The sequence below is a fragment of the Myroides sp. NP-2 genome (genome assembly GCF_014145665.1).
Lineage (GTDB): Bacteria > Bacteroidota > Bacteroidia > Flavobacteriales > Flavobacteriaceae > Flavobacterium.
On the sequence record NZ_JACHTD010000007.1, the window covers coordinates 114,922 to 172,592 of the forward strand.

The window sequence follows — 57,671 nt, forward strand, 5'->3', positions numbered from 1 at the left end:
TGCTGCATCACGGGTTTCTTCGTAATACCCAAATTCGCCATTTCTCTTATAGCCAGAGCGAACGTTCATCGGTTCGAATCCACTTGCGCGCATATCTTTGAGGTGAACATAATCCATATCGCGATCAACTGAAATTTCCAATCGCACGGTAACTACATCTCCTACCTTAATTGGTGTTTCATTTGTAATCTCGCGCAATACTTGTCCGCTGTCTGTAGTCGCTTTGATGAACAATTGCTTGTCAAAGGCAATGCCAGTACCTGACTTAGACACCTTGTTCAGGTCGTCAAAATACTGCCAGTACATAGCGCCATAAGCAACTCCCGCAGACTTTTTATCTAGTTCTACAATTCCCATTTTTTGCTGAATATCAGCTCCGTCCCATACTTTTTTATAGTATCCTGCATTGAATTGCTCTGATTGGGCAAAATCTACGGGATAACCGCCAACTTTTACTTCAACTCCTTGGTCGGCCTGCATCCAGTTTTTACCTAAATACAGTAACGCATATACTGCACGTGTTGTTGCTTTGGTTGAGTTCCAGGCTACTGTTTGTTTGTTTTTCAACAACCACACTTTCATGTCTTCAATTGCATTAGCATATTTTGTTGCATCTACTTCATGTGCTGCCTCAATGATCATTACTTGTGTTTCGATTGGCGCATTATACCACAACCATCCTGCTGCATTTTCCTTCCAGTACATGCCCATTTCATCGCTGCGCACTGCTGTTTCTAGGATAGTTTTTACTGTTGAATTTGCCGCTTTAGCATCGCCAAATCGCTGTAGTACAATTGCCTTCATTGCTAAGGTATACAGGTTGTCCGATGTTTTTTGCCCAGCTAATTCTTTGCGGTAATCCGCAATCATTTTTGCGTATTTATCTTGGATTTTAATTTCATCTTTAAACAAACTTCTCACGTACAGATAGTGCAAGTCTAGGGTTGAACGTTTATCCTCATTCTTGTTTTTCTGATAGGTTGCGTAGTGTTGTTCATCTAAATAAGTAAAGGCTTTTTTTACCAGTGCCATAATCTTTTCTGATAGTGGCATACCTCCTGCTTGTTTCATTTGCCCAAATCCTTCAACAATGGTTTGGGTGATGTACACGTTTGATTGATCTCCACTAAACCAAGGAAATCCGCCATCTTTGTTTTGTTGGTTATTCAAGCGCTCAAGCTGCGCATCCAAATCGGTTTTCATTTTATTTAGATCAAAAAGAACAGCTAAACGCTTCATTTGTTCTGTTTCATCTGCGGCTTGACGAACCCATGGTGTTTCTTCGATCAATACTTGTTTCAACTCATCATTAAGCTCTAGTTTTGACTGTATTCCGCCTTGTTTTGACCAATATTCAAATACGGATTGAATACGTGGATTGCTATTTAACAATTGGGTAGCGACAGTATTTGCAAAAACTTTACTAAAAGTTTGTTCTGTTCCTTTAAACGGATGCTCTTTGAGGTATGGTAAGGCTAAAATAGCGGTCCACATTGGATTCGCAGTCACTTCTAACGTCAGCTTATAGTTTTCACGTGTTGCTGAAAGCGGTTGTTCTAAAGCATTAAATGTGAATAATTTATTTTGTCCTTCTTTGATGTACAACGGCATGGTTTCGGTTACCAAGGTACGGCCAGACAACACAGGAATCGCTGCTTCTTCACCATCGCTAAATTCACCTGCTTTGGCCATTATACGGTATCCTAAAGCTACGATGTCTTTCGGTACATTGATGGTCCATGCAACTTCTGTATTGGCTGTTGCAGCAAGGGTAAAGTTTTGTTTTACTGTGCTTCCTTCTTCTACTAATCCCGTTAACGGTGTCGCCGTTAGCGCATCAAAGAATTGAATTTCTACTTCTCCACTTAATGCGGTAGTATTTAAGTTTACAATTTTTGTCGATACCGTAATTTGATCTTCTTCGCGAACAAAACGCGGCATATTCGGTTGTACCATCAATTCTTTTTGGGTGCGCACCAGTTGCTCAACGTAGTTGCTTTGTAGGTTTTTGGTATGCGCAAAGGCCATAAATTTCCACTGCGTCAATGCTTCTGGGGTGGTAAAGGTAAAGCTCACATTTCCTTTATCATCCGTTTGCAACTGAGGATAGAAAAAGGCTGTTTCTTTTAGGTTGGTTCTGATTTGAACATCACCTTTATCTAGTGTTTTTTCTTTGGCTTCTGGTGGAGCTGGTGCTGCTGCATCTGATTTCATTGCCTCTCCTGCAGTTTCTCTAACCACCATATTCTCGCTTAAATTAGCGCTTTCACTCTTGTATGCCATGGCACCGCGAACGGTTATAAGCGGTCTTCCATTTGGACTAAATCCGAATACATTCAACCCAATTGGTTTTCCATAAGACACTAAACTTGGGTAAATAGAATGGTTCAATAGATTTTGTGCATAGCTTTTTCTGCTGAAATTGTAGGTTCCAAAATCAGAATCTTGTCCATAACTAAAGAAGTAATCAAAGTTTGTGTGGAAAGAGGTATTACTTCTGAATTGATCTAGGGAAGCATCATACATTCCCGCCACCATTTCGGCTGCGAATTTGTCTTTTGATTTTCCCGATACTTTTAAGCGCCATGTTTCTTCTTGTCCTGGAGTAAGCTTATCTCTAAAAGTAACAAGCTCCACTTTCAACTCTTCTTGGCTTGCATCCAAGACCAATTGCGCTGATTTTTGCGTGGCGAAGTTGTGTTTAACTGCGGTAAAACTCACTCTTACATCCCCCATTTCCCCTGTCATGGGATACTCAAAATAACTGGCTTTTCGATTTACCTCTAGCGTTTTCTTTTGTTTGAGGTGTCCGTTTACAAACACAGAAGCAATCACAATAGTTTGATTTTCACCACTCTGCAATCTAATTTTAGCTACTTCTCCTGTTTTATACTTTTCTTTATCTGCTTTTACTGAGAGCAATTGATAGATTACTCCTGGTTCTTCTGTGGTATTGTCATAGTAGAAATACTGTTCTACTTCTGTTTTTTCACCTTTTTCCCAAACGAAACCTTTCAACAAGTAAAAGCCTGACGTCAATGCTTTTGCATTAGGGAAAGTCACCTCACTATCTTTTGCGGTATCAAAGTCTTTGGAAAATACTACTTTTCCTTGTTTCCATTTGGTATGATCAATTTCATCGCCATAGCCAACATAAGGGAATTTGCTTACGAATTCTTCATAGGTATACAATTCGTAATCTTCTTTTGCATAGTTTTCGTAAGGCAATAACATACGTCTAGCATAAGGTGCTTCTAAGGCAACGATACTCAATTCTCCCTTGGCAGCGAATGTCGCTCCATTGAGGTTGTTCGTTTTAATTTTAATTGCCTCTAACTCTTTGGTTGATACCATTTCATTAGTCGTGATTGGCAATTGAAGGTTAATATTTTTATCGCCAACATAGATCGTTTGCGTGCTACTATGTGTTTCGCCATTGATATCCATCACATCTGCGTAAACGGTGTAAGAATGCACGCGTAAATCAGTTGCTTTGTACTCTTTTCGCTCTGGAGTAGCAGTAAAAGTGATGGTGAAATTTCCTGTAGCATCTGTTTCTACTGCTCCTTGCGCAACAGTGACTGCTTGTTCACGCCCAGGTCTACCATAATATCCTCGGATATCATAACGATAACCTGAGTTTCGGACAACGCGATAGTTAACAGTACTATGGGCTACAGTAGCTCCTGAATAATCAATTGCTTTTCCTTTAGCTTCTACTTTTTCATCGAAATAGTACACACCTTTCACCTCATCCATCGTAACTTCAAACTTCGGACGTTTGTATTCTTCTACACTTATGGAGGCATATTCCTCTATATTTCCTTCTTTTAGCAGCACCTCAAAGTTAAAACTGCCCAACATACCTGTAGTTGGCAAAATAAACTCTCCTTGAACCGATCCGAATTCATTGGTTTTTAAAGCTAATTTCCCTACTTCTTGTTGGGTTTCTTGATTCATTAACTTAACAGTAACCAACTGATTGGCTCCCACTTGTCTAGTTTTTCCTTTTTGACGAAAGACAATAGACTTGAAGTACACCACTTGTCCTGGGCGATAAATCGCTCGATCGGTTAATACTTTTGCATTCCAATTTACCGTTTCCGTACCATCTTCTGTTTCTTTGTTCTTTGGAAAGGTATAAGTTGAGTAAAAGATCGATTCTCCTTTTACTCCGTAATATAAGTTTGCATATTCTTTGATAAAATCAGCGGTAAACTCTCCATTACCATCTGTATTGATAATCGTTTCCCAATACGCTTTACTCTGGTCTTTTTTAGGTCCATTCGCTAGGAAAACCGCTTGATTGGCTTTGGGTTGTCCTGTTTTACGATCGTATAATCTAAACTTATTGCCATTGGTCAAGAAGGCATTTGAGGTACTATTAATCAATGCCATGCTTACCACATCTTTTTCTTCTGTGAGGTAATCAAAATCGCGATTAGCCAAAAGTACGATATAACGTCCTGGAGGGAGTGGTTTTAACTCCACATGAGTGGTATGGGCTTTGTAATCGGCAAAAGATTTTAAGGCAATGGTGTATTCAGTCACTTTTTCGTAATCTGAGGCAATTTTTTTGTATCCTGCTAAATTGCTTGGCTCGTTGATAGAAAACGATTTATCATCTCCTTCAAATTTTAATATTTTAAAGTGAAGCGTTGACACATTTTTATGGGTTACCGCTAAAATAGAACTCACTTCAGGTAATTCATACGCGTTGTAACTCACATCCAAAGACGGGGTTTCAACTACTTTTTTGATTGTTTCTAGTCGCTGTGCGGTTTCTGTTCCAGGAAATTTCGCTATCGTTTGTTCAATAAAAGCCAATAGCGTTGCTCCAGCAGTTTCTTCTACTTCTTGTTCTTGACTATCTTGGTAGGCATAGTACATAAATTGAACTACTGCTTCGTGGACTAAAGCCGACTTAGGGTTTTGTTTGAGCAGTGTTTGGTACACCTTATTGCGTTCAGCTAATTCCTGATGATGTTCAAAATTGTGCAAAGCATACACTTGTACATAAGCGGCTAATTCGCTTTGTCCTTTTTTGGTTAGCTCTTGAATCACTTGTTGAACTACTTCTCTGGCTTGTGCCTTTTTTTGCTCTCTTTGTTCTGTAGTAGCGCGATAGGCAAATCCTTCAGCTAGATAAGCGGCATAATCGATGCGCAACGCCTCGTAAACAGTAAGTTTAGAAAAGTCGAGGTTGTACTGTTCTGTTGTTAGAAATACATCATTCCAACCGCCTACTGTTGCCGTTGTATTTTTCTTTGCAGTTTCCAAAGCTGCGTTCCAATAAGCCGCACTTTCTCTTTCAAAATCCTCTTTGGTCCAAAAGCGAATGTCATTGCCTTTTTGCTGTTCAACTGTGGTCCTATTGCTCAGTTTATAAGCATTTTCCTCGTAATACAATTGATATAACCGCGCTATATACGCTTGCAGAACAGCTTTGTACTCCCCTGATGCTGCTTTTAGTTCCGCTTCAAACGCTTGTAAAACAGTATTTATGTCATACGCTTTATCCTCTTGGGTTGTAATATTGATTTTAGCTTCGTAGAACATTCCTTTCAAAAGACTAGCGTAGGCTTTTGACTGACGAGATAGTGAGATCACTTCTTGTACTTCTGGAAGCATACTCTGTACTTCTCTCTGTTCTTCCTTGTGCTCGATACTTTTCCAGAGCTCTTGGATCTTTTTATTAGGCTGTTGTGCAAAGCCTAAGATGGGAGCTAGTATCATAACATATATATTTAATTTTTTCATAAGAAATAAAAAATTAGGTGCATAAATATATAACTATTCGCAATGATATCTGTCGTTTGCTTGCTAAAAAACACTAGGTTATAAAAACGCGAATCAATTCGTTAACAAACCATTATAAATTAAGTGTAAAAAAAATGCTTTTACCAAAGGCAAAAGCATTTTTTCTAGTAGTTATTGGAGTTGCGTTGTGGTTCTTTTGAAACGGGCCATTGTTGCTGTTCTCCTTGATCATTGATCGGAAGGTTTACTTTTTCTCTTGGCACCAATTCAGGTTCTTCACTTGCTTTATAGGCCATAATAGCGATGAGAATTGCGTTGTTTTGCACGTCATCAAATACGATTTTATCCGCGGTATCTCGATTGGTATGCCAGGTATAATTTCCATAGCCCCAGCTGAGTGAGCTCATCATAAATCCTGGAATACCTTTACTGACAAAAGAGACGTGGTCGGATCCACCACCAGAGGGAGACCCTGGATAATGAGTCTTCAACTCTTTTTTATATTCTTTAGGCACTGCCGAAAGCCAGCGTTCTAAAAAGTCATAGGCATGTAAAAACCCTTGTCCTGCTATATTAGCGATACGACCTGTTCCGTTATCTTGATTGAAAACCACTTGAATCTTATCTACTAACTCGGGGTGATCTGCCACAAAAGCGCGTGATCCATTTAGTCCTTGTTCTTCACTTCCCCAGTTTCCGATTAGAATGGTTCGCTTAGGATGTGGTAAAACTTGTTTCAGAATGCGAGTTGCTTCCATCATAGTAATGATTCCCGTTCCGTTATCTGTGGCTCCCGTTCCACCATCCCAGCTATCTAAGTGAGCAGATAGAATAACGTATTCATCTGCTTTTTCTGTTCCTTTTAATTCGGCAATTGTATTAAACGTCTGTGCGATTCCCAAGTCTTTAGATTGTACATTGACATTAATTCTAGGGGATTTTCCGCCTTCCGCAAGACGATAAAGCAAACCATAATCTTCAAAGGCAAGATCTACAGTAGGTACTTTTGTGGTTTGTGAGCCAAAAATTCGATTCGCGCCCATAATTCCTGTCCAATAAGACATTACCACACCTGCAACTCCTGCTTTTTCCAATATTTTAGGTAGCTCTTTTGCCGTATATCCTGTATTGGTTATGCGCTGGTTCCACGCTTGTTCAATCGCTTCTCTTTCTTTTTTCATTTTCTCGTACGACTCTGTCGTGGCGTATTCTTTCCATTGATAATCTGGTCGTCCACTTGGGGGAAGCGCAGATATCAATACATATTTTCCCTTTATTGAGGGTAGCCAAGCTTCGAAATCGGCTTTCGATTGGGCATCTACTAAGACAACGACTTCTCCTTCAACGCCATTTTTTTTCGTTTCAGGACTCCAAGCTAATTGCATACCTTCTAGTGATTTAATTCGAGGGGCGGTCATCGTAATTTGAGACGTTCCTCTTTCCCATGCCTTCCAGGTTCCATAGGCTTCATTACGAGCCTCCAATCCCATTTTTTGATATTCTTCTTTTACCCAATTGTGCGCCTGCATCATTTGAGGTGTCCCTACTAAACGCGGGCCTATCACATCTAATAATTCAAAGGCATACGCCTTGAGCTGTGAGTGGTGGGTTCCTTCTTTAACGATGGCCTCTACGATAGGATCTTGCTGCTGTGCAAGACTAACGCTACTGGTCATTAGTGCAATTGCCCATAAACTGCATTTGACTGATTGGCTAAAAGCGCTGGTAAACTTCATTGATTTCTGGTTTTAATTTGATCGTAGCAAAATACTCGAATATCTACTGTTACACAACTATTTTTTTGCCTCCCTCAAACGAAGATAGGCGAGCAAATGCCCGCCTATCTCAACCAAATTAACACTTCACTTCATGAAATTACTCTACTTCATCTTGACTTATTTTTGTATTATTTACTTGTTCTTGACTCCACTCTAAATGTTTTCACAGTAGAAAATACACGTTCAAACATATCTTTTGTACGAATTTCTACTTGATGTGTTCCTACACTTAAATTGGCCGGAATACGTGCACTCCACAAATGAGGGCTATTCACAGGGTTAGAAGGTCTCTTTCCATCCAAAAGTGTATCAGACAAATCATATTTTTGCACTTTTGCATACAAAGCAGGATCTAGGGTTACCTCTCTTTTCATTTTTTTCCACTCTTGTTGATCAAAGCGATATTCGACCACATCAAATTCAGTTCCCATAAATACATTGGCATAAACGAATGAGTTTCCTCCTTTTTTATCTGCAACAACCTGAGGCATAAATACTTCCATACGATAATCATCGGGCTTTCCTGCTACTTTGTAATCTAAAACATACGCATTGTTTTTAACCGATAAGATAGCATAGCCTTTTGGCGTTCCATCACGCATGGTAGATACAGGTAAATTATCTTCATTATATTCCCCTGAATACCAATCTCCTGAAGTGGTTCCTACGTTGTACTCATGTAGTAATTGGTCTTTGTTCCACCCATGTTCTTTTCCATAAAACTGATGGGTTTGCATGTGCATATGAGCAGATAAGAGCAAAACGTGATCAAAATCTGCCAGAGCATCGAGTAGCTCTTGCCTGGCTTGTGCATCAAAGTGTTTTTCATCTCCTACATAAAGTGGGATATGAAAGGCCACGACAATTAAACGATCTTTCTCTACAAACTTTAGATTGTTACGGACAAAATCCAATTGATCTTTTCGAAATCCTCCCCAATATCCTTTTTTAGTCACTGGGTGTGGATAAAGAATATCATCCAATACAATAAAATGGGCATTTCCATAATTAAAGGCATAATTAGCTGGACCAAAATTGCGTTCAAAGGTTTCGTCAGAATAACGATCTTCTTCTACATCGTAGTTCATATCGTGATTACCTAACACATTGTACCACGGCAAGTTAATTTCTTTCATTACCTCTTTATAGGGTTGATGTAAACTCAAATCATCCCCCACAATATCCCCTAGACTAATTCCAAAAGAAATACCAGCTGTATGTTGCTTAGCCTCATCGACAATAGCTCTTTTATAATAATCCATTTCTTCCATAGTATAGGGTTGTGGATCACCAAAGACAAAGGCTTTAAAATCGTTATATTCAGTTTGAGGCAACAAGCCAAAGTTCACTTCTTTTGGCAGCTTTCCTGTTGGTGCAATCCCACTGTACTTTAAGTGTTTGGGAGCCCCTTTAGGTTTGTGCATATAATAGTATTTTGGGAGATTGTACTCATCCAAAGCAAAGCGATAACCAGTGGGTTTAATCACAAATATTGGATTGTCATCTGACAGAGGTAATTCATATTTTCCTTGTTCGTCTGTCAATACAACCGTTGTTCCATTACTCACTGCGACCTCGGCTATTGGTCGATCTTTTTTATCTTTTTTGCCATTGGCGTTGACATCTTCATAGACATAACCAATTACTTTATCTTGTGCTCCAACCGCCAACGAGAATAAGAAGGCAATACTTAGAATAATTTTTTTCATGTTGCTTATAACTTAATTAATCGATCTGATATTTTAGCGGCCGAAACGTAGTTCCACGAAACAATAGGTTCTCCTAATTCAACGGGAGAATCTCCAAACCAAGGGGATTCTTTTCCTGTCAAGATCAATTCGTCTGATTCTATTTCTACATGTGCCCATAACGGTTCTTTGTAATAGCCCATATTGCGCAAATACGGGTATTTTTTATACGCCTCCTGTGGAAATGATTGATTGTTATAGGGTTCACCTAACCAACGATAGACTGCGCTGTTTATTTGCACATACTGAATCCCATTGATAACATTAGCATAATCCATGTGATGATGTCCAGAAAAAACAACTTTTACTTTGGTAAACCCCGCTTGTTTATTGCAGTTATCAAATAAAATACGCACTGCTTCTCTATTGTGTACTCCATTGTGATCCAGACCTTGATGAATAAATACAATCGTTGGCAAAGGGGTGGTTTTCAAATCGTGTTCTAACCATTCCAACTGTTCTTTATGGAAGTAAGAAGGATAACGTACACTATCATTTCCCGGAATTTTTCCATTGGCATCTAAAACTACAAAGTGATACCCCTTGCGGTCAAAACTGTAGTAGTTTTTTGTTAATTCAAAAAAATCCATAATCTGTTCCAACGATTTATTTTCATCAAATTCGTGGTTGCCAATCACGTGATAAGCATCCCCTTGAAAAGAGTTCCAGATATCTACTATGATTTTGTTTTCTTTCTTGGGTACACAAAAATCACCTAATTGAACAATAAAATCTACTTGTTTTCGATTCATCTCATCGACAAACGCTTGTAAACGGTCTGGAGCATCAAAGGTTAGATCTTGATGTAGATCCGTAATAATTCCAAAGCTCAACGTATCTGCTGCCTTAGGTTTTTCTGTACCTTTCGCTTGCATATCGAAAGGGATCGCCGTGGCTAGAGTCCCCAAAGCCATCGTGCGTAAAAAATCACTTCTCTTCATCACTAGTTTGTCCACCAAAGTTTTGCATTCATATTATCTCCACCAATGCGTTGACTGGCTTCTGAATAGTTCGTTGGGTTGTATACCTTTTGATCTGAATGATACAATAAGCGATTAGGCATTTTAGCGTCATTCAACATAGAAGAAGTGGTAGGCAACACTGGTAAGCCAGTACGTCTATATTCAGACCATTGTTGAAAATCTGTAAAGTATAGTGAGATATATTTTTGTAGCATAATTTGCTCCAAACTACCATCGTATTTCACTTTTTCTTGCTCTAAGTAAGACGCAGGCACTTCTTTTCCCGTTACATATGAAACAGCACTTCGAATTCCATTTACATAATACTGAGCTGCATTATTGCTGTTGAAATAGCCACGCTGAGCTAATTCGGCTTTGATAAATTCTACCTCCGCGTGCATCAAGATTGGAATACTCATGGGTGCGACCACTTGCTTATTATTCATATAGGAGGGAGAAAACTTGAACTGTGAATTATCACCAACATAAGCACTCGGAATTCCGACATACCCAATTGACTTTCCTTCTAAATCTTTCGCTTCAGTAGCATATATCTCTAAGCGAGGATCATTTAATTCATTCAAATGATCTACAAAAAAGGCAGAAGCGGATTGACCGTTTGAAAAGTCTAAGGCTCTAGACCAAGGTGATAAATTTGGGGTGATTCCTGTCACCTTTAGTGCTGCACTTTGGCTATTATCTAGTATGATGGGATATTTGTCTTCTTGACTCAATAAAGTCACCATTTTTGTATAAGCCTCGGGATATACATTGGAGATTCTCAACAACAAACGCAAATGAAGGGAATTGGTAAATCGTTGCCAGTTTCTTGTGTTATTGTCAAATAAGATTTCCTTCCCGTATAACATCGGTTTATCGTGAGCATAGAGTGCATTTGCCTCTTCTAAGTCTTGCAACAAGGTCATGTAGATTTCTTGCTGCGTATCATATTTTGGTTTTACACCACCTTCATCTCCTTTGGATGCTTCAGAAAAAGGGATATCTCCAAAAGAATCAGTCAAATTGGAATAAATCCACGCGCGTAAGGTCAATCCAATGGCTTTGTAGTTTGCATCATTTGGGTTGGCTTCTGCGATGCTTAACATTTCTCTAATATTTTTAGCCCATTTATAACTGGCATTCCATTGAGAATTACCTGTATTATCGAGAATTTCATAGCGATGTCTACCTCCATAAAAGCTAGGGTAAGGCAGTTTTACTTGCATGAGTTCTGCCGTGATGTCGTAGTAATTTCTAACATTATTATTAGACATATTGTAAAGGATCTCGTTGAGGAGTGTTCCCGAACTAATTTGATCAATAAGATTGGGATTAGTATTTACTTCTTCAAAATTTTCTGTACAAGAGTAGAAGAAGAAAACCGAAGCGGCTATATAAAGTATTTTTTTCATTTGAGAGATTGTGTATTAAAATTCTACTTTTAGATTAAAACCATACGAAGCTGTGGAAGGCATTTGTCCTGTTTCCATACCAGGAACAATTACGCTACCATTCATTGTTGCGGCTTCCGGATCGTAAATCGGAAAATCAGTAAACGTTTTTAAATCACGTCCGTATACCGTTAGGCTTAAGCCTTCTAGTCCCAAGCGCTTCAATTGTTTTTTAGTAAATGCATACGTTAGAGAGAGTTCTCTAATTTTCAAGAAAGAAGCGTCAAACGTATTAGACTCCACATTCTGATATTCATAGTATTTTCTGTAGTAATTGTCTACACGTATAGGGGTTGTATTCGGTGCATAGCTACCATCTGACTGGAGCACAACACCTTCCCCGATTATTTCTCCTTGTTCACGTCCTTTGAGTGTATGCTTTAGCTGCCCTGCTTCTGTGGCTTTGTGATGGGTATGTGAGTATATTTTTCCTCCATAAGATCCGTCAACCGTCACTCCAAAATGCCAATTTTTGTATTTGAATGTATTAACTAAACCTGCTTTCCATTTGGGCGCTACATCACCAATATACTCAGGATCATCACTTAGAACAGGAACTCCATTATTATAAATGATTTGCCCTTCTGGGCTACGCATAAAATTGCGTCCATATAGAGCAGTCGTTGTTCCACCAACTCTAGCAATTAATCGGCCATTAACTACCGTAGCTAACACTTGTTCCTCCAAATTGTCTTTTAGTTCTAGTACTTCATTTTTATTCGTAGACCAGTTGGCAGAAACATTCCATGTAAAATCTCCGCTCTTAATTGGCGTACCATGTAAAACGAGTTCTAAACCTTTGTTCCTTACCTTTCCTGCATTGATCACTTGAGAACTAAACCCTTCTGCAATATCCATTGGTAAGACCAATATTTGATTTTTAGTATCTGAATTGTAAAAAGTGACATCAAATCCCAAACGATTTTGAAGCATTTTCATTTCCAAACCTGTTTCCCAACTCGAAGTAATTTCTGGTTTCAAATCGGCATTGTACAGCGTACTTGGCATAGTTGCTGAACTTGGAAAATTACTTTGCGCATAATATTTCGAAATTTGATAAGGGTCGGTATCACTTCCTACTTTAGCAAAAGACACCCTATACTTTAAGTAATCTATTGTTGTGGGTAGGACAAACATATCCGACAGAATCGCACTTGCACTCACGGAAGGATAGAAATACGAATTATTTCCGCTAGGTAATGTACTAGACCAATCATTTCTAGCAGTAACGTCTAGGAATAAAAAGTTGTTATAACCAAATGTCATCATACCATAGAAGCTGTTTACTTTTTTCAACGCATCTGAGGTATTGACAATAGGATTATTTACACCATTGGAGAGCTTATAAACTCCAGGAACTACTAGAGCATCTACCGAAGTTCTCAAGTTTCGATGTGTATATGACATGTGATTAGCTCCCGCCATCACTTGATAATCCAAGGCTTCTGAAATCTTATCTCTATAAGTTAATAAGAAATCAGCATTAATTTCTCTACTTGATATATCTTGACGCGCATAGAAACCTTCTGCATGGCGTTTGCTCGAAAAACCACGTTTTGTCTGTCTAAATTGTGTTAGATTATTGATAGCCAAACGTCCCATAAAATCTAACTTATCGGTCAATTTAATATCTGCTTTTACATTTCCGATAAACTGATTACTGTCTAGTGTATTTTGATCTACGTTGGTAATAAAATAGGGATTACTCGACCATGGAGAAAAAGGATTTAATTGTTCTCTATCTTCTCTACCTACTTTCCACGTGGGTTTATACCAATTAATATCCACATTAGGCAATAAGAACATCATGAAATAAGCCAAGGAACCGTTATTATATCCTAGAACAGGTAAATTATCACTCTTTCTGTTGTTGTAATTCATGACGGCGGATAATTTGATATGATCTGAAATCTGATAATTACCATTGAAGGACGCACCATATTTTTTATAGCCTGTATTAGGAACAATCCACTTGTTATCAGTATGTGAAATATTTAAACGCATGGAACCTTTGTCGTTTCCACCTTGAAAAGCAACCGCATTATTTATAGTAATTCCCGTATCAAAGAAGTCTTTTCTATTATTTTTATAAGGTCTCCACAAGGTGCGTTCAGCAGTTTGTCCCTGAGTTAATGGATCATACTGATAAAAGTATTGGTCTTGGAATCGCGGTCCCCAAGCCTCAGGATGGTTTCCTGTATCTGGTCCATCCGCAGAGTTTCCGAAAGAATAATAGGCCTCCCCATTTTTATCGAAATACCCACCAGATCCTTGCCCGTATTCATACTGGTAATCAGGCCATTTATTGATAACATCAAAAGCGATTGAACTATTATAAGTGATTCCAAATTTATCGTTTTTCTTTCCAGATTTAGTGGTGATAATCAATGCACCATTTGCCGCTCTTGATCCATACAAGGCCGCTGCCGTTGGTCCTTTTAGAACTGTTACGCTTTCAATATCATCTTGGCTCAAATCAGAAATAGCGTTTCCATTATCTACGGGAGAGTCGTTACCAAATGCTGCACTGTTATAGCCATTTGAGTTAATCTCCTGATCCATAGGCACACCATCAATTACAATCAATGCGTAGTTTTTACTGGCATCTAAAGAAGTATTCCCTCTCAATTGAATACGTTGAGAGTTAATAGGTCCCGTTCCTCCCGAAGCGATGTTTAACCCCGCAACTTTTCCTTTTAATCCACTAGACCAGTTATTTGCAACTGCTGTAGCTAATTTTTCCGCATTGACTGTTTCTTGTGCATACCCTAGGCGCTTTTCTTCTCGTTTTATTCCCAAAGCTGTAACAATGACTTCATCTAAACTCGTTTGATCATCTTGTAAGATAATATTCATATTTTGCGCTGCTCGTACAATTTGAGTTTTGTACCCAATAAAGGAAATTTCTATGTCATCAACCCCCACGTTTGCCGTAATACTAAATGCCCCATTAACATCTGTTGCAACTCCTTTATCAGTTCCCTTAATCGTTACAGTTGCTCCTGGTACAGTAAAGCCGTCCTTATCTTTCACCACTCCTTTAATTAATTGGTGGTTTTGTTGTTCTTTTACTGAGATTGTCGTACCCGATATCTGGTAGGTCAATCCATATTCATTAGAGACCTGATCTAACACATCGGTAATGTTTCGGTCTTTTACTGCAATAGCAATTTTCTTATTCGTTTTCAACACTTCGTCAGAGGCCATTACTGTGTAATTGGTTTGCTTTTTGACATCTTCAAAAACTTCTTCTATTGACAGCCCATCAGCATCCCCTGTTAGAAGTATAGCATTTTGCTGTGCGTAAATCCCCGTGCCGAACGTGCCACTCAACGTTAGGACACACATCCATTTTTGATAGGATATATTCCTACTTTTAAATAATTTTAGATACATTTTATTATCTTTGGTTTTTGGTTAATCAATATTTTGTTGATACTTAAATAATCGACCTGTTTATAGCTGCAACTATAGGCAGGTTTTTTTCTATTTTACGCTTATTTCAATGGTTCCATCTGTCTTTTGCACATGGTATATTCCATACAAAAAGTTCAAACTGTTTAATATTTCCTCTATGCTATTGTATTTAAAATCTCCAGATATGGTCAAGGTAGGTACTGCCTGTCCTTTCCACCTAATTTTGGTGTTTAACCTTCTATTGAGCACATGAATAACCTCATGAATGTTTGCTTGTCTAAATTTTAAATTCCCCTTATGCCATTGATCTAAATCTTGTTTTTCCATCGCATAAGCTTTAAATTGTTGTTGATTGGTTAGAAAATCTACTTTTTCATTTGCATGTAGAATTACCTTCTTCGTTTCTTCGACATCACTCACCTGAACTTTTCCTTCGTGTACACTCACACTAATAGTTTCTCCTTTTACATCGTTAACATTAAACTTTGTCCCTAATACTTTTACATGTAAGTTTTCACTTTTTACTTGAAAAGATTGCTTAAAATGCGTTCGTTTTACTTCAAAAAAAGCTTCGCCATTTAATTGAACAATACGTTGATTTTCTTCAAATTGAGCGGGATATTGTAATGAACTTCCTCCACTGAGATACACCAAAGTAGAATCACTCAGGTGAAAAACGATTTGCTCTCCTTTTTGGGCAGATTTCGTTATCCATTGAGGTTCTGGATGTGCAAAAACAAAAAAATACAATAGTCCAACTCCTGCCAAACAAGCGGCAAGTGCGGTATAGCGTAAGACTGCTGTTCTAAAAATAGCTGGTTTAGTTTGATGGGGTAGTGCGCGATGCAAACGAAGGTATAGCGATCTATCTCGTCTTGTTTCTTCTGCTGTAACTCCACCTACTTGCAGCGCATTAAAAAATTGATCCACTATAGTTTCTTCCGTTGAGGAAGCTGTTCCTTTGTGGTACTTCAATAAAAGTGTTTTAAATTTTTTATACATTATAGTCTTGTGATCTAATACTATAATGAAGTACGGGAAACACCCCCTTTCCCCTACGCCAAAAACAAGGCTTAACGATTAGATAAACTGCAAAACAATTAGGTAATACTAAAGAGGGTTATCATCCATATAGCCTCTGGGATATCCGCTATATAAGAGGTAGATTCTCTTAATAACTTTAGGGCTTTGTTGATTTGGTTTTCTACGGTACTCTCGGTAATCCCTAGATTATGAGCAATATCCTTATAGGTGCGTTGCTCATAAAAACGCATTTTAAAAATCAACAAGCAACGATCGGGTAAAACGGCGGTTGCTGTTTTTTCGATTTCATCCAATAAGAGGGTCTTAATATCTTCATCGGGTAGGTCTTCCAAATCCGGAACTAAACCGACAATTTTCTCTACCTGAACCGAATCAAAACGGCGATTGTACAACGATTTGGCGCATTGATTTCGAATCGCCTGAAACAAATAAGCGCGCGGGTGTTCGACCTTGACTTGTCGATTCCAAAAATCGATAAAAACTTCTTGTACGATATCTTCCGCGATGGCTTTTTCGCGTACCACATTATAGGCAAAACTGTATAATTCAGCCCAGTGTTTTTGAAAGATGTGATCAAAATCATTAGCATGGCTTACCATGGGCATCTGCATTTATGGATTGATGCAAGCAAATGTAGAGGTAAAGTATGCTTTTGGCTTTAATTCACTGTTAAGTTTTTTCTTTTATATACTACCGGATCTACTCGTAGTATTCATAAGTAAAAGTCGTTTTACTCCACAGCTGATTGTTTTCATCGTAGACCCGTTTCTCAGCAATATTACCCTGAGAGTCAAAAACGGTATTTCGAAAGGTCAATACCCGAGTATCTCCATAGGGTTGCAGTGTTTTTTGTTCTAGTTGAACTTCATACCCCTGAGCATCGTATTGATGGAGCGACTTTGTTTCTAGTTGAACTTCGCCATTTTCCTTATTCGAAATAAGTAAGTGTATCGAGCATACCTTATTTTGATTGGAAAAAGACAAGCGCATGCTCCCTTTATTGTCGGGTTTATTAAAATAGGTATAGGTAAATTCGCACCTATTTGCTTTGGTCCATTCTTGTACAATATCCGTTGCCTTAGTTCCATCTGCATTTAGACTCATCGCATGGCGTTGATCGTTTTGGTATTCAAAATACTGAAGTTCACCTAATTTGGTATAATCTAAGGGCATCGCATCCCCTTCTGCTCGTGTTCCGCGATACACTATTTTATAGGTAAAAAATCCTCTTTCATCGAAATAAATCACTTCTTTTTTTGCTTCATTGCCATCCTGAGGCTGATCGATACTCGTTAGCGTTTTGACTTTACCTTTCAAGTTTTCCACTTGCCAATCCGTCAAGGGCTGTGCAAAACAAGTGCTGATAAACATAATAAAGAATAGACAAATACCAAGGAGAGATTTCATACGCTACAAAATTAAAAAGGAAACGGAAGCCGTAAAAATACGTCTTTTTCCAACATAGTACACACACTAAAAGTAGGCCATTCGATTAATCAATTCGGATTATATTCAGATATCCATTAGGGAGTTGATTTTTATTTGAAGGAAAAACAGCACAGGTTTTAAGCAAAGTTGCTACATATTACGATCTTGGCAATTGTTTTTTGAGGCATATACTCCCCAAACAGAAGCTGTATCTTTGCGCGGAATTTTTAATACGTAAACTAATATTTAAAATGAAAAACCTAAAAGGAGTTTTATTCGCATTGATTTCCTCGGGTACATTTGGTTTGGTTCCGCTGTTTTCGCTGCCACTACTTGTACCGAGCTTGCGACCTGAAGGAGTGGCGGCTATCGGCATACCGACCATTTTGTTCTATCGCTTTTTGTTTTCATCTGCTACCATGGGAGCAGTTTGTCTCTACAAAAAAACAAGTTTAAAAGTTTCTATTAAGGATTTAGCAGTCGTCTTTTTCTTGGCTTTACTCTATGCCGCAACCGCCAAGTTTTTGGTCGACTCATATGAATACATTGCTAGTGGATTGGCGACAACCGTTCACTTTTTATATCCCCTTTTTGTCAGTATCATTATGATTGTTTTCTTCAAGGAAAAAAAATCAATGGTCTTGCTCATTGCTTCTCTTCTCTCTCTTTTGGGCGTTGGAATGATGTGTTGGCATGGAGAAGCATCTCCAGCCTTATTCAGCGGGTTGATTTTATCTGCCTTAACTATCTTCACCTATGGGCTTTATATTGTAGGATTGAACAAATCGAGAATTTCCAATATGAACTTCGATTCCCTAACGTTTTACGTTTTGCTGATGGGCTGTTTGATTTTCCTTTTTTATGCCGTACTCACCACGGGAATAGAACCTATTTCTTTGAGAGCAGATTGGGTGAATTTAATTCTATTGGGCGTCTTCGCTACGTTTATCTCTGATTTGTGCTTGGTCTTGGCTGTGAAACACGCAGGTTCAACAATTACCTCTATTTTAGGGTCTATGGAACCTGTTGTCGCTGTTTTAATCGGCACGCTGTTCTTTGGAGAATTCTTTAATTGGATGGCTGCACTAGGCTTGTTCTTTGTGTTGCTATCCGTCACCTTGGTAATTGTCTTTAGTAAACAGAAGGAAACATAAAATAAAAAAAGTCTTTGGTCAATGACCAAAGACTTTTTTATTTCAACACTAAGTGTACATTATTTTTTTACATCTACGTTATGCTGACCATGGGCACCATGTCTGTGCTCAATCACTTGTAAATTCTCATCTACAAAATAAGCGCTTCCGAATCCATTTACATAAGATCCTTTGATTGGCTTTAAATTGAACATGATAAAGTCCTCTAAATTTCCTAAAACCTCGATTACTTTTCCATGTCTCTCTCTTAAATCAACCATCGCTTGGTCGTATAACGGATTCTCTTTTGCGATTAATTCCGCTTCTGTTTCAATTGTTAAACGGTGTCTAGCGTATAATTGTTTTGATGAACTCTCATCTTCTACAAACATAAAAGATACTTTTTTGCGATCTCTTAAGTTCTTTGTATGCTTCGCCATGAAAGATACCAAAACTTGAAACTCATTCCCAACTCTCGAATACGGAGCTGTACTTACTAGTGGTGAACCGTCTTCATTGATTGAAGCAATCATCACTGATTTGCACTCGTTAATTAGTTCTTCAACTTTAGGCGCTTTTGGCTTTACTTTATGCTGATCGAAGTTTGGGTTAAGTGTATCTGTACTCATTGTAATTGTATTTATATTGTCGGGCTAAGATACGAAATTATTTAAACTAAATAAGAATAATAATCAATCCGTTTCTTCTAAAATAAACAACTCTTCTACCCTAACCTTCAATATTCGCGCGAGTTTCAAAGCTAAAATTGTAGAGGGCACGTATCGGTTTGACTCAATCGAATGAATGGTCTGTCTAGATACTTGAATAGCATCTGCTAAGTCTTGTTGGGTCAAATAGCAACGTAGGCGCTCCTCCTTTACCTTATTCGTCATCTAAACTTCGTTTTAATTTTTGATACTGTGCTTCGAAAATAAAATTAACAAAAATCATTCCTTCTAAGATACGTCCTGCAGCTCCCTTGTCTTGCATTTCCCCTGGATCAACAATATCCCAGATTGCAGTAACAAATATACCAATAATCATATAGAGAATCCCACCAGCCATTCCCTTTAATCGCATATCGACAAACATCTCATCGTCAATTTTGCGTCGCGTGAAAAAATAGATAAACAAACTTAAATTAAACATGTTAATTGATATCGCCTTGGCCTGAACGCGATACTCACCTATGTGATCTTTTAATGCAAAACTCAATACAATAGACAACAAGATAAGACCTAAGGCAATCCATCTAAAATAACGAGGGAATAACGGAAATTGTTTCATTAGTTAGTAGTTATTAGTTAGCACAAATGTAAAGCACGCTTTACAATATTGCAAAGTAAACTTTACATTTTTTAACTAATTATTTTTTTCGCTTTACGAAATAAATATAGTTCTACATACAAACAGAAAAGAAACTGTCTAATAAGCTGCTCTAAAACTACTACAACATTGAAGCAATGGTGAATCATCCGATTCTTGTACAAATTGTGTCTCCTTATTTCAGAACGGGGCAAAAAGTCTAGTTTTATACAAGACAAAAGAGGGTGACCTCTTGGGACACCCTCTTTTGTCTTGAATGGATTTTAATTTCTTAGTTTTTTCTTGCAAAGTAATAGGGATCCTCAAAATATTTATTCTTTTGGATATAAGCATAGCCTCCTTTTTTATCGATTATCCAATTGAATCGATGGATAAGATCTGCTCCAATATAGCTAGTAGTTTGATTTTTTATTTCTCCTGTAAACATCTGAACGGGAGCCTTTTCAAAGCGTATACCTCCTACCGTTATAGCAGGTATTTCACAGACTAAACTTGTCAGCTTTTGACCCGCTGCATTCAGCATTGTTTTTTCTTCTAATCGAGGGAGTACATCAGCTAAATGGTATTCATCCGCAAGGTAATTATTAAACAAAAGAGCCCCTGAAAAGCCCGATTGTAACAACACTTTTATCTGTATTTCTTTTGCTTCCACTGTACTTACTACCTCAACAAATAACTGCCCATTTTTTTGTTCTAAAGGCAAGCGAATAAAATCAGTGGTCGCTGGAAGTGTGTCATATAGTTCAAATTGAGACATATCATAATTGATTTTGACGATGTGATCGCCAAACAATTGCGTACCAATTTTACCTTCAGCCCCATTTCCTGTGTATTCGTTGTCCCAAATCCAAATGGGTTCTACAACCGTCTCTCCAACTTGAATGCGATTGCCTTTACTCAATCCCTCTGGAAACTCAGTGGTATCAAAGACTACAGATTTCACTGGATGCGTTCGATTAGGCGCTAAAGAAGCTTCTTGCATTGCAAGTTGAAACATTAAATCAACCGTATCTTTTTGATTAATGATTCCCTCAACTAAGATATTGTAATGCCCATTCATTTTAAATGGGATCACTTCCTGTGCTTGACCTATTGTATAAAAAAGACAGCAAAGAAAGGCTGCAAAACGCGATGCACTTTTCATCTTTACAAGCTTAATTGGTAGATGTAATCGTCCATCACGTAGCCCTCTCCAATATCAAAGGTTTTCGACTCAATACAGTGGAAGCCATTTCGCTCGTAAAAAGCAATGGCTTTGGCGTTGTGTTTATTCACTGTTAAATAAACCGCATCCGCTTTATTTACAACAGCATATTCGATTACGTGTTCCAACATTAGTTTTCCCAATCCCTTCTGTTGTTGATCGGTATCTAAGTATATTTTTGATAAAAATACGCGATTATCTTCCATTAATTTATAATCGAGATACCCTAATACTTGCCCATCAACCACAAATAATTCCCAACGATACCCGTCTTGGATTTCCTTGACAATGCGTTCATCCCTATACATCATGGGCAACATATAATCAATTTGAGCAGGATCGAGTAAAGGTCCGTATGTCTTCTGCCAAATTTTCTCCGCTAAAGGTCGGATAACCTGCATGTTTTCTGGGGTAACGGCTTGGAATTCGATAGCTATATTTTGCATGTTCTTGTGTTTTATGCGGTTTATTCTTTGTTCGATTGTTTTTAGTTTTAAAAATTCCCCCTATATCTCACTGATTTTATATAGGCCTTAGTGTTCGATGAACCTACACTGTGTTTCGGTTTCCCATCTCTAAATAAAAAAAGCAGTAAACTCAACATTTACTGCTTTTCTATCGTCAAATATAAAAAATTAGGCTTGATAATTGGTTAAGAAATCAACTAAAGTACGGATTCCACTTCCTGTTCCTCCGTTTCCTTTGTAATCTCTTGGTGCATCCATCCAAGCTGGACCTGCAATATCGATATGCACATAGGGTGCTTTTGCGAAGTGCTCTAAGAATTTACCTGCTGTAATAGTTCCAGCAAAACGTCCACCGATATTTTTCATATCAGCTACGTTCGATTTCAACAAATCTTTATAGTCATCCCAGAATGGCAATTGAGCTAAACGCTCGTGTACTTTATATCCAGAAGCTACAATGGCTTGCATTGTTTTTTCGTCATTACCCATAATACATGAAGCAATATCTCCAGCTACAACTAGCGCTGCTCCTGTTAGGGTTGCGGCGTCAATAATAACTTCAGGCTCATATTGTGTAGCATAAGCGATCGCATCACCTAAGATCATACGTCCCTCAGCATCTGTATTCAATACTTCAACCGTTGTGCCATCATACATGGTAATCACGTCACCAGGTGCATAGGCATCTCCTCCCGGGCGGTTATCTGTTGCAGGGATTAGACCTATTATATGCACGTTTAGTTGATTCAATGCAGCTGCATAGATAGTACCAGCCATACAAGCTGCTCCCCCCATATCGCTCTTCATAGAGTCCATCGATCCTGCCGTTGGTTTTAAACTCAATCCTCCTGTATCGTAAACTACCCCTTTACCAACTAAAACAATTGGTTTTTTGTTGATTGGATTCGCAGGCTTATACTCCATAATTGTGAAGGTTGGCTGCTCCACAGAACCTTTATTAACGGCTAATAAACCACCCATTCTCAAGGCTTCAATTTCTTGTTTCCCCAATACTTTTACTGAGAACTGAGCTTCATTCCCCAATACTTCAATTTCTTTAGCTAATTGTGTAGCTGTCAAAAAACTAACAGGCTCATTGACCATAGTACGCGCCCAGTAAACCGCTTTAATTGTGTGATTCAAATCACTGATTTGCTTAGCCTCAAAGTTTCCTTTTACTTCAATCGTTTCTAAAGCGTACTTCATTGACTCTCCTTCTTTGAAGTATTTTAAGAATTGATAATTTGAAAGTGCAATTCCCTCTGTCAATGCCAAAGTCGCTTCTCCATTTCCAACTACAACAAGGGAATCTGATTTTTTATCTAACTGCTTGCGGATATTGAATCCTGCCAAACGCATTTTCTCTAAATTGGTATTCTCTTTTACAAAAAAGAAATATTGATTTCCAATTTTTGCAAAATCTTCTTCTTTTTCTCCTGCTTCAAATGCTTGTACAAAGTCATTTAATAGAGCGGGAACTTCAACAGTGTTATCATTACCTAAAACGAAAACTACATTTCCGTTTGCTTGAACGTCATTTACAAGTTGTATCATCTTTGTTGTTTTTATTCGTACAAATATACATTTTTTTAGACACAGCTAAAAATCAAACGCAAAAAGATTCAGGTTTGTTTTTCTTTTAAGTGGCTTGAATTATCCTTCTAGCAAAACCAAGAACCACCAAAAAAGGGGAACACTTTCTACCCAAAACAAGCTAAAATAAGCGCTGCGTTTAGGTGAGGCTAACAGAATAAAAATCAAAACTATACAGACAATAACAAAACTATTCCACGCTTGTATAGGCTGAAAACCGACTTTAAAAAATTCAATCACAAAAAAGGGAATAGTCAATCCTGCCAACAACCACTTTGTTTTTTGGGTACCCAACAGTTGGGGGATTGTTTTGAGGTACTTCTCATCATATTGTAAATCTACGATTTCAAATATTCCAATGAGGATGAGAACCAAAAGAAAACGCTGAAGGAATTTAATCCATATGTCGAGGGAGAGTTCGAGATTTGCATGGAGAATTGGAATAATTAAAGTAACGGTAGCCCAACACAAACAAACGATATAAACCTTTAAACCCGACAAATTTCGAAGGTTGGGAATGTGCTTAGAAATGGGAACAGCATAGAGCACTGCAAGGACGAGCAAGGAGAGGGTAACGACTTGGGCCAAGTGATTCAAAAAGAAAAAACAAACGATGCCTACCAATAATCCTACCACACTTATTCCAATGATTGCTTTCATTTTTCTAGACAAGCTATGTCGATGTGCCACAACAAAATCCGCATATTTTATAAAATTATAGGAAAACAACGTGCCTGAAAAGGCTAGTAAAGATACCGTCCAATCGAAGGGCAATCGACAGAAATAGAAGGTCATTTGGACCAATGCAAACACGGCGAAAGAAACGTGTACACTCGCTTTGAGATAAAAATCAAATACTTTTGTAAGGGCTTTTCCCATCCTTATTTTTTTAACCAAAAAGGGCTGAATAATTCGATTAACAAAATTACTAGGAATATACTCAATTTATCTCAGATTTATGGTTATTTTTGTGTGCTTATACACAACTTATTATTTTGCCCAAATGAAAACAAATGCATTTGCTTTAAGACACATTGGCCCTCGTGCTGAGGACGTGGCACAAATGTTGAAAACTGTAAAAGTTGACAACATTGAACAATTAATCGATGAAACTTTTCCAACTTCAATTCGCTTAAAACAAGATTTAGATCTTGCTCCTGCAATGACGGAATATGAGTATTTATCTTATATTCAGAACTTAGGAAACAAAAACAAAATCTTTCGTTCGTTTATTGGATTAGGATATAATGAAGCGGTTTGCCCTGCTCCTATTATTCGCAACGTATTTGAAAACGCTGGTTGGTATACGGCTTACACGCCATACCAAGCGGAGATTGCACAAGGTCGTTTAGAGGCTTTATTAAACTTCCAAACAACTGTTATTGAATTAGCAGGAATGGAAATCGCTAATGCTTCTCTTTTAGATGAAGGTACAGCAGCAGCTGAAGCGATGATGTTATTATACGATGTTCGCACAAGAGATCAAAAGAAAAACAACGCGTTAAAATTCTTCGTTTCTGAAGAAATTTTACCTCAAACACTTTCTGTTTTACAAACGCGTGCTATCCCTTTCGAAATTGAATTAGTTGTAGGTGACCACCAAGCATTCGATTTCTCAGAAGATTTCTTTGGAGCAATCTTACAATACCCTGGAAAATACGGTCAAGTATACGATTATGCTGACTTTATCAATACAGCAAAATCAAAAGATATTAAAGTAGCGGTTGCTGCGGATATCTTGTCGTTAGTAACCTTAACTTCTCCTGGAGAAATGGGGGCTGACGTAGTTGTAGGAACAACACAGCGATTCGGAATTCCACTAGGTTTTGGTGGTCCTCACGCTGGTTTCTTCGCAACAAAAGAAGAGTACAAGCGCAGTATGCCAGGTCGTATCATCGGTGTTTCTAAAGATGCTGATGGAAACAGAGCTTTACGTATGGCGCTACAAACACGTGAGCAACACATTAAACGCGAAAAAGCAACGTCTAACATCTGTACCGCTCAAGTATTATTAGCCGTTATGGCGAGCTTCTACGCGGTGTACCACGGACCAAACGGATTGCGTTTTATCGCCAATCAAGTTCATGCTAAAGCCAATACAGTTGCTGAAAGCTTAGCAAAATTGGGAATCGAACAAACCAATACGGCTTACTTCGACACTATCGTTGTAAAAGCAGACGCTGCTAAAGTTAGACCAATTGCAGAAGCAAATAAGGTAAACTTCTACTATATCGACGCAAACACGATTTCTATTTCATTAAACGAAACAGCAAACGTAAACGATATCAATACCATTATTGCCATCTTCACTCAAGCTACAGGAAAAGAAGCTTTTACTGTAACAGCTTTAAACGAAGAAGCAATCAATTACCCTGCAAAATTAAAGCGTACTTCTAAATTCTTAGAACACGACGTATTTAATAGCTACCACTCTGAAACAGAGTTAATGCGATACATCAAGCGCTTAGAACGCAAAGATTTAGCATTAAATCAGTCGATGATTTCTCTTGGATCTTGTACCATGAAGTTGAACGCTGCAGCTGAAATGCTTCCATTGAGCAATGGTCAATGGAATAATATCCACCCTTTTGCTCCACTAGATCAAGCACAAGGATATATCGAAATGTTAACTGACTTAGAGCAAAAATTGAATGTTATTACTGGTTTTGCTGGAACAACACTTCAACCAAACTCTGGTGCTCAAGGTGAATACGCTGGATTAATGGCTATTCGCGCTTACCACCATTCAAAAGGAGATTTCCAAAGAAATATCGCGTTAATCCCTGCTTCTGCTCACGGAACAAACCCTGCTTCTGCTGCAATGGCGGGAATGAAAGTGGTTGTGACTAAAACAACTCCTGAAGGAAATATCGACGTGGCTGACTTGAGAGAAAAAGCAGAATTACACAAAGACAACCTTTCTTGTTTGATGGTAACTTACCCTTCAACACATGGTGTGTACGAATCTGCTATCATGGAAATTACACAAATTATCCACGATAATGGCGGACAAGTATACATGGATGGTGCAAATATGAATGCTCAAGTTGGTTTTACTAACCCTGCTTCTATTGGTGCTGACGTATGTCACTTAAACTTACACAAAACATTTGCTATTCCTCACGGTGGTGGTGGACCTGGAGTTGGACCAATCTGTGTGGCAGAACACCTAGTTGAATTCTTGCCTTCTAACCCATTAGTAAAAGTGGGAGGTAAAAATGCAATTACCTCTATTTCTTCTGCTCCATACGGTTCTGCATTAGTATGTTTGATCTCTTATGGTTACATCTCTATGTTGGGAACTGATGGTTTGAAAAAAGTAACCCAAACCGCTATCCTTAACGCGAACTATATGAAATCTAGATTGGAAGAACACTACTCTATTTTATATACTGGTGAGAAAGGACGTGCAGCACACGAAATGATTGTTGACGTACGTGAATTCAAAGAAAAGGGAATTGAAGTAACAGATATCGCTAAGCGTTTAATCGATTACGGTTTCCACGCACCAACGGTTTCTTTCCCTGTTGCTGGTACTTTGATGATTGAACCTACTGAAAGTGAAAGTTTAGCAGAAATCGACCGTTTCTGTGATGCGATGATCGCTATCCGTCAAGAAATTGAAAATGCAACGATTGAAAATCCAGTAAATGAATTAAAGAATGCACCGCATACTTTAGCTTTATTAACTGCAGATAATTGGGATTTACCATACTCAAGACAAAGAGCCGCTTATCCATTAGAATATGTAGCTCAAAATAAATTCTGGCCAACCGTACGTCGTATTGACGATGCTTATGGGGATAGAAACTTAATTTGTTCTTGTGCTCCAATTGAAGCATACCTTGAAAATTAATACCTCGTTATCTTTATAGCAAAAACGCCATCGACATCGATGGCGTTTTTTTTTGTAAACTAACTTAGATCCTAACTTGTAACCCAAAATACACCACACGTCGTTGAAAGTTTTGAAAGAAAACACGGTGGTAATCCTCTGTATAATAGGGTGTTTTTTCATTTTTTCGATTGAGTATATTAACGATTGAACAATAGACAACTAGGTAGTGTTTTCCCAATGGAAAAAGTTTATTCACGGTCAAATCAAGGCGGAAATACTGATTTAATTTTCCGTTATCATAGGTGGTCAATAGGGGGATAAATACATTATCTTGTGTATCAAATACACTGTTATTCAACTGGGTAAACCGTTCCCCTGTATGTGTTGTACAAACCAGTGATGCCGTAAAATTCGTCGGATTGGCATAGGTTAGTTGCGCTTTGGTGAAATACATCCAATTTTTCGTATCAACACCATTAACCGCATAAGTACGATGCAAAATAGTATTTGACAAAACAAGCGATAAAAACCGATTCACAGATTGAGTAAACGACCCTTCAATTCCAATCATCCGCTGATCTTTTCCTTGCTCTATAGGCGATAGCTGAGTGGTCCCCTTGTCTTCTTTTAGAAAAACTCCACCGGTAAGGGTTGTATTTCCACGTTCGTAATAGTAGTCAAGGGCGAGTTGCTTACTATTGATCAAGTGTATTTGGTGATCGTAATAGTTCGGTGTGGCGTAACTAGTGTAATTGCCAAGGCCAAAAATAAATCGGTGAAAAGCATTCCACTTGTAAAAACCTGAAAACTGATAGCTAAAGAAATTGAAATCTTCACCTTTGGGCTTAATATTTTTGCGCATACCCAATGAAATTCCCAGCTGATTACTAAATTTATAATCGGTATAGGCATAGAGTTCTGCCGCAGTAAGCGAGCGTGTTTCTCTCAACTTTTGCGTCGGCTGATTGGCTGCTAAGGCATAGTAATGCAAAGGTCTTACCTCATCATAACCGTATTTACTCAGGTTGAGATCAACGCCATATTGAAAATTCCATCCATAATTAATCCGGTACTTATGTGAAATACCAAGAAATACCTGGGTGGTTTTCGTTTCAGCATCAATTGTTTTAAAGCGATATGAAGCCTGACTCCAATCCGCAAGACTCACCAGTCTAAATAGGGATTTTGCTGTGTTATACGTCAGTGTATTCACTGTAAAACCCCTTTTTTGATCTGCTTGAGCATTAGCTCGATATGACAGCTGATACTTCAAGGCATTATAACGTTCATCAATGCCATACGTATAGCTATTCCACCTAAGCGCAGGTGTGAGGATAATGCTAACACTCATCCCAGCATCAATCGACTGAAAGGCGTTTAAATCTGCCAGACTCCCTTTGTTAACTGCTTTAAGCCCATCGCCAAATTGAAAATTGCCATACAGTTGAAAAAAATCCTTTGCCGTTATTTTTTTATTCATTTGTAGCCCCACGGAGGATAAGGCAGCGACCACCTGATATGAATCTCGTTCCAGTTCCTTTGTCGTTTCAATAGACACAATCCCTGCACTCGAATTTCCATAGGTCAAAGGTGGATTACTCGCATACACTTCTTGATTGTCTATCATTTCAGCATTAAACAACGAAAAATTACCAAACCCATTTTCTTGTGTATTCCGAACGGGATTTACAATAGGCGCCCCATTGAGATATACCCTCGACTGATCCGCTTGACCTCCTCTCAAAACAGGATTCGCACTTTCTGTCGTGTTGGTAGAAAAGGGCAAAATGACAATTGCCTTCAATGGATCCCCACTAGAAGCAGGATTAAAGTATACATCCATCTTGTTTAACCGAATACTCGCATACTTCTCTGCAATTGAGTTTTTATTGACGATGACAATTTCATGGAGTGCGTTTGGCAATGTATCCCCTATTCCCTCTTGGGCATGCGCCTGCAAGAAAAAACAACACACCCAACAATAGCCTACTAGCTTTTTAGGCAGAAAAAGCATAGTACAGCAACAAGAATAATGGCATCGCAAAAAACAACCACGCCCCAGCGATTGACAAGCAACTCAACACAAAAAACAAACCATAACCAACCGATCTTACACTGGGTTTATCCTTTAATAAACGCATAAAAAACACCGATGATTTTTGAAACAACTGATCGGTTTTCAAGCAATCACTCAAAACAAAATAACCATCCGTTTGGGGTAAAAACACATTCAAGTTAAACAAAGAGCGAATACAGATCGAAATTAACATAGAGTATCCCATAAACACCAACACAGGTGCACGATCTTTCAATAAGATAATACCTCCTATAATCGCCAAGGAAAACAAAACATCAAATATAAATCCACCACTGTGGATCAACATGCGATGTGACCTACGATCTACCAGACTGATATACAGTTTATTGTACATGACAGGAAGAATAAAAAACAATAAGCCAAATCCAAAAACAGAACTTTTTCCGTTATAGCGCTTGTAAAAAAAGTAATGTCCAAACTCGTGTATACCAATGCTAATCAACACGCCTAAGTAAATAAACAGAAGCAGCTGACTAAAAGAATAGGGAACCAAATAAAGCGTTTTCTTATAGTGTTCAACAAATGAAAAGGGGTATAGCAACACTAACAAACCAACGGCAACAACTATGGTTCCCAAGGTAAAGAAGACAAACCTTTGCACCTTTTTGTGTGCTGCGATGTGCTCTAAACGCGTATGCGTAAAGTCGACCGTACATACTTCCAAAATCGCCTTTCTGCGCTTGCATCCAAAAGCAAATACACCAGCCCCTGTTCCCTCCTCCAAATCCACCAATAATTTGGTTTGCTTTGCCTTCCCTAACAGCGCATCCAATTGCTCTTCTGAAATTTTCAATTGATCGCTAAAAAACTGAATGACAGCTTGTTTATTCAGAACTTGGGTGTAATAGGCAATGATTTCAAATTCAATTTTGGACAATTTAATCAAGTGGGATCCGTTTTTAATTTGAAGATAGAGGCACTCCCCTTGCTCTTCACTGCACAAAATCTCATTAAGTTTCATCTTCTTCTCCTTTTTTAGTTCCGATTGCCATACATAAAAAAGGTTGGTGCAACCCATTTTTCAATTCTAGCAATTGGTGCATTTGATTGTTCAAAAAACCGCCAAAAGAACAACACCCAATATCCAAAGCTGCCGCAGCTAAATAAGCGGCATGGACAAATTCTCCGAGTTCCAATAAAGACAAAACGACCCCAAAGTCTTTGTACTTAAAGGAGTGCTTGTTCAAAATAGAAGAAAAAACCAAAAAAGCTGTCGCGTTATCATAGTCTATCGCCCCAGTTGAAGAATGCATAATTGCAGTATAAAACCCTTCTTTTTTTTCTTGGGTGTCAAAGGCTTGAATCTGTTCCAATTTAAAATCAATCACATTATAGCGATAAACACCTAGGGGAAGTTCTTCATTTCGATGGTTAACCAAATGTATTTCTGTGGGGTACAACGCCCCTCCCGAAGCAATATTCCGCCTATGTCGCGTGATTGTTGTTCCTTTAAAATCAACTGTTTCACAACCAGTCAAGGTGTAGAATAGCTGCATAAAACTACTGATCTCCTGAAAACTCAATATCCGTTCAGTAAACGTACGCGTGCTTTTTCTCTTCTTATTCAGTCGGTCCAAGCTCAAAAAAGAAGGAGATGGATTACGCGTGAATAAAAGCGGAAAACTCGGACAAAAACCCATCTCGTAATAGGAGTTATGTATTTTTTTTGCAAGCTAGGATTGTTGTTCACATGGGCAATCAAAGTAAATTTGTCTAGCGTTTCTATATCGTATTTCTTAAACTTAACCTGTTCGAGAAAATCAAGTGTGGACATACTGAGTTGATGCTCAGACAACAGGTTTAAAATTTCTTCATGAGTCATGGTTCTCCACGTAATGAGGGTTATTTTTCTTTAACAGCTCCAAGTCTTTTGTGCGCCCTTCACTTTCGTAATAGTGCACTAAAAGCTGATACAATTGATCTCGTCCCCATGATGGCGCTTGGGGAGTAGATTCCAATTCATCCGGACAAGACAGCCCTTTTAGTGCATATTCCTCTACTTTTACCATACCGCCAAACATCTTAGGGGTGTGAAAATTATGGGAAGCTAAAACGAAATAGGCGCGTAAATTCGCCTTGTTCAACGCCAAGGCCTTTTGTCCGTACGCAATCACATCAGCAGAGACCTTGCCCAACCTCAGTATATTGACATACTGAATCGAAAAGGAGGTACACATCGCCAACAGCGCATAGTAGTCCGAATTCTCATATACCTCCTCTTGAAGCTCCGCCAAAGCAATGTCAATAATTTTTTCAGCTTTCGTTTTATCCTGCATCACCCCTTGATAAAAAGCTGCCTCATAGTAGTACAAATACGCTTTCCAATAGTGTTGATAAAACCCCGTAAGCTCGGCATCTACCTTCGCTAATTGTGCCACAACAGGCTGTACCTCTTTTTCGTCAAACATTTTTTGCACTGCAGCATCCATGCTCAATTGATAGGAAGATGTGCGTTGAGTTGACAAAGTAGGAAGATACCGCTCAGGAGATAATCTTCCTACTTTCTCATTATGGCCCGTATTATCACAGGTTTTTACTTCTTCTACTTGTTTTAGTTCGTGTGTACTTTCTGCTCGAGGTCCAACGGACGCTGCCACACAACAAAAAGAGCAATAGAACACGCCCAACAACAAGAGGGCGGATAAGGATTTCATATATCGTTTCATAACAGACTTTGTATTAAGGAAATGGATGTGGAAAATCAGTAAATAAATCTTCATTTGGATCGAATAGCCCGAGATAAGGATAATTGAAATCCCCTGTCAATAGATTGAGTTGAGGGGTAATGACTTTAATGACCTCAAATCCCAACTGTAAAGTATCCACCGTGCTCAAATGAGCGATGTAAACCTCAGAGATTCCCTTTTTTACCAGTTCTGTTGCTGTCAGATCTTGCAGATGATGGGGGTGTTTTTCCTCCCAAGTTGTCGCATAGTGCTCATCGCTAAGAACATCTGAAAGCAGAGGAACGAAATGAGCCAATTCGGGATACAGATTATACAAGGCGAAATGCTTTTTAAACGAATCGATCTCTGAAAAATCAAACGCGCTTATTTTCTCTCTAGACAAGATATTTCGGAACTTCTCACAGGCAACTTCCGTATATTCAATCCCTTGATACGCCTCCACGACTGCTTTTATCAGTGCTTCTTTTTTATCTAAACGCGAAGCAGCCCCAATACTTTGGTAAACTTTACCTCTTTTTTTAAATAAAATAAACACGACAAACGTCGGGCAAAAGGCGTCATCACTACAGTCATAAGTAACGATCTTTACCCGTTTATTCTCGAACAATTGCCGAATCCTTCCATCGGCTTTAAAATGGTTGAGGAGAAACGCTTGGCTGTACTTTTTGTATTTCTTCTGGCGTTGAAAATACCAGAACTTGGCAAATCCATCGCGTTCAATACACTCCAATAGGCCACCTTCAATAGCTGTGCTACGATTGGTATGACAAGCAGTTCCCGTGGAAGTATTTTTGTGATACAGCCCGTCGCCTTGTACATTTTCGACATTAGCCATAAAAAAGGGCAACAGCATTTCCTCTTGGGTCAGGTAGTTTTCTCCTTGAATCCAGTGGGTGGCACAGCTTTCCGTTAAGCGTTTTAACGCGAATTGTGATGCGCCATATTGTTCCTCAGAAAAATAAGTTATCCGATTGGGTGGATAACAGGTGTACTGTTCTTTTAACGCTCTATAAGTCCCGTGAATCAACGCGCCTTTTAACTGAAAACTAGAGGCATATCGCTCCAAGTATTCGCCCAATGCTGCTACAGAAGCTTGATCTTTATCGAAGGCTATTCCTCCACCAGAGATTGATTCCCGCTTGTTGTTCATCACGAATAAATGATCCGAAAAGCACACACTTTCGTGTAAAGAAGCCGGCAAATACAAATTGCGAGCTATTTGTAGTTCGGGTTTATTCAAAAACCCCAACTCCCCGTGTAATGCGCGAATCATAAAGGATTATAAAGTGCTAAGTTACTACAAATCGAACAGGAGGGCGATTTCAACACGCGAAAGAACTGGTTGTTGTATCGATTGAAATCGATAAACGTGGCCTTGTTGTAGAGCGTTTTATTATTGCGGAACAACACTTTCTTTAGTTCGTTGTACACAAAGGAAGAGTACACCCCAAACGAACCAATGTCAAATACCGAGATCACGTGATCCTGTATTCGTTCTTGCTCCCAGATTTGTTCCATTAGCACTTCGGGATTGAGTGCATTAAAGAGCTTTCTCGTTTCTACGCAACTCAGGCAAACCGTATCTTTAGCGCTGTTCATTAAAGGACCTATCAACATTCCATTCGCATAAAACTCCACAAATAAAAAGTCTGTAGACACGTTCTTCTGAAGGGCACTGATTTTTGCAACAGTTGATGCATTGTAAAAATAAGGCCCAATCAAAAGTGTGAGAGCTTTGTTGTCGCTCGCTTCATCGAAATCAGGGCAAGGCGTATCCGATAAATTATAGAGATTAGACACGCAAATCGACTCAGGTAAGCCCGCGACAAATGCAGATATCCCTTGTAAGTCATGCCCAAATTCGCCAATAATATCGATGAAATAAGATTCTTGTTTTATAGTGTGAGGTGCAATAAGTTCATTTTCTATCAGCCAAGAAAGCAAATCCTCTTTTCTATCTTGTTGTAAAAAAGAAAGACAGCGATCCAATACCAGGGAATCAATGGAGTTTTTTTCTTGTACGGCGCGCAATACAGCAATCAAGTCGCAAGCCTGTTGTCCCTTTATTTTTTTTATCGTCGACGAGTCTGAAAGCAAGACATACTCCTCGGGATTGACCTGAATAATTTTCCATTTCGTTGTGTTCATCATTGTATAGGTTAAAAACTAGCAATACCTAGCCCATGGATAGGTATCACTAGCGTTAGTATTAGCAACAACAGCAACAGCTGCAACAAGCATAAATATCTGTTACGGAGGTTGGAACTGAAATTGCTAAAGATGAAACCTCTTTCGTTTCAATCGTTTCAATGGTAAGTTGTAATTCTTTCATTTGCATTAAAATTAAGTTTAATAATACGAGTCAAGTTTTGAGACATTACTCGATATATGCGGTCTATTCTCGATCAAGAAAATATATAGATAAGCCTTCGCGAATGGCTGATCTATCCATATAAGATCGTCAATCAACGGCTGCTATATCGCACTAGACATGCAGAACTAGCAAGACCAGTTGAATTAAAAAATAAGATTGTATAATGCCTATAGAAATAGCAAAATGGGAGAATAAAACTAATGCATAACACGTGTCAAGGCAACTACATCAGCTTTGCTATTTAGTAACTATAGGGTATAAATTTGTCTTAGGACATCAAACTATTGCTCTTTTAAATAGGTAAAACAAAATGGGAGATGTGTGTTTTTACCAAGGCAACAGAATAAAAATAAGTATAATTTTTTACACCAAAACAAAAGGATGCAAAAAAACATGATCTTTTAATGAAAAAGAATACAATTATTTGAATTATATATGTTTATCCGGTTCTAACTGCTAAACAGTTCACCGCAAACCGTTAATTTTCCTCATTGCGCAATCGGTACTTCCGCACAATAAAATATACACCGCTGAAGATCAACAAAGCGTAGCATATCCAATTAGCATGATCATAAACAAAAAAATCAAATAGGTTCAATATGAGTGCGATGGTAGTCAACAGCACTAAACCTTTAACTAACTTATCCATTTGAAAAAAATTGAAATTAATTACTCCTTTACTTGAAAATGGCAGTAACACAACTTTGTTCTATGTAGTGCGTTCCTTTCATAAAAAAATTCTCATTACTTCCTCATTATTTCAACAGCAAAAAACATTCCACTTTTACGCTATCCGTTGAATAAACATGACTAAAAGCGTGAAGTAGCAAACATTAGAAGGCAATCCATACGATTTTTTAACACCCAAAACACTAAAATAACAACCTTTTAATCACAAAAAACGATATTTTACCTAAACAATCGCTTTACGAACAAAATATATACTCCGTTAAAAAAAAAGTTCATAATCTCCACTTTTTACTTTCATCCTTTCCTTACCCATTTCATAGCGCTTTCTTCTTGTATCCTTCGTTCAAAAGCTATAGCCTCCCCACACTTTCACTTCCACAAAAGCTCTTTTTACAAAAAACACGCCTTCTTTTCGTTTCTTTTCAACCTAGAATAGCTGTTTTATTTATTTGATTTTTATAATTTTGCAGCTACTTTTTACACGCCAACTTCATGAGTAAAGATTTAGAAACCATTGCCGATTATTACAAAGAACGATCCTCCAATTCGCTTTCGGAACACTATGCTTTTAACATTCGAGAGTACAAAACTGGAGCGTCTCATTTTAATATCAATATGCGCAAATACTGCAGTTTCACTACTCCTTACAATCGACGAGACTTTTACAAAGTTGGTTTGATTATCGGTTGTGGAACCTTGCACTACGGTTCGCATGCGATTCATATAAATCAACCAGCCTTGTTTCTTCCATGCCCAACCACTCCCTACTCATGGACGTGTATTGAAAAAAAACAAGAAGGTTTTTTCTGTCTGTTCAACTATGAATTCTTTACCGAAAACAGAAGCTTAGAGTCGTTTAAAAAAACATCCTTATTCAAAGAATGGGGCAAGCCTTTAATTTTCCTTTCCCCAGACGAATTAGCTCTTGCTCACACTTATTTTCAGCAAATGTACGCGATGGCACAATCCAACTACCCGTTGAAATACGAGGTTATCCGAAACCTGCTAGCCTTATTGCTGCATCAAGCCCTACAGCTAAAAGTAGAGGATATTGCCCTAGAAGATCAAAATGCTTCTATGCGCCTATTTCGCTTATTTGACCAATTGCTAAATAAACAATTCCCCTTAGATTCCCCTGCCTATCCTCTTGCCCTACGTCGACCTATTGACTACGCAAACAAGCTCAATGTGCACGTCAATCACTTAAATGCCTCCATTAAATCAGCAACGGGAAAAACAACCTCCCAACACTTGATCGATCGCCTGCTATTGGAAGCCAAAAATCTGCTAATCAATACCGATTGGGACATTGCGCAAGTTGGTTATACCCTCGGATTTGACCAACCTTCACACTTTACGCACTTTTTCAAAAAACACGTGCATATGACGCCCTTGCAATTTCGAAATCAATTTTAAAAATTCTTTGATTAATACAATTATACCTTTGCCTTTTTTAAGGTAGTGCAACCGCCCTTCTTTTACTTTTGTAGCCTTAAAACAACAATTCACTTATGCTTAGAGAAGCTACAAACCAAAGAAAAAAGCTAGCAACAATCTTAGCTTTTAGTTCAATTCCTCTATCTGGATTTGTAACGGATATCTATTTGCCTTCTTTTCCGTCCATGGCCAGTGATTTGGCAATTACAGAAAAAGAAGTTCAGCTAACCTTAACCTGTTATTTGTTGAGCTACGGAATTTCTCAGCTCTTTGTCGGAAGTATTCTAGACAGTATTGGTCGATATAGACCTCGTCTTATTGCCTTGTTATTCATAGCACTATCCAGTACGCTTATTGCCCTTACAAACGACATTTTTTTGATTTGCCTCTTGCGCGTCGTTCAGGGAATCGCAATCTCTATCTTAGTGGTAGCGACCCGTGCCATTTTTATGGATATTTATGAAGAACAACAACGCATTCACTACCTGAGTTACTTTACTGTCGTCTGGTCCTGTGGTCCTATTCTAGCGCCCTTTTTAGGCGGTTATCTCGATGCACTTTTTTCTTGGCATGCCAACTTTTACTTCCTCTCTATCTATGCTGTCGTTCTGTTTATCCTCGATCTACTCATCAGTGGAGAAAGTATTGCTGAAAAGAAAAAATTCAACTTGAGTCAAACTTTACAGCTATATAAAATCATGTTGAGCAATCAAAACTTTATCCTGGGCATTTGCATCTTGGGAATGAGTTATTCCATCGTAATGATCTTCAATATTGCTGGTCCTTTTATTATAGAAAACACCTTCAATCAAAATGCCATTGTCATTGGCTATTGCACGCTCTTGTTGGGGTTTTCGTGGATGTTAGGAGGAATCATTGGCAAAAAGCGAATGCACCTGTCTTTCCAACAGCGCACAACGCGTCCAATTTTCGTTCAGCTTGCCTTGGTAGTCGCCTTGCTAGCAGTGAGCTATTACGTTGAGAATTTGTATCTGTTGATGATGGGTTTATTCTTCATCCACATCTGTTCGGGTACTTTATTCAACAATTTTTTCACGACCACAATGCTCGCTTTCCCCAACAACTCTGGAACTGCAGGCGGACTAATGGGCGGATTAACCTACGTAATTACTTCGTTTACGAGCTTTGTTATTTCATCATCTGGGGCAATTGACACTCCATTCCAACTCACATCCCGCTATAGCGTGATGATTTTATGCTTGTTATGCTTGATTTTATACGTCGTTCACCTCAACAAAAAAACACAATAGTCCATAGGAAAAAACAACTCATTCTCCAGTGAAATACGTACCTTTGCACCCGCTTAGCCCTAGATGACTCTATCACAGGCTAAGCGGTTTTAGTAGTTTAACAATCTGTATTGCCTATTATGGGACTAAACAACAAGTTTCTAGGTTTTTCAGCGGCTATTTTTGCTGCTGCCCTTTGGGGTGTTTCAGGAGCATTTGCTCAGTTCTTATTCAATGAGAAAAATTTCAATGCCGAATGGTTAGTTACCGTTCGCCTATTAATTTCTGGATCGATTATGCTCGCACTGGGAATTATAAAAGGCGATAAAGACGTTTGGCATCTTTGGAAAAATAAAAAATACGCCGTTCAGCTTGTCGTCTTCAGTTTCTTCGGGATGTTAATGGTTCAATACTCCTACTTTATTACCATTTTTCACTCCAATGCAGCAACAGCAACAGTGCTTCAATATATCGGTCCTGTTTTTATTGCAATATACTTGGCAATCCGTCTAAAAAAATGGCCAAAACCCATTGAAATACTTGCCATTGGTCTGGCGATGTTAGGTACCTTCTTACTCGTTACCCATGGGGATATAAACAGCTTGACCATTACCCCTACTGCATTAATTTGGGGAATTATTTCTGCTATTGCCTTGGCGGCTTATACTGTTTTACCGGTGCATTTATTGAAAGAATACAGTCCTATTGTCATTATTGGTTGGAGTATGTTACTTGCTGGAACAGGCATAGCCCTTGTTTATCCTCCGATGCAATCTCCAGGTATTTGGGATATGGAAACCTTTTGGGCTGTTGGTTTCATCATCTTATTTGGCACCTTAATTTCCTTCTATATCTTCTTAGATGCCATCAATAACATCGGTCCCCAACGCGCAAGTTTACTCGCTTGTGCCGAGCCTTTATCCGCAACCTTAATCGCTGTGTTTTACTTTGGCGTTGAGTTTGAATGGCTGGATTGGTTGGGCAGCAGCTGTATTATCTTTACAATCTTACTTCTGACTAAAATCAAGAAAAAAGAAATACCGGAAAGTTAAGACCAATAGTGCTTGATCACAGCGAGCAAGCGCTGTTGAACCAAGACCAACCAGCTAGTTCTAAAGATGAGTACTCCCCCAAAAATCAAGATAAATCCAACGCGAAAAACTAGCGTTAACAAGTAATTGGTTCCCATTTCAGGAAGATAAAACCCTACGCCTAGCATCAAGATCATGCTTGCGAATAGTTTGGCAAACTGCCAATCAAACGGCCAAAGTCTCATCTTGATGTAAATAAAGAACATCTTCCCTAAGTTAAACAAGGTGAGCGAGATGAGCGATGCCAAACCAACACCAAAGATTCCGTAACTCGTCTGGGTTAAGAACCAAAGATTCATTCCAACATTCAACACCATTAACAGGAGAATCGCAATCAGATTAAAGCGATAGTATTTGGAATAGGAGATAATTTCCGAATTAAATCCCGTAGACATATTCAGAACCCCATTTATCCCCAATAAATAGATGATGGGAATTGAGGGAGCTAGTTTATCATAAGTGGGCAACAATCGAAACAATGATTCGATTCCTACAGCTACACAAGAAAACAACAACATGCCGATAAAAAACATCACCCGAGCCACTTCTTTATACTTTTCATTGAGTTTTTTAAGCTGGCCTTGTTTGATAAGATCCGAAATCACTGGTGCATATAAGGCAAACACACCTGTTGCTGGAATTGCTAGTGTTGAGGCAAGTGTAACACCAATATTATACGTTCCGTTGGCTTCATAAGAAATAAAGGATGGAATCATCAACGAGTCTACGCGAAAGGCAAAAAAAGATCCAAAACTCCCTGCAAAGGCAAACAAACTATAGGCATAGTACTGCTTCTTCTTGACTTGATCAAACAAATCATCGTAGTTCTTGTGAATCGCATAGGGATATAGTTTGTAAATATAGCCTCCGATTACTGCAGTAATAACCACATAACTAACAATATACCACACCAACCCTTGATCAATGGTCATCGAGGTGTAAATCGCGAGGATAAAAATTGTAGGAAGTGCTATTTTGGGAATTATTTTCTCAAAAAAAGTAGGAAAGGAAATTTTTTGCAGATTTGTAGCTTGCCTGCGAAACAGTTCGATATACGCCATAGCAATCGCCAATGGAAAGGCAAATGCCACGTATGTAAAGGAGGAGTCTTTGTAGAAAAAGTAAAGCACAACCAGGGAAAGTCCCACCCAACCCGTCAATTTCGCTAAAGAAACAAGGCTGTAACTGAAGAGTTTATGCTGTAATTTTTCTGTCAACTGAGGGTAAAAATTAATTAATGCATGGGTACTTCCCAATACAATAATGGGATACATAATCTGGGCACAGGCATCGACAAATCGAATAATTCCCAGCATTTCTTTGTCTTGGGGATAGATTAAAACCGTTGAAACAACGCCTATCAATACCCCTAAATAATTAATTAGCGTAAATAAAAAAGCTTGCTTGGTTGAAATACCATTCCCCATGATACGTGTTTCTTTGATTCTAATCTACAAATATACTGGCTATTCGATGCACAACTACATTTTTTTATATTTTTGTGTGTTTGGTTCGAGGATGATCGTTTTTCCTTCGATATTGTGCCTGTAAATGTATAATTCCATGAAGTATATCGTACTTATTCCCGCTTATAATGAAGCAAATTATATCGAAAAAACCTTGCAGAGTTTAGCTGCACAAACGCTTCTTCCAACATGGGCATTGGTGATAAACGACGGTTCTACGGATCAAACGGCAGCCCTTGTAGCCCAACTGACTCAACAATATCCGTGGTTACACCTGTGTACCAAAACCTCTCAAGCCATACACTTGCCTGGGAGTAAAGTAATTCAAGCCTTCAACTATGGGTTGACGCAACTTCCCGAGACTCTTACCTATGATTTTATAGTAAAACTAGACGCTGATTTAATACTGCCGCAACATTATTTTGAAGCAATCGCTGTCGAATTTCAGCAAAATAAACAATTAGGAATGGCTGGTGGTGTGGCTTTAATCGAAAAAGACAAGCAGTGGATTGTCGAAAATCTTACCGATAAAGATCACATCCGCGGAGCATTTAAAGCGTATCGAAAAGCGTGCTTTGAGCAAATCGGCGGACTCCAACCTGCTATGGGATGGGATACCGTAGATGAATTGCTCTGTCGCTATTATCAGTGGGAAATTTGCGTACGCCAAGACTTACAAATCAAACACTTAAAACCCACCGGCGCCCAATACGACAAAACAGCACGTTATAAACAAGGAGAAGCTTTCTACCGCTTACACTACGGATTAACCCTAACCCTCATCGCCAGTCTAAAACTAGCCATGAGAAAAAAGAAACCCCTGCTCTGCCTCGATTATATCCGAGGCTATTTTATAGCAAAAGCAAAGAAAATGCCATTTTTAGTCAACCAAAAACAAGGCAAATTTATTCGCCAATACCGATGGATCAAAATAAAGTCCAAGCTGTTTTAGTACTTTTTTAGATTTATAAACCTAAAAAATCATTTGTAATTGGTAATTTAGCCGATATTTATTTTTTATGATAAAAACTGGATTAACAAATATTGGTCAATACTTTATTATGCTGAAAGAAATTTTTAGCAAAATGACCAAATGGAAAGTAATGAAGGAGCTAATCTTCAAAGAAATAGACGATTTAATCATAGGTTCTTTGGGTATTGTGTGCTTTTTATCTTTTTTCGTTGGTGGTGTTGTTGCGATTCAAACCGCTTTAAACTTAACCAATCCTTTAATTCCAAAATACCTGATTGGATTCGCCACTAGGCAATCTGTTATATTAGAATTTGCCCCTACATTTATCTCCATCATTATGGCAGGAAAAATGGGCTCTTTTATCACCTCTAGTATTGGTACAATGCGTGTAACTGAACAAATTGACGCCTTGGAAGTAATGGGAGTTAGCTCGCTAAACTATCTTGTATTCCCTAAAATGGTAGCTGTTTTACTCTATCCATTCGTTATTGGAATTAGTATGTTTTTAGGTATTCTAGGCGGTTGGTTTGGAGGAGTAATGGGTAATTTTGTAACTTCTGAACAATTTATCATAGGACTACAAGATACGTTTATTCCTTTTCACATTACGTATGCTTTTATCAAAACAACGCTTTTTGGTTTCTTACTTGCAACAATTCCCTCTTTCTTTGGGTACTACATGAAAGGCGGTGCACTTGAAGTAGGAAAAGCCAGTACTACTGCCTTCGTTTGGACTAGTGTGGCTATTATCCTAACCAACTATATATTAACCTCTCTCCTTTTAAGTAATTAGCAAGATGATTGAAGTAACAAACATAGAAAAGTCTTTTAATGGTTCAAAGGTGTTGAAGGGAATTACAACCACATTTGAAACAGGAAAAACAAACCTAATTATAGGCCAAAGTGGTTCTGGAAAAACCGTATTCCTAAAAACTCTTTTAGGTATTCACGCCCATGACAATGGACAAATCCTATTTGACGGAAGGGATTATGCCGAAATGAATAAAAATCAACGTCGCGATCTGCGTACCGAAATTGGAATGGTATTTCAAGGGAGTGCGCTTTTTGACTCGATGACAGTAGAAGAAAATATCGCTTTTCCCATGCGCATGTTTACCAATAAAAGCGACAAGGAAATCATGCACCGCGTCAATGAAGTAATTGATCGCGTAAAGCTAATTAATGCCAACAAAAAGAAACCTTCTGAAATATCTGGAGGAATGCAGAAAAGGGTAGCCATTGCGCGTGCCATTGTAAATAATCCTAAGTATTTGTTTTGCGATGAACCCAACTCTGGACTTGATCCTAAAACGGCAATTGTCATTGACAACCTCATCCAAGAAATTACCCATGAATACGATATCACTACTGTAATTAACACCCACGACATGAACTCCGTATTGGAAATCGGAGAACACATTGTCTTCCTAAAAAATGGCGTATTAGCTTGGTCAGGAACAAATAAAGAAATTATACAAACAGACAATGAAGATGTTGTCGATTTTGTTTACTCCTCTGAACTGTTTAAAATGGTTCGCGAAGCAATCCGACACCTAGGGTCTAGTAAATAGGCGATAATTATACGTGATAGGAAATAAGTGAACATTAAATTTTCAATATAAAGAAGAACTGCTGTGATAAGCAGTTCTTCTTTTTTTTTGCTAGGGTTGTTCGTTGCTCGTTGTTCGTTGCTCGTTGCTCTTTGCTCTTTGCTCTTTACTCGTTGTTCGTTGTTCGTTGCTCGTTGCTCGTTGCTCGTTGCTCGTTGCTCGTTGCTCGGTGCTCGTTGCTCGGTGCTCGTTCACCACTCACCTTCACCACTCACCTTCACCACTTACCATTCACCTTTCTTATTTTAGATTAAGTGTATTTCGCTGTAGGCAAAGTATCTTTGAGTATAAATAAAAAGGATATGAAAACAAAAAATATTGAACAAATCGCAGCACCAAGACCTGCACATTTTGTAGGAGATGGTTTCAGAGTACACAATTTTATCCCAGGTATTCCAGGCATGAGTATGCAACGCATGGACCCTTTTATCATGTTCGACTACAACTCCAAATACCACTTTGGACCCAGTGAAATACCACGCGGGGTAGGCGTACATCCACACAAAGGATTTGAAACGGTAACTATTGCTTATAAAGGGAGAGTAGAGCACGGAGACAGTAGCGGAGGAGGAGGAATTATTGGCGAAGGCGATGTACAATGGATGACTGCTGCTTCTGGAGTTTTGCACAAAGAGTTTCACGAAACAACGTGGAGTAAAACAGGCGGTGAATTTCAAATGGTACAACTATGGGTGAACCTTCCCGCAGAAGCTAAAAAAGGAGCACCGAAATACCAAGCCATCGAACAAGCACAAATGTCACAATATCCATTGGAGCACGACTTGGGATTTGTTGAAGTAATTGCTGGAGAATACAAAGGAGCTAAAGGTCCTGCCTCCACTTTCACCCCTATTCATATGTCTAACCTAAAAGCCAAAACAGGCGCATTGGTTTCTTATGACTTCCCTATGGAATACAACACCCTGTTGCTCGTCTTAGAAGGTACAATTAACGTCAATGGCAGAGCTGTGCTTCAAGATCACGTTGCCGTGATGGCACACGATGGGGAAGAGTTTACCATAGAAGTAACCGAAGATGCTGTTGTATTAGTCTTATCAGGGCTTCCAATCAAAGAACCGATTGCTCACTATGGCCCTTTCGTAATGAACACACAAGAAGAATTACTACAAGCATTTGACGATTTTAATACTGGGAAGTTTGGAACTTGGAATTAATTACAAAAAAAGGTGTTGTTCAGCAATACCTTTTTTTATTCAACTATTTTCTCAATATGTGAATTATTTTACTTTTGTAAATAAAATATATGCGTCAAATAATCGCTAAACAAGGTGGAATTCGTTTAATTTTAGGGTTGTTCACACTAAGTCTTTTGAGCTGTTCACAAAAAAGCACAGAGAAGGAAACAGCCGTATCATCCCAACACCAGGTAGCTGTATCTAGCACAGCTGTAGAAGAGCAGCATACAACAGCAGAACAAGAGGATTTTAAATTAATAGGTACTTCCCCAGCGCTTTATGCTAGTTCTGAAGAAACCTTATTGAACATGCTAAATGAAGCAGATCAATTGCGCTTGCAAAAAGCCATTCAGATCCTTTCAAATCAAGTAGCCGAAACCATAGACTTGTATACAGAAGATGATGATATCGATTTCGACAAATGGCATGCTGCCTATTGTAAAAAAGTGCATGGATTAACTTTTAACACAATGGTACAAGCAGCCGAACAAACGTTAAAGGATATTAAAAATAAAAATATAACGCATTTACAGGAAGAAATAATGGATTTAAAAAACAATCCTGCGGAAAATCAAGAAGAATCGATGCTTTTTCTACAAGAAGAACTCGAAAAAGCGAAACAATTGCCCGCTACCCTTGATGCATATATTTATTCAGAGGCTTGTTTTTTTTGATAATCCTATATTTTCCCCTCACTTTTATATTAATTCCTCAACAAAAAAAGATTCAATTCAAAATAGATGATTTTTTCTTTTTTTATTTGTTAATATATTAGTTTTTAACTATATTTGAATTAACCTTTTAACCTAAAAAGATAATCTGCTAGTTAAATTCTGAGTATTTTAATTGGCCTCCAAAAGTAAAAGTAAATTCCCTAGTGGATGAGAAGATAAGTTGAAAAAAGAAAAGTGATGTTGTTAAGTGTGAAAAAAAAGAGTTCCAAATTAAATTGGAACTCTTTTTCATTTTATGCTATGCTAGTAACCCTGCTCTTCGCAATAATGCTTCAGGCATCGGTTCTTGTCCTCTAAATTTTTTGTACAACGTCATAGGATGATCTGTACCACCTTGAGATAAAATAGCATCTTTAAACGCTTTAGCTACCTCCTTGTTGAAAATACCTTTTGTTTGAAAATAAGCAAATGCATCCGCATCTAAAACTTCCGCCCATTTATAGCTGTAGTATCCTGAAGAATATCCTCCTTGAAAAATATGTGAAAAAGAAGTACTCATCGCGTTTTCAGCTACATCTGGGTATTGTTGCGTTTCCTTAAATTGCTCCAACTCAAAAGCCTTTAAATTGGTAATCTTCGTTGGATCTTGTCCATGCCACCCCATATCTAAAAGACCAAAACTCAACTGACGTACTGTGGCCATCCCTTCTAAAAAGGAAGCACTTTCTTTAATTTTATTGATATATTCCATCGGAATTACTTCACCTGTTTGATAGTGCTTGGCAAATAATTCCAAGGTTTCTTTCTCGTAACACCAATTTTCTAAAATCTGACTTGGCAGCTCGACAAAGTCCCAATACACATTCGTCCCTGATAAGGCAGGATAGGTCGTATTAGCCAACATTCCGTGCAAAGCATGTCCAAACTCGTGAAACAAAGTAGTAACCTCGTTAAACGTCAGCAAAGAGGGCTTTGTAGCTGTTGGTTTGGTGAAGTTACAAACAATAGATACATGTGGACGCTCATTAACCCCATTCAAAATGTACTGATTTTTGAAGGACGTCATCCATGCGCCATTTCGCTTTCCTTTGCGCGGAAAGAAATCCGTATAAAAGACAGCGACAAATTCTCCTTTTTCATCCCATACCTCAAACGTACGCACTTCTTGGTGGTATTTGTCAATATCAAACACTTCAGTAAACTGCAATCCGAACAATTTAGCCGCTACTTGAAAAGCGCCATCTAACACATGTTCCAATTGGAAGTATGGTTTTAACACCTCATCATCTAAATTAAAGCGCTCTTGTTTAAGTTTTTCTGCATAGTAACTACCGTCCCATTTTTGCAATTGATCAATGCCGTCAAGCTTTTTAGCAAAAGCAGTTAATGTTTCGAATTCACTAGCAGCTGCTGGTTTTGCTTTTTGTAGTAAATCGTTTAAAAAGGTATTTACTTTGGCAGGTGATTCTGCCATGCGTTCTTCCAACACAAAATCTGCATGTGTAGCATAGCCTAAGATGTTGGCACGTTCGTGTCTCAATTGAGCAATTTTTAAAACATGCCCCTCATTGTTGTATTCGTTAGCTTTAAACGCTTTTGCTCCCGCAGCAATAGCCAATTCTTTGCGCAATGCTCTATTTTGTGCATAGGTCATAAAGGGAAGGTAACTTGGGTAATCCAACGGAAAGATCCACCCTTCTTTACCTTCTTGTTTTGCCAAAGCCTCTGCCTCTTCAATAGCCCCCTCTGGCAAGCCTTTTAAATCTTCCTCATTGGTCAGGTGCAGTTGATAGTTATGGGTTTCAGCCAATACATTTTCACCGAATTTTAGTGCAGTCGTTGCCAATTCAGCATCAATTGCTCTAACTCTATTCTTTTGTTCATCAGAAAGTAAAGCGCCGTTGCGCACAAAGTTTTTGTAGTTTTTTGTCAACAGCGTCTGTTGTTCCGTTGTCAAGTTTACTTGATCCATTTGATCATATACCTTCTTAACACGTAAAAATAGGGCTTCATTCAACAAAATATCATTTCCCAATTCCGAAAGCAAAGGCGCTACTTCTTGAGCAATCTGTTGCATTTCATCGTTGGTTTCTGCCGAATTTAAATTGAAAAAAATACTCGCCAAGCGATCGAGTTCCATACCCGAAAAAGCTAAAGCTTCTATTGTATTGGCAAAAGTAGCCGGTGCTGGGTTCGAAGTAATCGCATCAACATCCGCTTTTGATTGGGCAATTGCTTGATCAAATGCTGGTTTATAATCCGTAATTTTTATCTGTGAGAATGGTGCTGTACCGTGTTTTGTAGTAAATGGTTTACTAAAAATAGCCATAGTGATCTAGTTTTTATTTGTTCTATAAAAATACAAATTTATTCAGCGTTTGGACACAGGATAGCAAGTCTTAACATCCTATTACCATAAAAAAAGGGCTCTTGTGTCAAGAGCCCTTTGCTGTATTGAATAAACTAAAATTATGCGTTTACTTCTTGTACGGGTTGAACGGGTAAATCCGCTTTTGTCAAGAATGAAGTTACTTCTGCATCCATTTCAGCTATTGTTTTCTTAAACAATTCGAATGCCTCGAACTTATAGATCAACAAAGGATCTTTTTGTTCGTGAACAGCTAATTGAACAGACTGTTTTAATTCGTCCATTTTTCTAAGGTGTTTCTTCCACGCCTCATCTAAAATTGACAATACAACATTCTTTTCAAAGTCGTCGATCAAACTCATACCTTCTGTTTGGTAGGCAGTTTCTAAGTTTGTCACTACGTTCATGGTTTTCATACCATCTGTAAATGGCACAACAATACGCTCGAAATTATTGTCTTGATTCTCGTAAACATTTTTGATTACTTTGAATGCTTCCGCTGCACTGCGCTGACATTTTTCGCGATAAGCAGCAAATGCTTTCTCGTATAAACGATTTGCAAGTGTTACTACGTCGTCTTTGTTGAATTGATCCTCTGTTACTACATCGTTGATTCCAAAGTTGCGGATCATATCCATATCCAAGTTCTTGAAGTCATTCGCCAATTTGTTGCTTTCGCTGATACGCTCACATAAATCGTACATCATATTTGCGATATCTACCTTCAGACGATCTCCGAACAACGCGTGTTTTCTACGTTTGTAAATTACTTCACGTTGTGCATTCATTACGTCATCATATTCTAATAGGCGTTTACGAATACCAAAGTTGTTCTCCTCTACTTTTTTCTGTGCTCTTTCGATAGACTTAGTCATCATCGAGTGTTGGATCACTTCTCCGTCTTCCAACCCTAATCTATCCATGATCTTCGCTACACGCTCTGAACCGAATAATCGCATAAGATTGTCTTCTAAAGACACGTAGAACTGAGAACTTCCTGGATCTCCTTGACGTCCTGCACGACCTCTTAACTGACGGTCAACACGTCTTGAATCGTGGCGTTCTGTACCAATGATGGCTAATCCTCCTTTGTCTTTCACCTCTTGAGAAAGCTTAATATCCGTACCACGACCTGCCATATTTGTTGCAATAGTCACAATACCTGGTTTTCCTGCTTCTTCAACAATTTGAGCCTCTTGTTTGTGTAGTTTCGCGTTTAATACGTTGTGTTGAATACCGCGCATTTTTAACGATCTACTCAACAATTCCGAAATCTCCACCGAAGTAGTACCGATTAATACCGGACGTCCTGCTTGTGATAGTTCTACAACATCGTCAATAACGGCTTTGTATTTCTCACGCACTGAACGGTAAATTTTATCTTCTTTATCCTTGCGCGCAATTCCTCTGTTGGTTGGAATTTCAACTACGTCCAATTTGTAGATTTGCAAGAACTCTCCTGCTTCTGTAATCGCCGTACCAGTCATCCCTCCCAATTTTTTGTACATGCGGAAGTAGTTCTGTAGGGTAATCGTAGCAAAGGTTTGTGTAGCTGCTTCGATTTTTACGTTTTCTTTAGCCTCAATCGCTTGGTGTAATCCGTCAGAATAACGACGTCCATCCATAATACGACCTGTTTGCTCGTCAACGATTAAAATTTTGTTGTCAATAACCACGTATTCCGTATCTTTTTCAAATACAGTATAGGCTTTCAACAACTGATTTAACGTGTGAATACGCTCGCTTTTCACACCAAAATCTTGAAACAATCGCTCTTTGGCAATAGCCTCATCTTCTCTTGATAAGTTTTGGCTCTCAATACGAGCTACTTCTGTTCCAATATCCGGTAAAACGAAGAAGTTCTCATCTGTATCTTGCGATAAAAACTTGATCCCGTTATCCGTTAATTGCACTTGATTGTTTTTCTCTTCAATTACGAAGTACAACGCCTCATCCACTTTATGCATTTCTCTATTGTTGTCTTGCATATAGTGATTTTCCGTTTTTTGAAGCAATTGCTTCACCCCTTCTTCACTTAAGAATTTAATAAGGGCTTTATTTTTTGGTAAACTTCTGTAAGCTCTTAGCAATAAGAAACCACCTTCTTTTGTATTTCCTTCGCGGATTAATTTTTTGGCGTCTGCCAAGAAGTTATTCGCCAATTTTCGTTGAATCTCAACAAGGTTTGACACTTTTGGTTTTAGCTCGTTAAACTCATGACGATCCCCTTGTGGAACAGGACCCGAGATAATCAATGGCGTTCTAGCGTCATCGACTAATACTGAATCGACCTCATCGACGATAGCATAGTTGTGGACACGTTGCACCAATTCTTCTGGCGTATGAGCCATATTGTCTCTCAAATAATCGAAACCAAATTCGTTATTTGTTCCGTAAGTAATATCCGCAGCGTAAGCAGCTCTTCTACCTGGAGAGTTTGGTTGGTGATTGTCAATACAGTCTACGGTCATTCCGTGGAATTCGAATAAAGGTGCTTTCCACTGGCTATCCCTTTTGGCAAGGTAATCATTCACAGTTACTAAGTGTACACCGTTTCCTGTCAATGCATTCAAGTATAAAGGCAAGGTAGCAACTAATGTTTTCCCTTCCCCTGTTTGCATCTCGGCAATTTTCCCTTGGTGCAATACGATACCTCCGATTAACTGAACATCGTAGTGAATCATATCCCAAGTTACTTCTTTACCAGCTGCAGACCACTTATTGGCCCATTGGGCTTTTCCGTCAACAATGGTTACATACGGTTTGTGATCAGCAAACTCCATATCTTTTTCAGAAGCTGTAACCTCTACCGTATCGTTTTCTTTGAAACGCTTTGCAGTTTCTTTTACCACAGCAAATGCCTCAGGCAAAATGTCCATCAATACTTTTTCAGTATTGTCATACGCTTCTTTTTCTAAGCTATCAATACTTGCGTAAATAGCTTCTCTTTTATCGATATCTTGAGTCTTCTCGATTTCTTCTTTGTACGAAGCTATTTTCGCATCTTGATCGGCTCTAGATTGTTGAATCTTCTCTTTGAAATAGATTGTCTTTGCTCTTAATTCGTCATTTGACAAAGCAGATAAAGACGATTCATACGTTTTAATTTTTTCAATTAGAGGCTTTATTTCCTTGATATCTCTTTCCGATTTATCGCCGACAAAAACCTTTAATATGGTATTTATAAGACTCATAGGTTTATATGTTTTTTACTCTTTTTTCACTTGCTAAAATAAACAAAAAAAAGCCTTGTAGAAGGCTTTTTTCTATATTAATACTCATCCTCGTTCCAAAGATAATCTTCGTCCGTAGGATAGTCTGGCCATATTTCTTCCATAGATTCATAGATTTCTCCTTCATCTTCGATGGATTGTAAGTTTTCAACTACTTCAAGGGGCGCACCTGTTCTAATAGCGTAATCTATCAACTCATCTTTAGTCGCAGGCCATGGAGCATCACTTAAATAAGATGCCAATTCTAATGTCCAATACATCTCTTAACCTTTTTTAAATTTTATTGCAAAAATAAATTTTATTATGAAATAAGCAAGCTTTTTTCATAGTATTTCACTAAGTTTAAAGAACGTCTTGCTTTTTTCACAACAAAAAATCGCGGAATTCAGTGGGTTTACCCCTGTTTTTCAGGCATCCATTTTACTTCCTCTACACTTAAGTCAAAAGTCAACTTTCGTGCCAACACAAAAAGATAGTCAGAAAGTCGGTTGATATACATCAAAATTTCTGCTTCTACCGCTTCTTCTTGGCTTAACTGTACTGACAAGCGTTCTGCTCTACGACAAACACAACGCGCAATATGACAGAATGACACAATTGTATGACCACCTGGTAAAATAAAATGTGTCATAGGAGGCAAATCTTGCTCCATACGATCGATTTCACGCTCTAAAGCATCGACAGTTTCAGCGGTTATTTTCGGGATATTTAGGCGTTCTTTGCCGTTTTTTAAACGTGCTTTTTGGGGATCTGTCGCCAACATAGCTCCTAAAGTAAATAGATCGTGCTGAATAGCGAGTAAAGCTTGTTGTTCTAGGTCAGGAATATCCTGATCGCGAATCAAGCCAATATAAGCGTTCAATTCGTCTATGGTGCCGTAGGATTCAATTCGAATATGATCTTTAGGAACTCGTGTTCCCCCGAATAAAGCCGTAGTCCCTCCGTCGCCAGTCTTGGTGTATATTTTCATTTTAACAGTTGTTTGATCCAACGAGCAAAATACAATACTTTGGGTAAACTAACGCGTCTTTCTTCTATTTTATTCGCTGATCACTTTCGATAACCCCATCGCGCAAGCGAATAATGCGGTGGGCGTGCGCTGCGATATCTTCCTCATGGGTCACGAGAATCACTGTATTGCCTTTGCTGTGAATTTCGTCGAATAACGCCATAATTTCAATAGAGGTTTTCGTATCTAAATTTCCCGTAGGTTCATCGGCTAAGATAATAGAGGGATTGTTGACTAATGCACGTGCCACAGCTACACGCTGTCTTTGTCCACCAGAGAGTTGATTGGGGTGGTGATCCATGCGATCCCCTAAGCCCACCATATGCAAAACAGAAGTAGCGCGTTCCTTGCGCTCATCTTTCGATTTTCCAGCATAAATCATCGGTAAAGCCACGTTGTCCAAAGCCGTAGTACGCGGCATCAAGTTGAAGGTTTGAAAAACAAAACCAATGTCTTTGTTGCGAATTTCTGCCAATTGATCATCATCTAATCGACTGACGTCCTTGCCATTTAAACTATAATAACCCGAAGTAGGCGTATCCAAACAACCTAAAATGTTCATCAACGTAGATTTACCCGATCCTGAAGGCCCCATCAAAGCGACGTAATCTCCCTTTTCAATTTGTAAATTCACCCCTTTCAAGACTTTTACCGTCTCAGATCCCATTTTGAAGTCGCGCTTAATATCCTGGATATCAATAATTAATTCTTTAGACATAATCCTCGTATTTTCTTTCATATAAGTGTCTAAAAACGTCATTTTGTTACACGCGCAACAAACGGAATATGCGGTCCGGTTGTAAACGCAAGGTAAAATGCTGTTTCAGCTGTTCTTTTCGCTTGAAAGCCACTCCGAAATAATAGAAATCTAAAGTTACAATCATTTCTTCGGATGCCACTACTTCTTGCCAATATTTTTCGACGGATGCCTCCTTCCCTCTTCGATCGATGATCCAAAACGAATCATTGTGTAGCAAAGAGCTAACCGTAGCTATACTAGGCCAAGATGACGCTGTTGTACCATTGAAAATAAGACAATCATAGGGCGTCGTAGATTCGCGTTGAAAAACAACCATATCTCGGTTGGTCTTTGTGCTCAAAGCTTGTTTATCTAGTACCCCAATATAGTGCGGCTCAAAGTACACAAGCAAACGGTCAATGAACTGCTGCTTTCGCGATTGCCCTTTCCAACGACGATCCGAAGGATAGAGTCCACGAGTCAGTAAATTAAACACAAAAGGCGAATGTGTGCCGTGTTCGTTATTTGCAGTAAACCAAAATTGAAGGTAATCGAGAATCATAAGGCAAACAATTATTCGTTGTCGCATAAAAATCTTGCACGACAAAGGTAATTGTTCCTTTGGGTAATTGAGGTCATTACATAAAACATTTCACATAAAATGCTCAAATTATATAAAAAACCCTACACAAATGTGCAGGGTTTTCCGATGCTACGGATTTGTCATTCCTGCCTTCATCTATTCAATCTAACGCACGGATTGCCACGCGATCGGGTTCCTATAGGTAGATAGGTAAGGGTTTGTAAGGGGTTTGTAAGGGGTTTGTAAAGGGTTTGTAAGGCAAAATGGCCTAAAACCCTTGTAAACACTAACTATCCCCTTACAAACCCTTTACAAGTGCTTTTCCCACCTGTGTCAAAATACTTAAATTCAACTGGTTATGATTTTATTATTTCGGAAAATAATGGAAAAGAGCTCTTTTTTATCCAAAAAGTGGAAGAAAACGGAAGAGGGTATTGCAAGTTACATTCGACTTGGTCCGATGGTGCGGATTGCAAATCCGAACCATCGGAGCATTGCATAAAAAAAACCCTACACAAATGTGTAGGGTTTTCTTTGTTGTGACGATGACAGGATTACTTTGTTTTAAAGTAACTTATTAGTATTTAGCTATTTGTGTTTTTAATATATCTATTTTGCACGATTTTTGCCCGCAGAAAATATAATTAATATTGCTCTTATTAGTTATAAATAAACAAATGTTACTGTTTATTAGTTATGCTTAATTCGCATTGTAAAGCTTTTAAGAATAACTCTAAAGTGTCTAAAGAGAACGACCTCTTTCCGCTTTCGTAATTTGATATTTGAGCCTTTTTTGCAGGATCTCCCCAAATTAATACAGCAAGCTCTTCCATAGTTAAACCAAGTTCAATTCTACGAGCTTTTAATTTTAAGGCAATTTCTTCTTTTAACGACATAATTTTAATATTTTTGTAATTGCAAATTTTAATAGGGTTAAAATTAGCAGACATGTTTCCCAGCGATGTGTGGTAACTCGCTGGGATTTTTTTATTGAGTAAATCTAAAGATTATTTTTTAATTCGTAATGTAGAAAATAATAAAAGCAGTTTATTGACTTGCTAAGGTCTTTGGTTTATACTTGATAGTGTATCTTTTCTATTCTGTGTTTATTGTTGTTTAGTAGATTAATAATTTCATCATGATGTTTAGATGATTTATTGTGTAAACCTCTTGACTGAACAATTTGCATTTTATTTAAGTCTAGTTCAATTGTTTCTACACTTAAACCGTTTATTTCTGCCTTTAGAATAAGCGAATTTTCTTTATTATAGTATTTGTTAGATAATATACAATGTTTATGTATTTCAGCTTCTTTTGTAAAATCTTCTATAGATTTCAAAGGAACTATTTTTATACCTTTTCCTTTTATCTCGAGATTAAAGAATTTTCCTTTTTCTTCTTTGAATTTTTTAAGTGCTTCTGCATCTTCTAGAGCCTGTTGTATTGCTTTTTGTCTTATGCGTTTAGTTTCTTCTTTATCTCTTTTTCGTTGTACTACTTTTAAAACTTTATCGTGTTCTTTATGTAAGTTTTTAGGGCAAACAATAATTGGATTGCTTAGGTCTTTTCCGAGTTCTTTTACTAGCTGTAAATAATCTCTATAGATATCTGCTTCTTTTATTTTATACTTGTGGCGGATGCAAATTTTTAAAGCTTTCCAAAATTCACGTATTTCGTTATCTTGAAACCTTTGAAAAACATTGTGGTAATTTGCTTTTAATAAGGTTTCAGCTTGTGGCATTCTTCTAGCTGTTAAGTATGTAGTTTCTAATGAACCAACTATTTTATGCGTAATTCCGTATTTAACATATTCGTCTTTAAACTTTGAATTTTTGCAGTATAATTGGATATAAGGCTCATATTTCTTCCAATAAGTTTCCTGTCTAATCTCTAAGTTTCCACTAAAGCAGTAAGGTGTTTCAAGCCTTGCGTAAATTACTTTTTTACCTTTTTCTTCGTACCAATTTTGACAAATTTCATTAAAGTAAAATCGTGGCTTTTCTCCTTTTTTGCAGTATTTAGCGAGTTCAAAAATTCGAACTACTTGAAAGTTGTAATTATCATATTTTACAATTTCTGTAAAACCAAAAATTTGATATCTAGTGTTTAATGTTCTTTTGTTGGAAGCTTCAATATTTAATTTAGCTTTGCAATTTGGACAAATAATACTTTTCTTCTTGCCTAACAAGTTAACGTCAATATCGTTTCCACATTCTAAGCAAAACGCTTTGTTTTTAGTTCTGTAACAATACTTTTTAAATAAACCTTCAAAAGCATATTGTTTTTGCTCTTCTGTAATGGTTGATAATCTATTTTGTAAGAAATCAACTGCAATTTGAATTTTTGTTCTTGGTTTCATAGATTATAGATTAAGTTCCATTTGAATTTGAGTGTTGTCTGTTTTTTTAACTTGCTTTGGTTGGGGTTTAACAGTTTTTATTGGCTCGGTTGTTTTTTGGGGTTTAACTTCTTCTTTATGATTAACTACAACTTTACAAGAAATTTTCTTACCAATTTTAATATCATCTTCATCATAGTAATGCACAGCCATTGAAAAAATTTCATCATCTGCAAAGCCGTTGCAACCAGATTCTTTAACTTGGTTTAAAATATATGTGATGCAGTCGTCTATATTTTTATTTTCCTTTGCGTAAGTTGTTGCAAAAAGAGTATCATTTTTTGCCCTGTTATCTAAATGACTTTTAATAATATTTGTAAATGTGTTTGATGCTTTCATGTGTGGTAAATTTAATAGGGTTAGAGAAGTGCCCACATTGGGCACTTATATTTTTAGTTCCAAAGTCTTTTTGCTATTTCAAACTTTTTGGTAAGTTCGTTTACTTCTTTCTTTGCATAAGTAAGAGAGAAAGAGTGTGTTCTCTCGTATTTGCCACTTTTTAAACCTTCATGCCTTTCTTTTGCTTCTTCTAGTTTATACTCATAGTATTCTAAACTTTCGGGCATTGATAAATTAATTTCATTGGCTTTACTTTCCCAATACTCAGCTTTACTTAAATAATCGTTTGCTTTTTCTGAAAATTCAACACTTTTGCCCATCCTATTCCAATTTCTTTCAATAAGTGCGCGGTGTCTTTTTTCGCTATGATGCCCAATTTTAATTGGTTCAGCTAATACAAGAAAGTCGTGCCCTTCTTTTGAAGCTTCGTAATACTCTGTACTTTTCTTTTCTGCTGAATTTGCCCAATTTTCATATTTAGTAGCTTTGTTTTTTGCTCTTTCTTGAATATTAAAACCATCAGCACGAACAAAAGAATAAAAGTAAAAACCATCTTTTGTATAGATTAAGTTGTATATAATTACTTCGTTTTCCTTTCCGTATTTAGTGGTTAGTTTTATTAAGCTTCCTTTTTCGTGTTGTTCTGTTGTTTTCGCTAAAAAAACATTTGGACAGTATTTACTGTAAGTATTCATTGTGGTAAAATTTATAGGGTTAAAAAAATATTCTTGATACTTGAAAAGTGAAGTAAACTATTGCAAAAGCTATAAATCTGTAAGTTATGCGCTTGCTGTGTGCGGTATTTTTCATTTTTAATAGGGTTAAAATACAGCCCTTACATTGTGGTAAATTGTAAGGGCTGTTAATGTTAGATAGCTAGTTTTAAGTTTGATTTAGTTTGAAAGTCAGTAGAACCGAATAATTGTTTTAATTCGCTTAGGTCTTTATTAGATCTTCCTTTCTTTACATAGTCAGCAGGGGAGAAGTACCAAGACTTTTTTTGTCCCGCCCAGCGGGCAGTGTTGTAATTCTCAATTGTAATAGCTTTTATTTTTTCTTTTTGTGAATACATTGCTCCAGGTGTTAAGTCTGTAAGCCATATAAAAGAACCAACGAAAGAAATATTGATACTTTCCAATCCTTCGAACATTTTCACGATGTTGTAAAATTGTTCAGCATTAAAGTTGTTGTTTGTGTGTTCTTCTGCGTTAGAAGTATTAAAGCGGTTTTCTAAAGATTTGAATTCTTTAAACATTTGTACGAATTCAGATTGTGAATTATATCCGCTAGTGTCGGGATGTAATTCAAAACAAAGCTTTTTAAATAAGTTTTTAGCTTCGTCTAATGTGTTGCAATTTGTAAAATAAGTTGTTTTCATATTACTATATTTTAATAGGGTTATTTAATTAGGACATGTTTCCCGTTAGTATGTATTCGCTTGAATAGTGGTAATTATCAAGCTCGATTTGCTTAGTTATAATATTGCTACTATAACTAAAACTATAAGAGAGTAAGCAGACAGTATATCAAAGAACACCCCCTCAGGGGGAAACAAATAAAGAAGTATTACCATTTCTTATTTTGTTATACAAATGTGTAACTGTTTTTCGGTATAAAAAAGTAATAAATAAAATATTTTAATACTAAAAATCTATTAAAAATAAACTGATAATAAATAAAACTTATGATTAAGTAAATGCTTTGTTTTAAAGAGTTTTAAGAGGTTTTTATATAGTTTGTATATACAGTTTGATAAGCTAGAAAAGAATTGAACAAGATTAAAAAGAAATGGTTTTAGTTGCGTACTTGTGTGAATGGTGGAGGGGGAGGAGACAAACACAAAGACACGCTTGTTTAGATTCTTTTGTTTGTTGTTATATATTAAGGTATGTAAGTACAATATTTTGTATCTTAGCTCGGGTAAAAGATACATAAAAACGTATATTATGATTGATAAATTAATTAATGTTAGTGAGCTAAGTAAGGCGTTAACTGGAAGTGAGCAAGCTATTAGAAATAAAAAGATACCAAAGAAGTATAATGTTGCAGTACAAGAACTTAACGACCTTTTAGAGTATTGGAAGAAGCGCCACGATTTGTTGTAATTGTGCAATGGTCGTGCAAGTTTTAAATATTAAAACCTTAGAACGTTGTTTTTCAGTTGTTTATATAGTTTAGTTCAAATCCTACTAAGATTACATTTGCTTTTATAGTAGTTTGCTTTCTTGAAAATAAATAGCACCAGAAACAAGATCTTTAAATTAGTTGCTGCATAAAATTAGCTTTAGATAACCTCAACGAAAAAGC

At 37.8% G+C, this 57,671-nt stretch carries 46 protein-coding genes (1 of these 46 running past the window's edge); 11 read left to right on the plus strand and 35 right to left on the minus strand.

Annotation, left to right across the window (positions count from 1 at the left end):
* The 9 genes from H4K35_RS08745 to H4K35_RS08785 form a co-directional block, all read right to left on the minus strand.
* Positions 1–5,736, minus strand: partial view of an alpha-2-macroglobulin gene (locus H4K35_RS08745; RefSeq protein ID WP_182627081.1) — the 5' portion only. The gene continues 168 nt to the left of window position 1, outside the view; only the first 5,736 of its 5,904 coding nucleotides appear in the window; it begins with the start codon at positions 5,734–5,736; its stop codon lies off the left edge, out of view.
* Between the two features lie 188 nt (positions 5,737–5,924).
* Positions 5,925–7,496 carry a M20/M25/M40 family metallo-hydrolase gene (locus H4K35_RS08750; protein ID WP_182627083.1) on the minus strand — a complete coding sequence of 524 codons (1,572 nt, stop codon included), beginning with the start codon at positions 7,494–7,496 and terminating at the stop codon, positions 5,925–5,927.
* A gap of 170 nt (positions 7,497–7,666) precedes the next feature.
* Entirely contained in the window at positions 7,667–9,247 is a 1,581-nt protein-coding gene (locus tag H4K35_RS08755) for a calcineurin-like phosphoesterase family protein (RefSeq protein WP_182627085.1), read from the minus strand.
* A gap of 5 nt (positions 9,248–9,252) precedes the next feature.
* Entirely contained in the window at positions 9,253–10,227 is a 975-nt protein-coding gene (locus H4K35_RS08760) for a metallophosphoesterase (protein ID WP_182627087.1), read from the minus strand.
* A 2-nt stretch (positions 10,228–10,229) separates the two neighbouring features.
* Positions 10,230–11,660 (minus strand): SusD/RagB family nutrient-binding outer membrane lipoprotein, encoded by a 1,431-nt coding sequence (locus H4K35_RS08765; protein ID WP_182627089.1) that lies wholly within the window; start codon positions 11,658–11,660, stop codon positions 10,230–10,232.
* Between the two features lie 15 nt (positions 11,661–11,675).
* Entirely contained in the window at positions 11,676–15,095 is a 3,420-nt protein-coding gene (locus H4K35_RS08770) for a SusC/RagA family TonB-linked outer membrane protein (RefSeq protein ID WP_182627091.1), read from the minus strand.
* 90 nt (positions 15,096–15,185) lie between these two features.
* Positions 15,186–16,118, minus strand: a complete 933-nt coding sequence (locus H4K35_RS08775; protein ID WP_182627093.1) for a FecR family protein — start codon at positions 16,116–16,118, stop codon at positions 15,186–15,188.
* Between the two features lie 98 nt (positions 16,119–16,216).
* The gene (locus H4K35_RS08780) at positions 16,217–16,765 is read right to left on the minus strand and encodes an RNA polymerase sigma factor (protein ID WP_255492407.1); all 549 of its coding nucleotides are present in this window, start codon (positions 16,763–16,765) and stop codon (positions 16,217–16,219) included.
* 94 nt (positions 16,766–16,859) lie between these two features.
* Positions 16,860–17,567 (minus strand): hypothetical protein, encoded by a 708-nt coding sequence (locus H4K35_RS08785; RefSeq protein ID WP_182627095.1) that lies wholly within the window; start codon positions 17,565–17,567, stop codon positions 16,860–16,862.
* 272 nt (positions 17,568–17,839) lie between these two features.
* Here H4K35_RS08785 and H4K35_RS08790 point away from each other — a divergent pair, with 272 nt between their 5' ends.
* Positions 17,840–18,742, plus strand: coding sequence for a DMT family transporter (locus H4K35_RS08790; protein WP_182627097.1), 903 nt, complete (start codon positions 17,840–17,842; stop codon positions 18,740–18,742).
* Positions 18,743–18,801: 59 nt separating this feature from the next.
* Here H4K35_RS08790 and H4K35_RS08795 read toward each other — a convergent pair whose 3' ends face one another.
* The 7 genes from H4K35_RS08795 to H4K35_RS08825 all read right to left on the minus strand — a co-directional run bounded on the left by H4K35_RS08795 (position 18,802) and on the right by H4K35_RS08825 (position 24,190).
* On the minus strand, positions 18,802–19,350 hold the full coding sequence (locus H4K35_RS08795) for a HugZ family protein (RefSeq protein ID WP_182627099.1): 549 nt from the start codon (positions 19,348–19,350) through the stop codon (positions 18,802–18,804).
* Between the two features lie 63 nt (positions 19,351–19,413).
* Positions 19,414–19,614 (minus strand): helix-turn-helix transcriptional regulator, encoded by a 201-nt coding sequence (locus tag H4K35_RS08800; RefSeq protein WP_182627102.1) that lies wholly within the window; start codon positions 19,612–19,614, stop codon positions 19,414–19,416.
* Positions 19,604–20,008, minus strand: a complete 405-nt coding sequence (locus H4K35_RS08805; protein WP_182627104.1) for a hypothetical protein — start codon at positions 20,006–20,008, stop codon at positions 19,604–19,606. The genes H4K35_RS08800 and H4K35_RS08805 overlap by 11 nt, the downstream gene beginning before the upstream one ends.
* Positions 20,009–20,318: 310 nt before the next feature.
* Positions 20,319–21,191 carry a hypothetical protein gene (locus H4K35_RS08810; protein WP_182627106.1) on the minus strand — a complete coding sequence of 291 codons (873 nt, stop codon included), beginning with the start codon at positions 21,189–21,191 and terminating at the stop codon, positions 20,319–20,321.
* Between the two features lie 2 nt (positions 21,192–21,193).
* Positions 21,194–21,697: a GNAT family N-acetyltransferase gene (locus tag H4K35_RS08815; protein WP_182627108.1), complete on the minus strand. Its 504-nt coding sequence runs from the start codon at positions 21,695–21,697 to the stop codon at positions 21,194–21,196.
* A gap of 189 nt (positions 21,698–21,886) precedes the next feature.
* Positions 21,887–23,272 (minus strand): M17 family metallopeptidase, encoded by a 1,386-nt coding sequence (locus H4K35_RS08820; RefSeq protein ID WP_182627110.1) that lies wholly within the window; start codon positions 23,270–23,272, stop codon positions 21,887–21,889.
* Between the two features lie 99 nt (positions 23,273–23,371).
* Positions 23,372–24,190: a hypothetical protein gene (locus H4K35_RS08825; RefSeq protein ID WP_182627112.1), complete on the minus strand. Its 819-nt coding sequence runs from the start codon at positions 24,188–24,190 to the stop codon at positions 23,372–23,374.
* A gap of 124 nt (positions 24,191–24,314) precedes the next feature.
* Here H4K35_RS08825 and gcvP point away from each other — a divergent pair, with 124 nt between their 5' ends.
* Positions 24,315–27,167, plus strand: a complete 2,853-nt coding sequence (gcvP, locus tag H4K35_RS08830; protein ID WP_182627114.1) for an aminomethyl-transferring glycine dehydrogenase — start codon at positions 24,315–24,317, stop codon at positions 27,165–27,167.
* Positions 27,168–27,231: 64 nt separating this feature from the next.
* Here the strand turns inward: gcvP and H4K35_RS08835 are convergent, their stop codons facing one another.
* From H4K35_RS08835 to H4K35_RS08860, 6 genes are all read right to left on the minus strand, one after another.
* On the minus strand, positions 27,232–29,163 hold the full coding sequence (locus tag H4K35_RS08835) for a TonB-dependent receptor plug domain-containing protein (protein ID WP_182627116.1): 1,932 nt from the start codon (positions 29,161–29,163) through the stop codon (positions 27,232–27,234).
* Positions 29,147–30,208 (minus strand): hypothetical protein, encoded by a 1,062-nt coding sequence (locus tag H4K35_RS08840; RefSeq protein ID WP_182627118.1) that lies wholly within the window; start codon positions 30,206–30,208, stop codon positions 29,147–29,149. The genes H4K35_RS08835 and H4K35_RS08840 overlap by 17 nt, the downstream gene beginning before the upstream one ends.
* Entirely contained in the window at positions 30,198–30,887 is a 690-nt protein-coding gene (locus H4K35_RS08845; protein ID WP_255492408.1) for a SagB/ThcOx family dehydrogenase, read from the minus strand. Before H4K35_RS08845 ends, H4K35_RS08840 begins: the two co-directional genes overlap by 11 nt.
* A 171-nt stretch (positions 30,888–31,058) precedes the next feature.
* Positions 31,059–31,913, minus strand: a complete 855-nt coding sequence (locus H4K35_RS08850) for a hypothetical protein (protein ID WP_182627120.1) — start codon at positions 31,911–31,913, stop codon at positions 31,059–31,061.
* Between the two features lie 13 nt (positions 31,914–31,926).
* Entirely contained in the window at positions 31,927–33,207 is a 1,281-nt protein-coding gene (locus H4K35_RS08855; protein ID WP_182627122.1) for a YcaO-like family protein, read from the minus strand.
* The gene (locus tag H4K35_RS08860) at positions 33,204–34,085 is read right to left on the minus strand and encodes a hypothetical protein (RefSeq protein WP_255492409.1); all 882 of its coding nucleotides are present in this window, start codon (positions 34,083–34,085) and stop codon (positions 33,204–33,206) included. The genes H4K35_RS08855 and H4K35_RS08860 overlap by 4 nt, the downstream gene beginning before the upstream one ends.
* Before the next feature lie 1,405 nt (positions 34,086–35,490).
* On the opposite strand from H4K35_RS08860, the gene H4K35_RS08865 reads away from it, so the two are divergent.
* The 3 genes from H4K35_RS08865 (at position 35,491) to H4K35_RS08875 (ending at position 38,737) form a co-directional block, all read left to right on the plus strand.
* Positions 35,491–36,414: an AraC family transcriptional regulator gene (locus H4K35_RS08865; RefSeq protein ID WP_182627124.1), complete on the plus strand. Its 924-nt coding sequence runs from the start codon at positions 35,491–35,493 to the stop codon at positions 36,412–36,414.
* 95 nt (positions 36,415–36,509) lie between these two features.
* Positions 36,510–37,706 (plus strand): MFS transporter, encoded by a 1,197-nt coding sequence (locus tag H4K35_RS08870; RefSeq protein WP_182627126.1) that lies wholly within the window; start codon positions 36,510–36,512, stop codon positions 37,704–37,706.
* 119 nt (positions 37,707–37,825) lie between these two features.
* Entirely contained in the window at positions 37,826–38,737 is a 912-nt protein-coding gene (locus H4K35_RS08875; protein WP_182627128.1) for a DMT family transporter, read from the plus strand.
* Here the strand turns inward: H4K35_RS08875 and H4K35_RS08880 are convergent.
* Complete coding sequence (locus tag H4K35_RS08880; protein WP_182627130.1) at positions 38,734–40,203, minus strand: lipopolysaccharide biosynthesis protein; 1,470 nt, start codon at positions 40,201–40,203, stop codon at positions 38,734–38,736. The two genes, H4K35_RS08875 and H4K35_RS08880, sit on opposite strands and share 4 nt — an antisense overlap.
* A gap of 136 nt (positions 40,204–40,339) precedes the next feature.
* On the opposite strand from H4K35_RS08880, the gene H4K35_RS08885 reads away from it, so the two are divergent.
* The 3 genes from H4K35_RS08885 to H4K35_RS08895 all read left to right on the plus strand — a co-directional run bounded on the left by H4K35_RS08885 (position 40,340) and on the right by H4K35_RS08895 (position 42,786).
* Positions 40,340–41,194, plus strand: a complete 855-nt coding sequence (locus tag H4K35_RS08885) for a glycosyltransferase family A protein (protein WP_182627132.1) — start codon at positions 40,340–40,342, stop codon at positions 41,192–41,194.
* Positions 41,195–41,261: 67 nt separating this feature from the next.
* Positions 41,262–42,008: an ABC transporter permease gene (locus H4K35_RS08890; protein ID WP_182627134.1), complete on the plus strand. Its 747-nt coding sequence runs from the start codon at positions 41,262–41,264 to the stop codon at positions 42,006–42,008.
* Positions 42,009–42,012: 4 nt separating this feature from the next.
* Positions 42,013–42,786, plus strand: a complete 774-nt coding sequence (locus tag H4K35_RS08895; protein ID WP_182627136.1) for an ABC transporter ATP-binding protein — start codon at positions 42,013–42,015, stop codon at positions 42,784–42,786.
* Between the two features lie 90 nt (positions 42,787–42,876).
* On the opposite strand, the gene H4K35_RS08900 is transcribed toward H4K35_RS08895, so the two are convergent.
* Positions 42,877–43,020, minus strand: a complete 144-nt coding sequence (locus tag H4K35_RS08900) for a hypothetical protein (protein WP_182627137.1) — start codon at positions 43,018–43,020, stop codon at positions 42,877–42,879.
* Positions 43,021–43,127: 107 nt separating this feature from the next.
* Here H4K35_RS08900 and H4K35_RS08905 point away from each other — a divergent pair, with 107 nt between their 5' ends.
* Both H4K35_RS08905 and H4K35_RS08910 read left to right on the plus strand, forming a co-directional pair.
* Positions 43,128–44,000: a pirin family protein gene (locus H4K35_RS08905; protein ID WP_182627139.1), complete on the plus strand. Its 873-nt coding sequence runs from the start codon at positions 43,128–43,130 to the stop codon at positions 43,998–44,000.
* A gap of 89 nt (positions 44,001–44,089) precedes the next feature.
* Entirely contained in the window at positions 44,090–44,695 is a 606-nt protein-coding gene (locus H4K35_RS08910; protein ID WP_182627141.1) for a hypothetical protein, read from the plus strand.
* A 298-nt stretch (positions 44,696–44,993) separates the two neighbouring features.
* Here the strand turns inward: H4K35_RS08910 and H4K35_RS08915 are convergent, their stop codons facing one another.
* The 11 genes from H4K35_RS08915 to H4K35_RS08965 form a co-directional block, all read right to left on the minus strand.
* Positions 44,994–47,024: a M3 family metallopeptidase gene (locus tag H4K35_RS08915; RefSeq protein WP_182627143.1), complete on the minus strand. Its 2,031-nt coding sequence runs from the start codon at positions 47,022–47,024 to the stop codon at positions 44,994–44,996.
* A gap of 140 nt (positions 47,025–47,164) precedes the next feature.
* On the minus strand, positions 47,165–50,257 hold the full coding sequence (gene secA, locus H4K35_RS08920; protein WP_182627145.1) for a preprotein translocase subunit SecA: 3,093 nt from the start codon (positions 50,255–50,257) through the stop codon (positions 47,165–47,167).
* A 77-nt stretch (positions 50,258–50,334) separates the two neighbouring features.
* A complete protein-coding gene (locus tag H4K35_RS08925; RefSeq protein ID WP_002986941.1) occupies positions 50,335–50,556 on the minus strand; it encodes a DUF2795 domain-containing protein in 222 nt (73 codons plus the stop codon).
* 134 nt (positions 50,557–50,690) lie between these two features.
* The gene (locus H4K35_RS08930; protein ID WP_182627147.1) at positions 50,691–51,266 is read right to left on the minus strand and encodes a cob(I)yrinic acid a,c-diamide adenosyltransferase; all 576 of its coding nucleotides are present in this window, start codon (positions 51,264–51,266) and stop codon (positions 50,691–50,693) included.
* A 64-nt stretch (positions 51,267–51,330) separates the two neighbouring features.
* Positions 51,331–52,023 (minus strand): ABC transporter ATP-binding protein, encoded by a 693-nt coding sequence (locus tag H4K35_RS08935; protein ID WP_220497673.1) that lies wholly within the window; start codon positions 52,021–52,023, stop codon positions 51,331–51,333.
* A gap of 46 nt (positions 52,024–52,069) precedes the next feature.
* Positions 52,070–52,606, minus strand: a complete 537-nt coding sequence (locus tag H4K35_RS08940) for a hypothetical protein (protein WP_182627149.1) — start codon at positions 52,604–52,606, stop codon at positions 52,070–52,072.
* Positions 52,607–53,307: 701 nt separating this feature from the next.
* Positions 53,308–53,523 (minus strand): helix-turn-helix domain-containing protein, encoded by a 216-nt coding sequence (locus H4K35_RS08945; protein ID WP_182627151.1) that lies wholly within the window; start codon positions 53,521–53,523, stop codon positions 53,308–53,310.
* Positions 53,524–53,699: 176 nt separating this feature from the next.
* Positions 53,700–54,986 carry a PcfJ domain-containing protein gene (locus H4K35_RS08950; protein ID WP_182627152.1) on the minus strand — a complete coding sequence of 429 codons (1,287 nt, stop codon included), beginning with the start codon at positions 54,984–54,986 and terminating at the stop codon, positions 53,700–53,702.
* Between the two features lie 3 nt (positions 54,987–54,989).
* Positions 54,990–55,364, minus strand: a complete 375-nt coding sequence (locus H4K35_RS08955) for a PcfK-like family protein (protein WP_182627154.1) — start codon at positions 55,362–55,364, stop codon at positions 54,990–54,992.
* Between the two features lie 53 nt (positions 55,365–55,417).
* Complete coding sequence (locus H4K35_RS08960) at positions 55,418–56,059, minus strand: DUF3560 domain-containing protein (RefSeq protein ID WP_182627155.1); 642 nt, start codon at positions 56,057–56,059, stop codon at positions 55,418–55,420.
* A 173-nt stretch (positions 56,060–56,232) separates the two neighbouring features.
* A complete protein-coding gene (locus tag H4K35_RS08965) occupies positions 56,233–56,742 on the minus strand; it encodes a hypothetical protein (RefSeq protein ID WP_182627157.1) in 510 nt (169 codons plus the stop codon).
* Between the two features lie 568 nt (positions 56,743–57,310).
* Here H4K35_RS08965 and H4K35_RS08970 point away from each other — a divergent pair.
* Positions 57,311–57,469 (plus strand): hypothetical protein, encoded by a 159-nt coding sequence (locus tag H4K35_RS08970; protein ID WP_182627158.1) that lies wholly within the window; start codon positions 57,311–57,313, stop codon positions 57,467–57,469.
* Positions 57,470–57,671 lie beyond the last annotated feature (202 nt).

Excerpts from the sequence above, each read along its gene's own strand:
- H4K35_RS08940 (WP_182627149.1), bottom strand. The coding sequence starts at position 52,606 with ATGATTCTCGATTACCTTCAATTTTGGTTTACTGCAAATAACGAACAC.
- H4K35_RS08795 (WP_182627099.1), bottom strand. The coding sequence starts at position 19,350 with ATGAGTACAGATACACTTAACCCAAACTTCGATCAGCATAAAGTAAAG.
- H4K35_RS08865 (WP_182627124.1), top strand. The coding sequence starts at position 35,491 with ATGAGTAAAGATTTAGAAACCATTGCCGATTATTACAAAGAACGATCC.
- H4K35_RS08965 (WP_182627157.1), bottom strand. The coding sequence starts at position 56,742 with ATGAAAACAACTTATTTTACAAATTGCAACACATTAGACGAAGCTAAA.
- H4K35_RS08875 (WP_182627128.1), top strand. The coding sequence starts at position 37,826 with ATGGGACTAAACAACAAGTTTCTAGGTTTTTCAGCGGCTATTTTTGCT.
- H4K35_RS08815 (WP_182627108.1), bottom strand. The coding sequence starts at position 21,697 with ATGCAAAATATAGCTATCGAATTCCAAGCCGTTACCCCAGAAAACATG.
- H4K35_RS08755 (WP_182627085.1), bottom strand. The coding sequence starts at position 9,247 with ATGAAAAAAATTATTCTAAGTATTGCCTTCTTATTCTCGTTGGCGGTT.
- H4K35_RS08935 (WP_220497673.1), bottom strand. The coding sequence starts at position 52,023 with ATGTCTAAAGAATTAATTATTGATATCCAGGATATTAAGCGCGACTTC.
- H4K35_RS08910 (WP_182627141.1), top strand. The coding sequence starts at position 44,090 with ATGCGTCAAATAATCGCTAAACAAGGTGGAATTCGTTTAATTTTAGGG.
- H4K35_RS08955 (WP_182627154.1), bottom strand. The coding sequence starts at position 55,364 with ATGAAAGCATCAAACACATTTACAAATATTATTAAAAGTCATTTAGAT.
- H4K35_RS08945 (WP_182627151.1), bottom strand. The coding sequence starts at position 53,523 with ATGTCGTTAAAAGAAGAAATTGCCTTAAAATTAAAAGCTCGTAGAATT.
- H4K35_RS08775 (WP_182627093.1), bottom strand. The coding sequence starts at position 16,118 with ATGTATAAAAAATTTAAAACACTTTTATTGAAGTACCACAAAGGAACA.
- H4K35_RS08825 (WP_182627112.1), bottom strand. The coding sequence starts at position 24,190 with ATGGGAAAAGCCCTTACAAAAGTATTTGATTTTTATCTCAAAGCGAGT.
- H4K35_RS08960 (WP_182627155.1), bottom strand. The coding sequence starts at position 56,059 with ATGAATACTTACAGTAAATACTGTCCAAATGTTTTTTTAGCGAAAACA.
- H4K35_RS08870 (WP_182627126.1), top strand. The coding sequence starts at position 36,510 with ATGCTTAGAGAAGCTACAAACCAAAGAAAAAAGCTAGCAACAATCTTA.
- H4K35_RS08760 (WP_182627087.1), bottom strand. The coding sequence starts at position 10,227 with ATGAAGAGAAGTGATTTTTTACGCACGATGGCTTTGGGGACTCTAGCC.
- H4K35_RS08805 (WP_182627104.1), bottom strand. The coding sequence starts at position 20,008 with ATGAAACAATTTCCGTTATTCCCTCGTTATTTTAGATGGATTGCCTTA.
- H4K35_RS08765 (WP_182627089.1), bottom strand. The coding sequence starts at position 11,660 with ATGAAAAAAATACTTTATATAGCCGCTTCGGTTTTCTTCTTCTACTCT.
- H4K35_RS08750 (WP_182627083.1), bottom strand. The coding sequence starts at position 7,496 with ATGAAGTTTACCAGCGCTTTTAGCCAATCAGTCAAATGCAGTTTATGG.
- H4K35_RS08905 (WP_182627139.1), top strand. The coding sequence starts at position 43,128 with ATGAAAACAAAAAATATTGAACAAATCGCAGCACCAAGACCTGCACAT.
- H4K35_RS08950 (WP_182627152.1), bottom strand. The coding sequence starts at position 54,986 with ATGAAACCAAGAACAAAAATTCAAATTGCAGTTGATTTCTTACAAAAT.
- secA (WP_182627145.1), bottom strand. The coding sequence starts at position 50,257 with ATGAGTCTTATAAATACCATATTAAAGGTTTTTGTCGGCGATAAATCG.
- H4K35_RS08970 (WP_182627158.1), top strand. The coding sequence starts at position 57,311 with ATGATTGATAAATTAATTAATGTTAGTGAGCTAAGTAAGGCGTTAACT.
- H4K35_RS08800 (WP_182627102.1), bottom strand. The coding sequence starts at position 19,614 with ATGACGAATAAGGTAAAGGAGGAGCGCCTACGTTGCTATTTGACCCAA.
- H4K35_RS08820 (WP_182627110.1), bottom strand. The coding sequence starts at position 23,272 with ATGATACAACTTGTAAATGACGTTCAAGCAAACGGAAATGTAGTTTTC.
- H4K35_RS08855 (WP_182627122.1), bottom strand. The coding sequence starts at position 33,207 with ATGATTCGCGCATTACACGGGGAGTTGGGGTTTTTGAATAAACCCGAA.
- H4K35_RS08780 (WP_255492407.1), bottom strand. The coding sequence starts at position 16,765 with ATGCCCATGGTAAGCCATGCTAATGATTTTGATCACATCTTTCAAAAA.
- H4K35_RS08835 (WP_182627116.1), bottom strand. The coding sequence starts at position 29,163 with ATGCTTTTTCTGCCTAAAAAGCTAGTAGGCTATTGTTGGGTGTGTTGT.
- H4K35_RS08930 (WP_182627147.1), bottom strand. The coding sequence starts at position 51,266 with ATGAAAATATACACCAAGACTGGCGACGGAGGGACTACGGCTTTATTC.
- H4K35_RS08895 (WP_182627136.1), top strand. The coding sequence starts at position 42,013 with ATGATTGAAGTAACAAACATAGAAAAGTCTTTTAATGGTTCAAAGGTG.
- H4K35_RS08890 (WP_182627134.1), top strand. The coding sequence starts at position 41,262 with ATGATAAAAACTGGATTAACAAATATTGGTCAATACTTTATTATGCTG.
- H4K35_RS08915 (WP_182627143.1), bottom strand. The coding sequence starts at position 47,024 with ATGGCTATTTTTAGTAAACCATTTACTACAAAACACGGTACAGCACCA.
- gcvP (WP_182627114.1), top strand. The coding sequence starts at position 24,315 with ATGAAAACAAATGCATTTGCTTTAAGACACATTGGCCCTCGTGCTGAG.
- H4K35_RS08860 (WP_255492409.1), bottom strand. The coding sequence starts at position 34,085 with ATGATGAACACAACGAAATGGAAAATTATTCAGGTCAATCCCGAGGAG.
- H4K35_RS08770 (WP_182627091.1), bottom strand. The coding sequence starts at position 15,095 with ATGTATCTAAAATTATTTAAAAGTAGGAATATATCCTATCAAAAATGG.
- H4K35_RS08845 (WP_255492408.1), bottom strand. The coding sequence starts at position 30,887 with ATGGGTTTTTGTCCGAGTTTTCCGCTTTTATTCACGCGTAATCCATCT.
- H4K35_RS08925 (WP_002986941.1), bottom strand. The coding sequence starts at position 50,556 with ATGTATTGGACATTAGAATTGGCATCTTATTTAAGTGATGCTCCATGG.
- H4K35_RS08790 (WP_182627097.1), top strand. The coding sequence starts at position 17,840 with ATGAAAAACCTAAAAGGAGTTTTATTCGCATTGATTTCCTCGGGTACA.
- H4K35_RS08885 (WP_182627132.1), top strand. The coding sequence starts at position 40,340 with ATGAAGTATATCGTACTTATTCCCGCTTATAATGAAGCAAATTATATC.
- H4K35_RS08840 (WP_182627118.1), bottom strand. The coding sequence starts at position 30,208 with ATGAAACTTAATGAGATTTTGTGCAGTGAAGAGCAAGGGGAGTGCCTC.
- H4K35_RS08880 (WP_182627130.1), bottom strand. The coding sequence starts at position 40,203 with ATGGGGAATGGTATTTCAACCAAGCAAGCTTTTTTATTTACGCTAATT.
- H4K35_RS08785 (WP_182627095.1), bottom strand. The coding sequence starts at position 17,567 with ATGAAATCTCTCCTTGGTATTTGTCTATTCTTTATTATGTTTATCAGC.
- H4K35_RS08850 (WP_182627120.1), bottom strand. The coding sequence starts at position 31,913 with ATGAAACGATATATGAAATCCTTATCCGCCCTCTTGTTGTTGGGCGTG.
- H4K35_RS08810 (WP_182627106.1), bottom strand. The coding sequence starts at position 21,191 with ATGAAAAGTGCATCGCGTTTTGCAGCCTTTCTTTGCTGTCTTTTTTAT.